The 57,671-nt window shown below is 50.4% G+C and carries 41 protein-coding genes and 1 tRNA gene (2 of these 42 running past the window's edge); 28 read left to right on the top strand and 14 right to left on the bottom strand.

Annotated elements, in window-relative coordinates:
* Nucleotides 1-1,649, bottom strand: the 5' portion of a protein-coding gene (locus Q8K39_RS12340; RefSeq protein ID WP_305260558.1) for a pitrilysin family protein. The gene continues 1,126 nt to the left of window position 1, outside the view; the window shows 1,649 of its 2,775 coding nt (coding positions 1-1,649); its start codon is at nt 1,647-1,649; its stop codon lies off the left edge, out of view.
* A gap of 213 nt (nt 1,650-1,862) precedes the next feature.
* Nucleotides 1,863-1,939 (bottom strand) — tRNA-Arg (locus Q8K39_RS12335).
* A 270-nt stretch (nt 1,940-2,209) separates the two neighbouring features.
* Between Q8K39_RS12335 and Q8K39_RS12330 the strand changes: the two genes are divergently transcribed.
* From Q8K39_RS12330 to Q8K39_RS12310, 5 genes are all read left to right on the top strand, one after another.
* A complete protein-coding gene (locus Q8K39_RS12330; protein ID WP_305260556.1) occupies nt 2,210-2,755 on the top strand; it encodes a cytochrome c5 family protein in 546 nt (181 codons plus the stop codon).
* Between the two features lie 614 nt (nt 2,756-3,369).
* A complete protein-coding gene (locus tag Q8K39_RS12325) occupies nt 3,370-6,084 on the top strand; it encodes a TonB-dependent receptor (protein WP_305260554.1) in 2,715 nt (904 codons plus the stop codon).
* 1,042 nt (nt 6,085-7,126) lie between these two features.
* Nucleotides 7,127-9,982, top strand: a complete 2,856-nt coding sequence (locus tag Q8K39_RS12320; RefSeq protein ID WP_305260552.1) for a TonB-dependent receptor domain-containing protein — start codon at nt 7,127-7,129, stop codon at nt 9,980-9,982.
* A 571-nt stretch (nt 9,983-10,553) separates the two neighbouring features.
* A complete protein-coding gene (locus Q8K39_RS12315) occupies nt 10,554-12,284 on the top strand; it encodes a methyl-accepting chemotaxis protein (RefSeq protein ID WP_305260550.1) in 1,731 nt (576 codons plus the stop codon).
* A 197-nt stretch (nt 12,285-12,481) separates the two neighbouring features.
* Nucleotides 12,482-12,766: an energy transducer TonB gene (locus tag Q8K39_RS12310; RefSeq protein WP_370868602.1), complete on the top strand. Its 285-nt coding sequence runs from the start codon at nt 12,482-12,484 to the stop codon at nt 12,764-12,766.
* 136 nt (nt 12,767-12,902) lie between these two features.
* On the opposite strand, the gene Q8K39_RS12305 is transcribed toward Q8K39_RS12310, so the two are convergent.
* The 4 genes from Q8K39_RS12305 to Q8K39_RS12290 all read right to left on the bottom strand — a co-directional run bounded on the left by Q8K39_RS12305 (nt 12,903) and on the right by Q8K39_RS12290 (nt 19,540).
* The gene (locus Q8K39_RS12305; RefSeq protein ID WP_305260549.1) at nt 12,903-15,068 is read right to left on the bottom strand and encodes a M3 family metallopeptidase; all 2,166 of its coding nucleotides are present in this window, start codon (nt 15,066-15,068) and stop codon (nt 12,903-12,905) included.
* Nucleotides 15,069-15,193: 125 nt separating this feature from the next.
* On the bottom strand, nt 15,194-15,331 hold the full coding sequence (locus tag Q8K39_RS12300) for a hypothetical protein (RefSeq protein WP_186955780.1): 138 nt from the start codon (nt 15,329-15,331) through the stop codon (nt 15,194-15,196).
* A gap of 7 nt (nt 15,332-15,338) precedes the next feature.
* A complete protein-coding gene (locus tag Q8K39_RS12295; RefSeq protein WP_305260546.1) occupies nt 15,339-16,568 on the bottom strand; it encodes an MFS transporter in 1,230 nt (409 codons plus the stop codon).
* A gap of 92 nt (nt 16,569-16,660) precedes the next feature.
* Nucleotides 16,661-19,540, bottom strand: coding sequence for an ATP-binding protein (locus tag Q8K39_RS12290; RefSeq protein ID WP_305260545.1), 2,880 nt, complete (start codon nt 19,538-19,540; stop codon nt 16,661-16,663).
* Between the two features lie 115 nt (nt 19,541-19,655).
* Between Q8K39_RS12290 and Q8K39_RS12285 the strand changes: the two genes are divergently transcribed.
* The 5 genes from Q8K39_RS12285 to Q8K39_RS12265 all read left to right on the top strand — a co-directional run bounded on the left by Q8K39_RS12285 (nt 19,656) and on the right by Q8K39_RS12265 (nt 25,655).
* A complete protein-coding gene (locus Q8K39_RS12285; protein ID WP_305260543.1) occupies nt 19,656-21,266 on the top strand; it encodes a DNA-3-methyladenine glycosylase 2 family protein in 1,611 nt (536 codons plus the stop codon).
* 21 nt (nt 21,267-21,287) lie between these two features.
* Complete coding sequence (locus Q8K39_RS12280; RefSeq protein WP_305260541.1) at nt 21,288-21,770, top strand: methylated-DNA--[protein]-cysteine S-methyltransferase; 483 nt, start codon at nt 21,288-21,290, stop codon at nt 21,768-21,770.
* Between the two features lie 243 nt (nt 21,771-22,013).
* Nucleotides 22,014-22,577, top strand: a complete 564-nt coding sequence (locus tag Q8K39_RS12275; protein ID WP_305260539.1) for a phasin family protein — start codon at nt 22,014-22,016, stop codon at nt 22,575-22,577.
* Nucleotides 22,578-22,902: 325 nt separating this feature from the next.
* A complete protein-coding gene (locus tag Q8K39_RS12270) occupies nt 22,903-24,078 on the top strand; it encodes an acetyl-CoA C-acetyltransferase (protein ID WP_305260537.1) in 1,176 nt (391 codons plus the stop codon).
* A gap of 260 nt (nt 24,079-24,338) precedes the next feature.
* Nucleotides 24,339-25,655, top strand: coding sequence for a metallophosphoesterase (locus Q8K39_RS12265; protein ID WP_305260535.1), 1,317 nt, complete (start codon nt 24,339-24,341; stop codon nt 25,653-25,655).
* An 86-nt stretch (nt 25,656-25,741) separates the two neighbouring features.
* Here Q8K39_RS12265 and Q8K39_RS12260 read toward each other — a convergent pair whose 3' ends face one another.
* Nucleotides 25,742-28,153: a S9 family peptidase gene (locus Q8K39_RS12260; RefSeq protein WP_305260533.1), complete on the bottom strand. Its 2,412-nt coding sequence runs from the start codon at nt 28,151-28,153 to the stop codon at nt 25,742-25,744.
* Between the two features lie 156 nt (nt 28,154-28,309).
* On the bottom strand, nt 28,310-29,017 hold the full coding sequence (locus tag Q8K39_RS12255) for a HupE/UreJ family protein (RefSeq protein ID WP_370868594.1): 708 nt from the start codon (nt 29,015-29,017) through the stop codon (nt 28,310-28,312).
* 287 nt (nt 29,018-29,304) lie between these two features.
* Between Q8K39_RS12255 and Q8K39_RS12250 the strand changes: the two genes are divergently transcribed.
* The 3 genes from Q8K39_RS12250 (at nt 29,305) to Q8K39_RS12240 (ending at nt 33,867) form a co-directional block, all read left to right on the top strand.
* Entirely contained in the window at nt 29,305-29,898 is a 594-nt protein-coding gene (locus Q8K39_RS12250; protein WP_305260531.1) for a hypothetical protein, read from the top strand.
* A gap of 171 nt (nt 29,899-30,069) precedes the next feature.
* Nucleotides 30,070-32,121: a bifunctional diguanylate cyclase/phosphodiesterase gene (locus Q8K39_RS12245; protein ID WP_305260529.1), complete on the top strand. Its 2,052-nt coding sequence runs from the start codon at nt 30,070-30,072 to the stop codon at nt 32,119-32,121.
* 354 nt (nt 32,122-32,475) lie between these two features.
* Nucleotides 32,476-33,867 (top strand): RtcB family protein, encoded by a 1,392-nt coding sequence (locus Q8K39_RS12240; protein ID WP_305260527.1) that lies wholly within the window; start codon nt 32,476-32,478, stop codon nt 33,865-33,867.
* 69 nt (nt 33,868-33,936) lie between these two features.
* On the opposite strand, the gene Q8K39_RS12235 is transcribed toward Q8K39_RS12240, so the two are convergent.
* Entirely contained in the window at nt 33,937-35,466 is a 1,530-nt protein-coding gene (locus Q8K39_RS12235) for a peptide MFS transporter (protein ID WP_222616648.1), read from the bottom strand.
* Between the two features lie 485 nt (nt 35,467-35,951).
* Between Q8K39_RS12235 and Q8K39_RS12230 the strand changes: the two genes are divergently transcribed.
* Together Q8K39_RS12230 and Q8K39_RS12225 are read left to right on the top strand one after the other, a co-directional pair.
* On the top strand, nt 35,952-36,131 hold the full coding sequence (locus Q8K39_RS12230) for a hypothetical protein (RefSeq protein WP_186955794.1): 180 nt from the start codon (nt 35,952-35,954) through the stop codon (nt 36,129-36,131).
* A gap of 141 nt (nt 36,132-36,272) precedes the next feature.
* A complete protein-coding gene (locus Q8K39_RS12225) occupies nt 36,273-36,671 on the top strand; it encodes a glutaredoxin domain-containing protein (protein ID WP_305260523.1) in 399 nt (132 codons plus the stop codon).
* Nucleotides 36,672-36,768: 97 nt separating this feature from the next.
* Here Q8K39_RS12225 and Q8K39_RS12220 read toward each other — a convergent pair whose 3' ends face one another.
* Nucleotides 36,769-38,727 carry a methyl-accepting chemotaxis protein gene (locus Q8K39_RS12220; protein WP_305260522.1) on the bottom strand — a complete coding sequence of 653 codons (1,959 nt, stop codon included), beginning with the start codon at nt 38,725-38,727 and terminating at the stop codon, nt 36,769-36,771.
* A 308-nt stretch (nt 38,728-39,035) separates the two neighbouring features.
* Between Q8K39_RS12220 and Q8K39_RS12215 the strand changes: the two genes are divergently transcribed.
* The 9 genes from Q8K39_RS12215 to Q8K39_RS12175 all read left to right on the top strand — a co-directional run bounded on the left by Q8K39_RS12215 (nt 39,036) and on the right by Q8K39_RS12175 (nt 49,696).
* Entirely contained in the window at nt 39,036-40,364 is a 1,329-nt protein-coding gene (locus Q8K39_RS12215; RefSeq protein ID WP_305260520.1) for a pitrilysin family protein, read from the top strand.
* A 4-nt stretch (nt 40,365-40,368) separates the two neighbouring features.
* On the top strand, nt 40,369-41,772 hold the full coding sequence (locus Q8K39_RS12210) for a pitrilysin family protein (RefSeq protein ID WP_305260518.1): 1,404 nt from the start codon (nt 40,369-40,371) through the stop codon (nt 41,770-41,772).
* A 147-nt stretch (nt 41,773-41,919) separates the two neighbouring features.
* Nucleotides 41,920-44,382 (top strand): S9 family peptidase, encoded by a 2,463-nt coding sequence (locus Q8K39_RS12205; protein WP_305260517.1) that lies wholly within the window; start codon nt 41,920-41,922, stop codon nt 44,380-44,382.
* A 133-nt stretch (nt 44,383-44,515) separates the two neighbouring features.
* Nucleotides 44,516-44,947: an ANTAR domain-containing response regulator gene (locus Q8K39_RS12200; protein WP_186955799.1), complete on the top strand. Its 432-nt coding sequence runs from the start codon at nt 44,516-44,518 to the stop codon at nt 44,945-44,947.
* Between the two features lie 108 nt (nt 44,948-45,055).
* Nucleotides 45,056-46,399, top strand: coding sequence for a sensor histidine kinase (locus tag Q8K39_RS12195; RefSeq protein WP_305260515.1), 1,344 nt, complete (start codon nt 45,056-45,058; stop codon nt 46,397-46,399).
* 19 nt (nt 46,400-46,418) lie between these two features.
* A complete protein-coding gene (locus Q8K39_RS12190; protein ID WP_305260514.1) occupies nt 46,419-47,174 on the top strand; it encodes a LytTR family DNA-binding domain-containing protein in 756 nt (251 codons plus the stop codon).
* Between the two features lie 218 nt (nt 47,175-47,392).
* Entirely contained in the window at nt 47,393-48,202 is an 810-nt protein-coding gene (locus Q8K39_RS12185) for a TatD family hydrolase (RefSeq protein ID WP_305260513.1), read from the top strand.
* A 92-nt stretch (nt 48,203-48,294) separates the two neighbouring features.
* The gene (locus Q8K39_RS12180) at nt 48,295-48,678 is read left to right on the top strand and encodes a hypothetical protein (protein ID WP_186955803.1); all 384 of its coding nucleotides are present in this window, start codon (nt 48,295-48,297) and stop codon (nt 48,676-48,678) included.
* Between the two features lie 145 nt (nt 48,679-48,823).
* Nucleotides 48,824-49,696, top strand: a complete 873-nt coding sequence (locus Q8K39_RS12175) for a DMT family transporter (RefSeq protein ID WP_305260511.1) — start codon at nt 48,824-48,826, stop codon at nt 49,694-49,696.
* Between the two features lie 50 nt (nt 49,697-49,746).
* Here Q8K39_RS12175 and Q8K39_RS12170 read toward each other — a convergent pair whose 3' ends face one another.
* On the bottom strand, nt 49,747-51,702 hold the full coding sequence (locus tag Q8K39_RS12170; protein WP_305260508.1) for a CocE/NonD family hydrolase: 1,956 nt from the start codon (nt 51,700-51,702) through the stop codon (nt 49,747-49,749).
* 61 nt (nt 51,703-51,763) lie between these two features.
* A complete protein-coding gene (locus Q8K39_RS12165; protein ID WP_305260506.1) occupies nt 51,764-52,426 on the bottom strand; it encodes a GGDEF domain-containing protein in 663 nt (220 codons plus the stop codon).
* A 75-nt stretch (nt 52,427-52,501) separates the two neighbouring features.
* Here Q8K39_RS12165 and Q8K39_RS12160 point away from each other — a divergent pair, with 75 nt between their 5' ends.
* The 4 genes from Q8K39_RS12160 (at nt 52,502) to Q8K39_RS12145 (ending at nt 56,861) form a co-directional block, all read left to right on the top strand.
* Complete coding sequence (locus Q8K39_RS12160; protein ID WP_305260505.1) at nt 52,502-53,395, top strand: 1-aminocyclopropane-1-carboxylate deaminase/D-cysteine desulfhydrase; 894 nt, start codon at nt 52,502-52,504, stop codon at nt 53,393-53,395.
* Nucleotides 53,396-53,497: 102 nt separating this feature from the next.
* The gene (locus tag Q8K39_RS12155) at nt 53,498-54,223 is read left to right on the top strand and encodes an ABC transporter substrate-binding protein (RefSeq protein WP_305260503.1); all 726 of its coding nucleotides are present in this window, start codon (nt 53,498-53,500) and stop codon (nt 54,221-54,223) included.
* A 211-nt stretch (nt 54,224-54,434) separates the two neighbouring features.
* Nucleotides 54,435-56,204, top strand: coding sequence for an ABC transporter substrate-binding protein (locus tag Q8K39_RS12150; protein ID WP_305260501.1), 1,770 nt, complete (start codon nt 54,435-54,437; stop codon nt 56,202-56,204).
* A 24-nt stretch (nt 56,205-56,228) separates the two neighbouring features.
* Nucleotides 56,229-56,861 carry a Yip1 family protein gene (locus Q8K39_RS12145; protein WP_305260499.1) on the top strand — a complete coding sequence of 211 codons (633 nt, stop codon included), beginning with the start codon at nt 56,229-56,231 and terminating at the stop codon, nt 56,859-56,861.
* 26 nt (nt 56,862-56,887) lie between these two features.
* Here Q8K39_RS12145 and Q8K39_RS12140 read toward each other — a convergent pair whose 3' ends face one another.
* A complete protein-coding gene (locus Q8K39_RS12140; protein ID WP_305260497.1) occupies nt 56,888-57,193 on the bottom strand; it encodes an NIPSNAP family protein in 306 nt (101 codons plus the stop codon).
* 43 nt (nt 57,194-57,236) lie between these two features.
* Nucleotides 57,237-57,671, bottom strand: the 3' portion of a protein-coding gene (locus Q8K39_RS12135) for an SDR family oxidoreductase (protein WP_305260495.1). It continues 333 nt past the right edge of the window; only the last 435 of its 768 coding nucleotides appear in the window; the start codon falls outside the window, past its right edge; the stop codon is at nt 57,237-57,239.

Here is a 57,671-nt window from a genome sequence, read left to right as displayed (position 1 = left end):
TCGGCAGCACCGGCCTTGCCTTTCAGGCTGTTTTCATCGCCAAAATTCAACATCATCGACAGCACAACAGTATTGCCACGTGTCGTCTTGGGCAGCAAGGCGTATTGCATGCCATTGCTGAGTGCGCCTGTGATAGTGCGCTTGTCGATATTGTCAGCCGAAGCGATAAAATTTTCTGCCTGGGCGATGGCCACGCCAGGTTTGAATTGCTTGATTTGCTCATCCACAGCAACTTTGGCCGGGGCAGGTGAGCGGTCCGGCTTTTCTGTCGGGATAAAACTGCCTGAGGTGCGGTTGCTTGACTTCAGCCAGGTAGTGGCGACGCGCTGTACATCTTCAGCCTTGAGTGCCTTGACGCGGTCGCGGAACAAGAAGAACAAACGCCAGTCACCAGCGGCGATACTTTCCGAAAGAGCCACGGCAAATTTTTCAGGATCATTGAAAATCTGCGCGATATCTGAATCCAGCTTGGCCTTGGCACGTGTCAGTTCTGCTTCTGTGACAGGAACCTTGTCAAAGCCTTCTATGGTTTCCAGCAAGATTTGCTTGGCTTCTGGCAGGTTTTGCTCAGTACGCAAGTTGGCGCCCAGCATCAGGAAACCTGGTTCTTCCAGATTTGCGGCCCACGGGAATACATCGGCAGTTTTCTTGGTTTCAACCAGGGCCTTGTACAGGCGGCCATTGGGTGTGTCGCCCAGGATCAGGGCCAGCGCCTCAGTCGCGGCATAATCAGGGTGGGCTGCAGGTACGGTGTGGTACAAAGCTGCGATGGCTTGTGAATCACCAACGCGACGGACAATGACATCGCGCTCACCATCTTGCACGGGATCTAATGTGTACGTAGGTTCCAGCGCACGTTTTGGTTTTGGTATTTTGCCAAATTTGGTCGCAATCAATTGCAGAGCCTGTTTGGCATCAAAGGCACCAGCTACGATCAGGGTGGCATTGTCAGGCTGGTAGTATTTGCGCCAGAAAGCTTGCAGGTGCGGGATGTTGACGTTTTCCACATCAGTACGTGCGCCTATGGTGTCCTTGCCATAGTTATGCCATTGATGGGCGGCCGACATGATGCGCTGTATCAGGATAGCGATGCCGGAGTTCTCATTCTTTTCCATTTCATTGCGCACGACGGTGAATTCTGTCTTCAGGTCTTCGCCGGAGATGCGTGAGTTGACCATACGGTCGGCTTCCATACTGATGGCCCAGGCCAGGGTTTCCGGCTTGGCAGCAAAGGTTTCATAGTAATTGGTGCGGTCCAGCCAGGTCGTACCATTGAATTGCACGCCGCGCTGTGACATTTCTTCCCACAGACGTGGATGGGCCTTGCTGCCCTTGAACATCAGATGTTCGAGCAAATGCGCCATGCCAGTTTCGCCATAGTTTTCATGGCGCGAGCCTACCCGGTAAGTAATATTTACGGTGGTAGTCGGTTTGCTGGCATCTTGCACCAGCAAGACACGCATGCCATTCAACAACTGGTACTCGTCTATCCCCTCTACCTGGCGCACAAACTGTACGCCCGCAGGCAGGGCAGCTTTGGCTGTCGCTGCATTTTCAGCCGCGATGGCTGGCGGGAGATGGACCAGGGTAGTAAAAGCCAATGCCAGGGAGAGGCTCAAGCTGCTGAGTTGCATGCGCGATGATTTCATGTAGCGACCTTTATAGATGAGGTAAATGCAAAATGGTGAATGTCAGTGTATTCGCCTGCAGATAATACGCAGGCTGTGACCATGCAAATCAGATTCTGGTTCAATCCAGAAATAATTGCAAAGTGGACAAGCTTAGTACAAATGCGGCAAGGTCGACAAGCAAACTTGCGAATAGTTGGCCGTGCAGGGATAAAGAGGGATAAGAAAAAATCATGGCGCGCCAGACACGAATCGAACGTGCGACCCCAGCCTTCGGAGGGCTGTACTCTATCCAACTGAGCTACTGGCGCGTGGGCTATGCATGGAAATGCATAAGTGAGACTTAAGTAATCCAAGGGCAACATTCTAACTCAATTTCAAGCGGGTCTTGCGCATCAAAGCAGGGAATTTGTCGTTAAAGCGGGCAGATTTTCCTGATTCTTGGCGCACACAACCTGCTTTTCATTCCAAACACGGCGCTTTCGCTCTATAATCCCAAGCTTTGGCACTTGCCGCGGTAGGTTGCCGAGCTGCATAGGCTAACGACTTTCAGTACCTAATTTATTTGCATTGAGGAAACCATGAGCGACGCGCACGACGAACACGAATCAGCGATCAAGACCCCTAAGCAACTAATCGTTGCAGTTCTCGCCGGATTCCTGGTACCCATTATTGCCATTGTCTTACTGGTACAGTATGTATCGAATGACAAAAAAGTAGGTGCAGGTTCTTCTGCACTCACACCTGAAGCAATTGCTACCCGTATCAGCCCGGTAGCTGACCAGGGTTTTAACTTCAAGGATGCCAGCGGCCCTAAAACCCTGCAATCCGGCGAAGCTGTCTATAAAACCATCTGTGCTGCTTGTCACGACACTGGTGCTGCCAGCGCACCTAAATTTGGAAATGCCGCTGACTGGGGTCCACGTATTGCGCAGGGCTACGACAAAGTGGTCGCCAATGCGATAGGTGGCTTGCGTGCCATGCCTGCCAAAGGCGGCAACCCTGACCTGGACGATATCGAAGTGGCCCGTGCTGTAGTGCATTTGGCTAATTCTGCAGGCGCTAAATTCAAGGAGCCTGAAGTCAAGCCGGCAGCAGCAGCTTCTGCCGAGGCATCTGCAAAGTAAGTATTACCTGAACAGTCAAACAAAAAACCCCGGAAATCCGGGGTTTTTTGTTTGCTACGGGCCTGGATCGCCAAGCTTGCGCCCATATTTTCCTGTATTTATTACAAGGGGCATGACGGCATTACTTATTTGTGCTCCTTTTTGGTGCGCAAGTGTTTGCGTTTAATATATGTGGGCAAATGCTCCGCAAAAATCAATAATATCTCACTGGCAATAAATTCTAGCTTCCTGCACAAGCGCAAAAATTTTAAGCCGTTTTTGAAACTTTGGCGACATTTCATAGTCAAACCCCGGTGGGGCTCTATGCAAATGTCATATTTTTGTAGCTAGGTGTTGTTTTTTTGCTGCATGTTTTTTATCAATATTGACAACGGAATCTCTTAAATGTTCTCATGCTGAGGCAAATTTTCTGAAAGAAATTTCTCAAAATTTTCCCCACGCCGAAAAAAATTTCCATTTTTATTTGGTGGTTTTGCAAATTAACAAACTTTGTTTAGTTGTCACAAAATTTGTTAGGAACATATATATAACGGAGCGCAATAATGATAAGAGAAAAAACGATATCAAGATCGGTACGATTGATCTGTTCTAGTGGTTTGCTGTTGAGTATGGGTATGCTGGCCCAGCCAAGCTTCGCGCAAGAAGCGGTACAAAAAGTTGAAATCACTGGTTCCAGTATCAAGCGTACTGAAACTGAAGGTGTTGCAACGACCCAGATTCTGAGCCGTAAAGACATCGAGCAAACTGGCAAAACTTCCATCGCTGACGTAGTCCGCAGTATTTCTGCAGATAACAACGGCAGTATCAGTGGTTCTTTCACTAACGGCTTTGCCGGTAGTGCTTCTGGCGTTTCCCTGCGTGGTCTGAGCGTTAGCTCCACGCTGGTGTTGATCAATGGTCGCCGTACTGCGCCTTATGGCTTCGGTGATGACGGTCAACGCAGCTTCGTCGATTTGAACTCCATTCCTCTGGATGCAGTTGATCGCATCGAGATCCTGAAAGACGGCGCATCCGCGATCTACGGCTCCGACGCTATTGCAGGCGTGGTTAACGTTATCCTGCGTCAAAACTATGTTGGTCAGTCTGTTGCTGCCAATATCGGTCAATCTTCCCGTGGCGATGGCCGCGTGATGAGCGCTTCTGCAGCTCTTGGTTTTGGTAATCTGCAACAAGACAAATACAATGTCTTCATGACGATTGATGCCAAGAAGCAAGAAAAAATCTGGCAAAAAGACCGTGACGACTATATCGGCCAAGCCGATGCACGTCCATGGGGTGGCCGCGATCAGCGCGGAGGCCAAATTACAGCCGGTAACGGTGGCGGTTCCAACTTCCTGGGCACAGTACGCCCAGTGAATGCTACTGGTGGTACGCTCACTGGCGCTGCTGGCAATGTCAAACAATTGCCAGGTACTTGCTCTGCTGCAAATCTGGACCCAGTTGGTGGTACTTCACTCGACAACGCCTTGGGCGGTTGCTTGTGGGATCCGGTTCAATTCCAGACTATCCAGCCTGAAACAGAAAATCTGAACATCTATGCACGCGGTACTTTTGCCATCAATGACAAAACCACAGCGTACACAGAACTGGGCTTGTTCAACAGCAAGGCAAAAACCCAGACTACACCTTCCGGTTTGACAGGCGCTGGCTTTGACCTGGTCAACGCCCGTGTTAACAACACCAATACTGGTCCTGACCAGTTGTTGCTGCCTATCGGCCACCCGGACAATCCGTTTGCTGCTAACCGCGCACGTCCACGTTGGGTAGATGCGGCACGCCCACGTACTTCCGATCTGGAAACTACAGTGACCCGCTTCCTGGCTGGCGTAAAGGGTACAGTTGCTGAGTGGGATTACGACGCTGGCTTCCTGTATGCTGAAAGCAAAACAGACAAGACACAAAACGGTTACTATCGCCAATCTGCTCTGAAAGCAGCAGTAGCAAATGGTAGTTTCCGTATTGGTCAGGGCCGTGTCAATACACCTGAAGTGCTGGCATTGGTTTCTCCAACTTTGCAAAACTCTGGCGTGACCAAGAGCACATCGGTAGACTTCAAAGCGACCCGTGAATTGATGCAATTGCCTGGTGGTGCGATGGGCATTGCGGTTGGTGCAGAGTATCGCAAAGAAGAAACCAACAGCGATCCAACTCCATACACTAATATCAATGACATCGCAGGCTTGGGCTACTCCGCTTCCAAGGGTTCCCGCAATGTGACAGCGCTGTATACTGAGTTGGCTATCCCTGTACTGAAATCCCTGGAATTCCAGCTGGCTGCCCGTACAGACAAATACTCTGACTATGGTCGCTCGACTACACCAAAAGCTGGCTTCAAATTTACACCGACCAACACCTTCGCATTACGCGGTACTTATGCTGAAGGTTTCCGTGCTCCTAGCGCGGCTGAGAATGGTGATTCCGCTGTAGCAGCATTTACCAATATCCCTAATGATCCTATCCGTTGCCCGGTAACTAAACTGCCTATCGATTGTTCTTCCCAACAAGTTGGTGCTATCACAGTTGGTAACAAAAACATCAAGCCAGAAACATCCAAGAGCTATAGCTTGGGCTTCGTCGTAGAACCAGTCAAGAACTTCAGTATCTCCCTGGACTGGTGGAAAATTGAACGTGACGGCGAAATCGGTGGTTCTGATCCTAGCGCGATTGTTGCCAATCCAGCTGGCTACCCAGATGCACAAATTGTCCGTGGCGAAGCAACTTCCAACTTCCCTGGCCTGGCTGGTCCTATCCTGATGGTGAAAGCGCCTTACCTGAACGCTGGTAAGACACAAACATCCGGTCTGGATCTGGACATGCGCAGCAAGTTTGACCTGGGCGCCAACGGTAAGTTGAATGCCGGCGTGGTTGTGACTTACATGCATGAATTCAAGCGTACTGATTCTGATGGTACTACGCACGAATTCGCTGGTACTCACGGTGATATCAACCTGTCCGGTAACGGCGGTACACCGCGTACTAAAGTTAGTTTGAGCCTGGGTTGGGACCGTGGTCCTTGGACAGTGTCCGGTAACATCAACCATGTATCCAGCATCAGCGGCACCAATGAAATCGGTGGCGAGTGCCTGGATACAGATGCAAACCACAATCCTTACCTCGGTTGCCGTATTGCTGCCTTCACGACAGTTGACGTGTTCGGTAAATGGAAAATGTCCAAAAACCTGGAATTCACAGCATCCATCACCAACTTGTTTGACAAGATGGCACCGCTGGACGTCCAGACTTATGGCCGTATCAACTACAACCCATCCCTGCATCAGTCCGGCGCAGTTGGCCGTTACTGGAACATCGGTGCTCGTTACACATTCTGATGATGTAGCGGCACAGCATGTTTAAGTAATGCCTTCGCCGGATCCGTAGTCCCGGCAAAGGCACTGCCAATGCAATGTTGAATGAAAGCCCCGCAAGCTTGCTTGCGGGGCTTTTTTCATGCGCTTTCAGCAGCCGCAGAGGGAAGAACACTGGCGGTACAACCTGGATTTAGCTGAGAGGTACACTCGGTACATGAAACTGCGCAGTTTCGCAGCAGCGTCTATAGCTGTTTAGGGACGGGTATAGAGCGTGAGTAGCATATCTGCTGTTGTTGCTGGCAATGAACAGTTGAGGCTGCAAGAGCGTAGTAAGAGTAAATTTGCCAGCCCACTTCATATCAGATACTGCGGCAAACTCTTGCTGGAGTCAGCCTTAAAAAGATGCTATTAACGCAATTTCCATGCATGGCCAAGATCGCCCTTGTTGTGCATAAGAGACAAGTGAAAAAGTTGTACATACCAATTTTTTAGTGACGTCCAGAAAAATAAATCGGACTATATTTTTTTTGACAAACTGCCAATCAAGGCGGGCAGGCGTTGAAAGTCAAATAAACGTCGGCGAGAAATCACTAAACTTGTGCAGAGAAAAAAATCATCCGATTTTTATACTGAAAATTAACTTTCAAGGACTCAATAATTCAGGCCATGAAAAAATAGCTAAATTAAATATAAATGTTTTGGTGCGACGTAATTTAGCAACATATCTACTTGCCTTAATTAACATTCCGAATCATTAAAAATGATCTGCATTGCAGCGTGTCCGTGAGATAAAAAGAAATATATTAGCGAAGCTTGACAGCAAAGTTTTCAAATGGTTCCATAAATAAGGAGATTTTTTTACGGAACAAAAAAGCAAAAAAGAAGCATTCATTCAATCTACAAAAAAGTACTGACGCGTACACTTTTTGCAGTTTCCGTAAAGAAATTCCCAAAGAAAATATTGCTACCAGGGCAAATAGGGGGTTCTGGCGAAAGTCAGGATCTTGCCTGGGTAGCATCGCTCATCAGTTCCATTTTTGGGGGTTTAGTCATGGTAGAAAAAATGTTGGCCCGATCAGTACGCATGATGTTTGTTGGCGGTTTTGCGGTGGGTGCGGGATTGCTGGCACAACCAGCGATGTCGCAAGACGCAGTACAGAAAGTGGAAATTACCGGTTCCTCGATCAAAAGGATTGCACAAGAAGGCGCATTGCCTGTGCAAACCCTGAGCCGTAAAGACATAGAACAAAGTGGTGTAAACAATGTGGCCGACCTGGTCGCTGCCTTACCAGCCATGCAAGGCTTCATTACTGCGTCGGCATCGGTCAACGGTGGCGGTGCTGGTCGTCAGTCTGCTTCCATTCACGCCATTGGTACTGACTATACATTGGTACTGTTGAATGGTCGCCGCATGGCACCGTATGGCACGGGTAGTGCAGTCAATCTGGGCAGCATTCCTTTGTCCGCAGTTGAGCGCGTCGAAATTCTGACCGATGGTGCTTCCACCCTGTATGGTTCAGATGCGATTGCCGGTGTTATCAACTTCATCCTGAAAAAGAATCAGACAGACCTGAATGTAGAGGCCACCCTGACCAGCCCTCAACAAAAAGGGGGCCGCAGTAGCAACTTCTCTATTTCCAAAGGTTTTGGTGATCCAGATAAAGATGGTTTCAATGTCTTGCTCGCCTATAGCCATGATGAGCAAAAACCCCTGGAAGCATCGCAACGCGAGTTTTCCAAATCAGGTGTCTTGAGATTTATGAAAGATGGCAAGCATTTTGCCACTTGGCAAACCAGTATCAATTCCATCCCGGCAAATGCTGACATCTATGATTCCCTGGGCAATAATGCGACTTTTTCCGTCGATCTGGTGAATACTGGCAAGTGTAACGGTCCTAACACTTTCGAGCGAGGCGGCGTGTGCCGCTATGACTATGCTTCTACCGTGCATCTGCTGCCAGAGTTGAAGCGCGATAGCTTCTTTGCATCAGGTAATTTGAAATTGGGCAAGGACACAACTTTGTTTGGTGAATTGGTCATGTCCAACTTCTCCAACAAGGCACGTTATGCAGCGCCAGCCCAGCCTTTGACTACTTTCAGTACCGATCCGGTCACTGGCCAAAAAGTCGTCAACCCGAATTACATCGGTGCTTACAACAAATCAGTGGTACCGCTGCTGGCAGGACAAGGCATCAATCCTAATGATGTGACTGATGCATTCTTCTACTATCGCGCCAATGATGCAGGCGGCCGTGCTGATGATTACCAGACCGAAGCCCGTCATCTGGTACTGGGTCTGGACAGCAATTACATGGGCTGGGATTTGAGCGCCAGCTACACCCATTCTGAAAATACCGAGAAAGATGACGCGGTTTCCGGTTACATGAGCGCCAACCGCTTCGATGCATTGGTCAAATCGGGTGCTTACAATCCTTATATTGTGAATCAGAATGCCGCTTCCATCCTGGCACCTGCTGTATTGAAGGAAAACCTCAGCGTTACCAAATCCAAGATTGATGTACTGAAAGCCAACGCCTCAAGAGAATTGTTCGAAATGGCAGGCGGCAAGGCGCAACTGGGTCTGGGCGCAGACATGACCAAGCAGTCATTCGATGATGCACCGTCCGAACTGGTACAAGGTCCTGGTCCTCAGCACCCAGCCTGGACAGACGTGATCATCGGTGGAGCTACTGGTTCACAAGGCCTGGTTGCTTCTCGCAAGAGCTGGGGTACATTCGGCGAATTGCTGATGCCTGTCATCAAAAACATGGATGTTACAGCAGCTATCCGTTATGACAGTTATGACGCAGTCAAGAAAGACAACGTCAGCTACGACGTCAATGGCAACGCTTCCCAGCCTGGTACGCAAGGGATCGCTGTGTCCAAAGCAACGTATAAATTGTCTGCACGGTATCAGCCTATGCAAAATCTGATGTTGCGCGGTTCGTATGGCACTGGTTTCAAGGCACCGACACTGAACGATATTTCTGATCCATTGAAAAATGATGGTTCTTCCAATTTCTTCCCTTGCCCTATCACCAAAGCAACAGATCCACGCTTCCCATATTGCCGTGGTACGTCTGAATATGGTCTGTTGAAAAAAGGTAATCCAAGCACAGGCTCGGATGCTTTGAAAGCAGAAGAATCCAAACAGGCAGCCTTCGGTTTCCGCCTGGAACCAAGCAGCAACTTGTCTCTGGGTCTTGACTGGTGGGATGTAAAGCTGAAAAACCAGATTCAGAAGTTGTCTCAAGATTTGATTTTCACGACACCGGCACTGGCTGAGCAATATATCTCCCTGTACTATGATCCTATCCAGAAATCCAAAGTTCTGGTGGCCAATCGTAGCCCGGTGAATCTGGCCAGCTCACGTTATTCTGGTCTTGACTGGGATGCAACTTTCAAATCTGCTACGCCTATCGGCAGACTGAACATGAACTGGTCAGGCACTTATATGCTGACAGCAGAAAAAGATGTACCGGGTGCCAAGGTAGAAAGCAGTCTGGGTCGCTTCGACTCCTACGATGATGTGACTTTCCGTATCATTTCCAGACTGGTGACGTCCCTGAAAGTGTCCGAGCAATACACCCATAGCCTGACCATGAATTACCGTTCTGGCTATCACGACAAAGTCGCCAAAGCGGGTGATGGCTATGTTCGCGCCGTGAATGCAGATGGTTCAGTTGGTGGTTTGGTCGATATGGAACGTGATGTCAGCAACTACATGACCTTTGATTATCAATTGCAAGCCAAGCCTATCAAAAATCTGACAATTACTGGTGGTATCCGTAATCTGTTCAATGTAGACCCACCATTCACTATCCGTAATACAGGTGGTGGTAATCAAGTTGGTTACGATGGTCGCTATACCGACCCTCTGGGCCGTACCTTCTACCTTACAGCTGCCTATAAATATTGATCATTTTGTTCATTATTTTATAAACAGACAAAAAACCCGGACTCGTCCGGGTTTTTTGTCAAAAATTATTTCAAATTCTTTAAATGAAACATCAATTCTGAAAATATTTTTTCTTGCCCTATCCATAAGACCACTAGGCAATTTGATAAGAGAGTCATTTGCCAATAAAACGATATTGCCATGGGGAAATTGAAGAAAATGTGAACAAAATTTAGTCAGTCGCCAAGGCGGGCAAGTATAGTTTTTCTGCGTAAAAAACAGGCAAATTTGTTGAGCTGTATAAATGCAAATAATTTCTTTCCCATCCCGCTTTGCTAGGGGGGAATACCAGTAAAAAGCCCTTGCTACTGAGCAAAAATCGAGTATATTTCTAACTTTGTTCCTTGCTTTTCCCTTGAATGACCAGCTTTTTTGCAATAAATGTATGCTTCGTCACGCATTTGTAAAAATAAGTGTCCTGGTGGCAATTAATGGTGCAGGGGCAAACAAGCAGAGTAGTATTTGTTAAGATTTTAGTTCTCTCCCTCTTCAACCTCTTTTCACACCAGTCACGCAAATGAATTTATCAAAAATGACAGTAAGTAATCGTCTAAGGCTGGGCTTTGCTCTGGTTTTAGCGTTTTTAATTGCCGTAACCGTTGTCGGCATTTCGAGAATGGCACAAATTCAGGGGCGTCTGGAAAAGATCGTCAATGTCAGCAATGCCGAGACTCGTCTGGCACTGGATATGCGTGCTGTGGTGTACGACCGCATGGTGTCGTTGCGCAATTTGACTTTGTTGAATGATGCGGCAGACATGGAACCAGAACTGAAAAAAATCGCTGAGCAAAGCAAGCAGTATGCTGCCGCAAATGAAAAACTGAGCAAGATGGCGAACGAAGAGGAAGCAATTTCAGGTGAGAAAAAAAGCTTGCTTGGCAAGCTGAAGGAAGCAGAAACTGCCGCTGCTTCTTTGCCGGCCAAAGCCCAGGAACTGGGTTTGGCTAACAATGCTGAAGCTGCCACAATTACGCTGATCAAAAAACTGCGTCCGGTACAGAAAAAATGGCTGGATACTCTGGATGAACTCGTCACGCTGGAAGATAAACTCAATACACAGACTGCAGAAGAAGCCAGTGCTGCCTTCAAGGCAGCGACGACGCTGATGCTGACCCTGGGTGGCCTGGCCTTGGTGGCAGGCATATTTGCTGCCTTTGCGATTAGTCGCAGCTTGTTGAAACAGCTTGGTGGTGAGCCAGATTATGCAGCCAGCATTGCTGGTCAAATTGCTGCTGGCGATTTGACTTCACCTATCGATTTGAAGTCTGGTGACACTAACAGCCTGTTGTTTGAAATGAAAAACATGCGTGACAGTCTGGTGAATATCGTTGCCCAAGTGCGTACCGGAACTGACACGATAGCTACGGCATCCAGCGAAATCGCCACGGGTAATCTTGATCTGTCTTCCCGTACTGAACAGCAAGCCAGTTCACTGGAAAAAACGACCTCGTCGATGAAAGAATTGACGACCACAGTTAAACAAAATGCCGATAATGCACGTGAAGCCAATCAACTGGCTGCATCGGCATCTGAAGTGGCACGCCAGGGTGGTGTCGTGGTGGCCCAGGTGGTTGATACCATGGGTTCGATTAACGAATCTTCCAAGAAAATTGTCGATATCATCAGTGTGATTGATGGCATCGCCTTCCAGACCAATATCCTGGCCCTGAATGCAGCGGTGGAAGCTGCCCGCGCCGGTGAGCAAGGCCGTGGCTTTGCCGTGGTTGCCGCTGAAGTCCGCAACCTGGCGCAACGCAGTGCGGCGGCGGCCAAAGAAATCAAGACTTTGATCGGCACTTCGGTAGAGAAAGTCGAAGTCGGTACCAAGCTGGTTGGTCAGGCGGGTGTCACGATAGACCAGGTCGTCTCAAGTGTGAAACATGTGACCGACATTATTGCCGAAATCAGTGCAGCCAGCCAGGAGCAAAGCGTGGGTATTGAGCACGTCAACCATGCCATTATAGAAATGGATGGCGTGACCCAGCAAAATGCAGCTCTGGTGGAAGAAGCTGCTGCTGCCGCCCAAAGCTTGCAGGACCAGGCTGCCGAGTTGGCGAAAGTTGTCAGCGTCTTCAAACTGCATGCTGGTGAACGCACCCAGCAAATGCCTGCACAGCAGCTCGCGCCACGCCGTGTCGAACCGGTTGCCACAATCAAATCTAAAGCGCGAGTTAATCAGGTAAAATCTTTGCCAGTTGCCAAAGCAGCACCCAGGAAAACGGCTGCCGCTGCCAATAGCAAGGATGAATGGGAAGAGTTCTGACGCAATATTCAAGGCACTGCGCCTCAATGAAAAAGTAATGGCTGGTACGTAAAACGCAATTTGTTGCGAATAGTGTCTAGCCTTGAAATCTGTTGGAAATTTTTTATACTGAATAGAATATGAATAAGAAGATCACCATGAAACCTCAAATATCTATCCTTGTCTCATCGTTGTTGCTGGCAGCCAGTGCTTCGGTCATGGCGGCCGACACTGCTCCGGTCATGGACAGTAAATCCTGTGAGCCACCTAAATATCCTAAAGCTGCCTTGATGAATGAGGAAACGGGTACAGTATCGATGGGTTTTCTGGTCGGTGCAGATGGCAAAGTGGTTGATTCCAAAGTCGAGAAATCCAGTGGTTCCAAGAGCCTGGACAAAGCGGCATTGGGCGCCCTTAGTCAATGCAAGTTCAAGCCAGGTACCAAGGATGGCAAACCTGATCAAGTGTGGGCAAAAGTTGATTTTGTCTGGAAGCTTGAATAACAACTGCTGGAATTTGATACATCAATGAAAAGAGGGGACATCATGTCCCCTCTTTTTTTACATCTGTCGCAAGTTGGCAAACTGTGCTAACTGAACAGCGCAGTTCAGTTAGCCGGCAGTTTGTTCAATAAGCCAGTTATTTTTTTTGCAAGCCACGTCGTATCAGCAAAGGTTCAATCTTTGGCTCGCGTCCACGGAAATTGCGGAAAGATTCCAGCGGGTCCATGCTGCCACCCTTGGACAATAATTGCTGGCGGAACCAGTCACCATTCTTGCGGTTCAGGCCACCGTTTTCCTTGAACCATTCCACACTTTCGGCATCCAGCACTTCACTCCACAGATAGGCATAGTAACCAGCTGAATAGCCACCGCCAAAGATGTGGGAGAAATAAGTACTGCGGTAGCGAGGTGGCACGGGCGCAAAGTCGACGCCTGCCTGTTTCAATGCCTCTGCTTCAAAGGCCAGCGCATCTTTTGGTATCTGCGCTGGAGTCAATTGATGCCAGCGCTGGTCCAGCAGGGATGCCGCCAGATATTCCGTTGTTGCAAAACCCTGATTGAATTTATTGGCTGCCGTGATTTTATCAACCAGACTTTGCGGTATCACTTGAGTATTCTGATAGTGCTTGGCATAGTTCTTCAACACTTCTGGCCAGGTTGCCCACATCTCATTGACTTGTGAAGGATACTCAACAAAGTCTCGCGGTACATTGGTGCCAGAAAAACGTGGATACTTCACATTCGAAAACAGGCCGTGCAGGGCATGACCAAATTCATGGAAAGCGGTGCGCACTTCATCAAAAGTCAGCAGGGTAGGCTGGCCTGCCGGTGGTTGCGGGATGTTGAGGTGATTGGCAATCACAGGCTTGGTACCAAACAGGCTGGATTGTTCTACATAAGCATTCATCCAGGCACCGCCACGCTTGGTATCTCGGGCATACATGTCGGCAATGAACAGCGCCATGCTCTTGCCATCAGTATCAAATATTTCATAGACCTTGACGCTGGGGTGATACACCGGCAAGTCAGTTCTTTCTTTGAAGGTGATGCCATACAGTTTGGTGGCGGCAAAGAAGACACCGTTTTCCAATACATTCTTCAGCTCGAAATAGGGGCGCAACTGGCTGTCATCAAAACTGTATTTTGCCTTGCGCAATTGCTCGGTGTAAAAGGCCCAGTCCCATGCTGCCAGTTTGAAATTGCCTTGCTGGGCATCAATGATCTTTTGCAGCTCCGCGCCTTCTGCTCTTGCATTATTGACTGCTGCCGGCGCCAGTTCACTCAGCATCTTATTGACGGCGGTGGTGGTTTTGGCTGTTTCATCTTCCAGGCCGTAGGCTGCATGGTTGGCATAACCGAGCAGTGTGGCGCGGTCAGCGCGCAGGCGTGCCAGGTCAATGGCGACCTGGCGGTTGTCAAATTCACCGCCATGGCTGCCACGATTGACGGATGCCTCATGCAGGCGCTGACGCAGGGCACGATTTGCCAGGCTGGCTTCAAAGGGTTGGCCTGTGGTATTCATGAGTGGAATGACGAATTTATCTTTCAGACCGCGTGCCTTGGCAGCTTCGGCTGCGCTGGCGATTTCTTCTTCAGACAAACCCTGCAACTCAGCCTTGCTATCGACGACGATAGCCGAGGCATTGGTTTCTTTCAGCACATTCTGGCTGAACTTGGTGGACAGACTGGCCAATTGGGCATTCAGGCTCTTCAGTTTTTGCTTGTCCTTGTCACCCAGTTTGGCACCGGCGCGCACAAAGTCTGTGTAATAGCGTTCCAGCAAACGCTGGGATTCTGCATCCAGCTTGAGTGCCTGGCGAACTTCATATAATTTGCTGATGCGCTGGAACAGGCGCGCATTCAAGAAAATCTGGTCCTGATGCGCCGCCAGTTTGGGTGCCAGGTCGCGTGACAGTGCTTCCAGGGTGGGATTGGTATTGGCGGCAGTCAGGCTGAAAAACACCGTGGAAACACGGTTCAGCATCTGGCCTGCACGCTCCATCGCGATGACGGTATTTTCAAAAGTAGGGGCCGCACGATTATTGGCAATCGCGACAATCTCCAGGCCATGCTGACGCATGCCCTCGCTAAAGGCCGGGGCGTAATGCGTATTTTTGATCTGGTCAAAAGCCGGATACTGGTAAGCCAGTGTACTGACATGGGCAAAGGGATTGCCGACCAGTTGGTCAGCAGATTTTTTCTGCGTGACGGCACTTCCCGGTTCGGCAACAACAGTAGTGGCATAGCTGGCAGGATTGGCCAGTGCCGTACCCAGCATGATGAGCAGTAAATGTTTGTTCATGTAGTTTTACCAAAATCTTTGATCAAAAGGGAACCCAGTGTAGCAGACCATAGCAGGGAAATATCGTTCACTTCTGGCAAAAAAATAGCGCTAGGCAGGCGCTATTTCTTAATGTGAGTTCGTGCTCAGCAAATGACAAAGCGATTCGCCAGATCAAGTATGAAAGTCGGGCGCAAATAAGCCATGAAAACCAGGGCCAGCACTGTTGCCATGATTGCGGCCCAGAGCAGGCGCAGCAGTTTTTTGGAAAATGGTCTCGACATAAGTTATTCAGGCGGTCGCTACGCGGGTGATGGGTTTTTCACTGATGGGTAAATTCACCAGCGCGGCAAAGATACCCAGAGCCAGCACTATGCCCCACACCATATTATAGCTACCGGTTTTGGTATAGACATAACCACCCAGCCAGACGCCAATAAAGCTGCCGACCTGGTGCGAGAAAAATACAAAGCCCGACAGCATGGATAAATACTTGACGCCAAAGATCCCGGCGACGACACCGTTAGTGAGTGGCACGGTGGAGAGCCACAACAAGCCCAGCGCTGCTGCGAAGAGATATACGGAATATGGCGTCAGCGGTGCCAGCAAGAACAAGCCTATGACAATGCTGCGCGCCAGATAGATCGCCGATAGCAGATACGGTTTGGGAAACATGCCCCCCAGTTTGCCAGCATAGTAAGAACCAAAGATATTGAACAGACCGATCAATGCCAGCGCATACACTGCCACACTGGGGTCCATGACACCCTTGTCTTTCAAATAGGCGGGCATGTGTACACCGATGAAAACCAGCTGGAAGCCGCACACGAAATAGCCTGCCACCAGCAGTAAAAAGGGTTTATAGGCAAAGGCTTCGCGTATGGCTTCCATGATGCTTTGCTGCGGGCCTGTGACTTGCTCCAGCGCTGGCTCACGAAGCTTCCAGGCCATGGGCAGCATCAGTACCACGACCAGGGCAGCCAGGACATAGAAAGCATTTTGCCAGCCTGCATGGGCGATCAATTGCTGTTCTATCGGCATCATGATGAACTGGCCAAAAGAACCCGCCGCAGATGAAATACCAAAAGCCCAGGAACGTTTTTCCAATGGCGCAGTACGGCCTATGATGCCGCTGACTGCACCAAACGAGGTACAGGCCAGCGCCGCACCGATCAAGACCCCCGTCCCCAGGATAAACAGGCCAGACTGATTTACCAGGGCCATCCACAGCAGGCCGGCGGCATACAGAAAGGCACCCAGAACCATCATCTTCATCGTGCCTACGCGATCAATTACCATGCCCGCCAGCGGACCAAACACCCCCCACATCAGGTTTTGCAAAGCCATCGCCATGGAAAAGGTTTCCCTGGTCCAGCCATGCTCCTGCGAGATGGGTTGCATCCAGAAGCCAAAACCATGTCTGACGCCCATGGACAAGGTGATAACGACACCGCTGGCCAGCAGCACGGTTTTAAGATCGGGGGCGCGTTGAGTAGTCATGGCGATAGATGCTTTGCTCATTAAGAAATGAACTCTAGTGTATGCCAATCGTGAAAGCCATGTGGACTGCCCAAATCACCATGACGGTATGGTGTCTGGCAGCAGTCAAATATTCAGGGATTGAGCGGCAAGTTCAGGCAAAAGCGTGTGCCCAGACCGGGTGTACTATCGACAGTGATGCTGCCACACATGATGGTGGTCACCAGATTGTGGACGATGCTCAGACCCAGGCCACTACCGCCCTGGCCCAGTTTGGTAGTAAAGAAAGGGTCAAAGATGCGCCGCAAGTCCTGCTCTTCTATCCCTTTGCCATTGTCAGAAAAAATCAGCTGCACCTGATTGTCCGGCGCTTTGTAGGCTCGCAAGATCATCTTGCCATTCTCGCGATTTTCGAAGGCATGCAGTAAGGCATTGTTGATGAAATTATTCAGTATCTGCCCATAGGGGCCAGGGAAGCTGTTCAATTCCATATCGTCGGGGATATCAATTTCCAGTGTATGGCCTTGCTTGTGTATCAGGGTGTGCAAGGTACGGATGACCTCCATTGAGGTTCTGCGCAAATTAAATGTGCGGCGCTTCTGGCTGGTCTGGTCCACCGAGACTTGCTTGAAACTGCTGACCAGGTCGCTGGCATTCATGAGATTACGCAGTAATAAATCATTGGCATTGTTGATCGTTGCCGAGAACTGGTTCAGATCAGAACGCTTTAAACTGTTATCTGCCAACTTGCGCAAGAATAGGGCTGATTGTTCCTGCAAGGTGGTGGCGGTCAGCAGGCTATTGCCTATCGGCGTATTGAGTTCATGAGCAATACCGGCCACCAGCGAACCCAGGGCCGCCAGTTTTTCTTGGGAGATCAGAATTTGCTGGGCCTTTAACAATTGCTGATACGTCTCGGCATTTTCCACGGCAATGGCGGTGTAAGCGGCCAGCATCATGGCAATGTCCAGATGCATGCGCTGGAAGGCATTTTTTTGCGTGCTCTGGATGGCGATCAAGCCTATGGTACGGCCCTTGATCGTCAAGGGCACATAGATATGCGAGACCGGGATGATTTTTTCCAGATCGGCAAAATAGGCACTGTCCACAGTCAGCTTGTTCAAGCCGGCTTCACTGATGTAATGCTGGTATTCGGAATAGATGTCGCTGATGAAAATCGGCTGTTGATGCGAGACACACCAGACAGAGAGCAAGTCTTTTTCCTTGATGTCGCGTATGTACGGCAACATGCGGTGGCCGCGCAAGATATTGCAGGGGAATTCTATGGTCTCCTGTTCTGGCCTGTAGATACCAACGGCAAAAACTTCTGCCCCCATTAATTCATTCACATGGCGGTAGACGATTTCCATGATGATATCGCGGTCCAGGCTGGCCGTGATTTCCTTGCCTATCTCGCTGAGCTGATAGATATGCTTGTGTGCCTGCTGCAATTGCTCTGTCTGCAATTGCAAGCGCGCAGTACGTTCCAGCACCCCGGCTTCGAGTCGTTTCTGGGTTTGCGCATGTTCTGCATGGCTGAGCACCTGCTGTATCAAATTACCCAGATGGCAGCCAAACAAGACATCTTCCCTTGACCAGTTCCTCATACCGCTGACTTGTGCAAAACAGATCAGGCCCACGCTCTTGCCATGCAGGCGCAAAGGAATTTCCAGTGCTGAATGCAAATGCTCTTGCCCTAGCAGTGTCCGCATTTCGGCAGCTACCACATGAAGGCGCATATCATGTCCTACCAGCGGCACTTCATCCTGTTGTAGCATGTGCATCAGGAGCGGCAAGCTCTGGCAAGGCATCTCTGCTTTGACCCTGGCCTGGTGTGCACCGGCCTTGGCATGGCAATGCAAGCCTACTTCATTGCCATCAATCAGAAACACCGCCGCCAGTTCGGTATTCAGAATGCCCAAGGCAGTGTTCGCGATCAGTTGCAATGCTTCGTCCTGCTGGCCTTCCTCCAGCAAGCGCTTGGAGGAAAGTTCCAGCAAGACTTCTACCGGGGACTTATGTGACAAGTCATAGGCACGCAATTCATGGAATTTATCCATCGTGCCCAGTTCACTGAGTTCACTGCTGGTTTGCTGGTGCAGGCGGGCAAAGTGCAGCGCTTCCTGCCAGTTGCCTTGTTGTTCATGGATTTCTGACAGTGCCGACAGGCTGCGTACTTTTTGCCGGCGTGAAGCGACTTTTTCTGAATATGTCAGTGCCTTGCCATAAGCATCCAGCGCCTCATGTAATTGCCCTGCGGCGCGTAGGATGTCGGCCAGGGTATCCAGTACTGCACCTTTCAGCCATACATAGTTGCAGGCATCTGCCAGGTCCAGCGCGGTTCGTATATGGCTTTCAGCTGTCTCCAGTTGCGCATTTCTGCTGCAGACCTGGCCCAGATACCAGTATGTCTCTGCCAGGTACTCATGAATAGCATGTTGCTCGGCTAACAATTTCGCTCTTAGAAAACAGGCTTCTGCTGCCTGCAATTCACCGGTGTTGAGTTCATTGACGCCCAGATTGATGATTTGCTTGCAAAGCAAATAAGGCTCATTCAATTGCTCCAGCAAGATGCCTGCATCGGTATGAAAGCGGGCTGCAGTTTTCCGGTCACCGAGGGCATCGTAAATTTGCCCCAAACCGATATGGGCTTCTACCAGCGTCACTTGATCACGGTTGAACTTGCTCAAGTCTACACAACGCGTCCAATACATCAGGGCATCGCGGTAAGCACCCTGAGTGTAGTTAATACGTCCCAGTGCCAGCAGCATCAGACCAGCCGGGCGTGTCAGTTGCTGTTGCTCGGCGATGTGCAAGCCGTGTTCCAGCTCGCTTTGCATGGTATGCGCTTGCCCCAGCCTTTCCAGTATCAGATAGCGCTGGTAACAAGCGTCAAGCTGCAAGCCGGTTTGGCCGGCTGCAGAGGCTTGCTGACTCAATTGGCCAAGCAAGCAAGTCGCCAGCCGCGGATGCCTGCGCGCGGTCTTGACGATGCGATGTAAATTGCGATTCAAATTCAGCGCCTGGCGCATGATTCCCGATTTGTTTGTCCGAAAATGGCTAGAAGTGTGATACGCAGTCGCGTATAACGTTTTCTAAGGATAGTAATGCAGATTGCAAAACGGGTACATGACTTTAGCTATCCCGGAAATGATTCAACCTAAGAAAGTGGCGGCTATGGAACAGCAGATACGGACAACACCTGGCAAACAACAAGCAGTTGTACAGCCAGATGCGACCAGCCTCATGCTCAATGAAGCCAGTGATGGCTTAACACAAAAACAATGTTATTACCGCGCCCTGGCCGCCAAGGACAGCCGTTTTGACGGTGTGTTTTTTACTGGCGTGAAAACTACAGGCGTGTATTGCCGACCTGTGTGTGGAGTCAAGACGCCACGCGAATCCTCTTGTGAGTTCTATAGCAGTGCCGCAGCTGCAGAAGCCGCCGGATTTCGTCCCTGCCTGCGTTGTCGCCCAGAGCTTGCACCTTATGCGATACAGCAGAATCTGGCGCATGCCATCTGGCAAAGAATCGCTGACGGTGCCCTGAATGAAACCGATATAGAAAGTTTTTCCAGTCAGGTCGGCCTGTCATCGCGTCAGTTGCGCCGCGTGATGTTGCAGGAATTTGGTGTCACCCCGGTGGAGCTGGCGCAAACACAGCGTTTGCTGTTTGCCAAAAAACTGTTGCAAGAAACTCAGCTAGGCATGGCAGAGATCGCATTTGCTGCCGGTTTTGGCAGCGTCAGGCGCTTTAACGCCTTGTTCTCGGAACGCTATCAAATGGCACCAGGATCGATAAGGCGTGCGACAGATAGTGGTGGCGAAGGCGTCAGCCTGAAACTGGCTTACCGACCGCCTTATGCCTGGGACGCAGTGATTACTTACCTTGCCGGGCGCGCCATGCCCGGTTTGGAAGCTGTCCTCGACGAAAAAGGTGGCAAAGCCTATGTCCGCAGCGTGCAGATGGATGGGTTGGAAGGCTGGCTCAAAGTCGCGCATTTATCAGCCAAACAGCAACTCAGCCTGCAAGTTTCACCTTCATTGGCACCAGTACTCATGCCCTTGATGGCCAGGGTCAGGCAGCAATTTGATCTGGAAGCCAATCCTGCCGTGATCCAAAGCCACTTGCAAAGCGACCCCTTGCTGGCCGGGCAAATCCTGCGCACGCCCGGTATGCGAGTGCCGGGTGCCTTCGACAGTTTTGAGCTGGCAATCCGTGCGGTGCTTGGCCAGCAAGTCAGTGTGGCCGGGGCCACTACCGTGGCTGGCCGCCTGGTGACTCGCTTTGGTCTGCCGGTGCTTACTCCGTTTGCGGCGGTCACCCACCATTTTCCCAGTCCGCAAACCATAGCTGGCTTATCGATAGATGCGCTGGCAGGTATAGGTATACCCGGTGCCCGTGCTGCCACCCTGCAAAATATTGCCCAGTTTGCGCTCGATGGTGGATTGCAAAAACAGTTGGCCGCCAGCTCGGATGATATGGTGGCAAAGCTGAAGACGGTCAAAGGGATAGGCGAATGGACGGCGCAATACATCGCCATGCGCGCCCTGCGTTTCTCAGACGCATTTCCTGCAGGCGACCTCGGTTTGCAAAAAGCCGCCGCATTACTGGCAACCCCGGCGACACCGGCAAGTGAGCGCCTGACTGAAAAACAATTGCTGGTTATTGCCCAGCCCTGGGCACCGTGGCGGGCATACGCCGCTTTATTGCTGTGGCAATCATTAAGCAAAGAGTAAGCAAGGACTAAAGGAAATATCATGAGATACATTATTTACAGCAGCCCGGTAGGGCAATTGCTTTTAGCCGCCAGTGAGCTTGGTCTTAGCGGCGTGTATTTTGAAAACCATAAACACTTCAAGGGTAGTGCAGGCTGGCAAGAGGATGAATCTGATCATGTCCTGATAAAGGCGCGTCAGCAACTGCAGGAATACTTTGCTGGTCAGCGCCAGGATTTTGATTTGCCACTGGATTTATCGGCCGGAACAGATTTCCAGCAAGAAGTATGGGCAGCCCTGCGCCGTATCCCCTTTGCCCAGACCAGCAGCTATCTGGCACTGGCGCAAAGCATAGCCCGGCCCAAGGCGATGCGGGCAGTGGGGGCGGCGAATGGCCGTAATCCCCTATCAATCATCGTCCCCTGTCACCGGGTGATCGCCAGCAACGGCGCACTGACTGGTTATGCAGGCGGCTTACAGAATAAGGAAGCTCTGTTGATGCTGGAAAGAAAATTTTCAAAATAGCAAGCTTGGTGGATCCCCCTATGCCAGGCATGTGCCTAAAGACTAGGCAGTGCAAGTAATTTCAGGAAAAGCATACAGATATCTGAAAATATCATTTAGCTAATTTTGGTGCGGCGCACAAAAAGTGCTTGACGTTTTAAAATCTACGTGTAAAATCGTATTTGTTGCGGTGCACCATTCAAGAATTCCTGGAAAGCGCTGCCGATTACTAAAGCCACTTGATTCCATCTACCGGAGAATGCCATGACTACCAATACACCAGAACAATTTATCGCTACTACTAAAGCTAACCTGGAAGCCCAATTTGCTTCCCTGACTGCCCTGAACAAAAAAGCATTTGAAGGTCTGGAGCAGTTGTTTGCTCTGAACGTTAATGCTGCCAAGGCAAATTTCGAAGAAGGTACTGCCACTGCTAAACAACTGTTGAGCGCCAAAGACCCACAAGAATTTTTCACTTTGTCTGCAGCCCAAGCTCAGCCAAACGCAGAAAAAGCCTTGGCTTATGGCCGTCACCTGGCAAGCATCACAACAGCAACTCAGCAAGAATTCACTAAGGCAGTTGAAGCGCACATCGCTGAAACAAACACTAAAGTGATTTCCCTGATCGACGAAGTGACAAAAAATGCACCAGCCGGTTCCGAACAAGCTGTAACAGCCTTGAAATCTGTTGTTGGCAACATCAACGCAGGTTACGAGCAACTGTCCAAAACAAGCAAGCAAGCTGTGCAAACACTGGAAGAAAACCTGACCAAGGCTACCCAGCAATTCACACAAGCTGCTGAAAAAGCAACTGCTAAAAAGAAGTAATTTAGCAATTGTAGATTCAGACTCAATGAAAATTGAGCAGAAGTAAAATTAAAAAATCCCCACATGCAAGCATGTGGGGATTTTTTTTGCATTGATTGCCACATACGGTTTTAAGCCGTCCTTTCCCTTCCCGTCAATCAGCCCAGACAGCTTATCTCAGGTTTGATCTTCGCCCTGCAATAGCAAGCATGGCAAAACACCATCTTTTTTTACATGCCCGGACTCAGGCAAGCGCCAGCAGTGGTAAGCTAGAGGATGTATCCTAAAAGCAGCAAAACATTTGACCATCCCACACCCTCGCAAGGGTAAAACCAGGAGAATTCACATGCAAGACGTGGTAATCGTAGCTGCAGGTCGTACTGCAGTAGGCAAATTTGGTGGCTCTTTGGCAAAAACGGCTGCTTCCGACTTGGGCGCGCATGTCATCAAGGCCTTGCTGAAAAAAACGGGACTCAGTGGCGATCTGATCAATGAAGTGATTCTCGGTCAGGTATTGACTGCAGGTGTGGGGCAGAATGCGGCGCGCCAGGCTGTCATCAAGGCCGGTCTGCCAGATATGGTTCCGGCATTCACTATCAACAAGGTTTGCGGTAGTGGCCTGAAAGCCACCCACCTGGCAGCACAAGCCATCAAGGTTGGCGACGCTGACATCATCATCGCTGGTGGTCAGGAAAACATGAGTGCTTCGCCACACGTCTTGAATGGTTCACGCGACGGCTTCCGCATGGGCGATGCAAAACTGGTCGATACCATGATCGTTGACGGCCTGTGGGATGTGTATAACCAATACCATATGGGCATCACCGCAGAAAACGTCGCCAAGAAATACGGCGTCACCCGTGAAGAGCAAGACTTGTTTGCCCTGGCATCTCAAAACAAGGCAGAAGCTGCGCAAAAAGCAGGCAAGTTTAAGGATGAAATCATTCCTTTTGAGCTGGTCAGCAAAAAAGGCACGACAGTGTTTGACAGCGATGAATTCATCAAGCATGGCACCACGCTGGAATCCCTGTCATCCCTGCGTCCGGCTTTCGACAAGAACGGCACAGTCACGGCCGGTAATGCATCTGGCCTCAACGACGGTGCTGCCGCCGTTGTCATGATGTCTGCCAAAAAGGCCGAAGAACTGGGCTTGCCAGTGCTGGCCCGTATCAAGGCTTATTCTTCTGCCGGTATCGACCCTACCATCATGGGCATGGGCCCAGTACCTGCCGCCCAGCTCTGCCTGAAAAAAGCAGGCTGGTCACATCAGGACCTGGACCTGATGGAAATCAATGAAGCCTTCGCTGCACAGGCCATCGGCGTCAACAAGGAAATGGGCTGGGACACCAGCAAGATCAACGTCAATGGCGGTGCGATTGCGATTGGTCACCCTATCGGCGCATCTGGTGCGCGCATTTTGGTCAGCCTTATCCATGAAATGATACGTCGCGATGCCAAAAAAGGCCTGGCGAGTTTGTGTATCGGTGGTGGCATGGGCGTGGCGCTGGCGATAGAGCGTTGATTATGTGCCTGCCAGCCTGTCATTGAACTTGAGTTTGACTTTCAAACCCCCTCCGGCTGATGGCTGGAGGGGGTTTGGTTTTTGGTGGTACAGCATATTTTCATGTCTGCTGACCGTACCTAAATCAGGCTGACAGTCTATCCCCGCTACTCGGCAGATACCAGGAACTTTTTTGTTGGACAGCTTACTAACTGGCACACATTCACGCGTTATGCATACATGCATATTGCCCTCAAAAAACAATTCGGATAGCTGGTCAAATGAAAAGAAAGCTCTGGTTTTACATACTAACGATAGTGTCACTGCTGGTTTTGCTGATGATAATTCTGCTGGGATTTTCTCTGGCCAATGCAAAACTGGAATTGAGTCACAGTGGCGTGCATCAACGTTTGCTCATGCCTGTCGGGACAGGGGCATATATGGCTATCCGCAATTACGCAGGTTCTGGTGATCAGGCTTTCATTCCTGGATATCTCGATGGTCCGGTTGTGAGGCGGCAGGGCGAAGACAAGTGGACAGCAAGCTGGTACTGCGAAGACCGGGTATATACTCAAGAAGGGCGTGGAGCAAAGCTGGATATCACGTGTGCCGGAAAGCACCATCAATTTCCTTTAGGGCCAGCCATAGCCGCAACACAAACGCAAAATGAATTACCTGCCAGGTTAGTGGTGCTAAGTGATATCGAGGGAAATCTCACATTCCTGGATGCTGCTTTGAAAAAAATGGAAATTGTGGATGATCAGGGCAACTGGCGTTTCGCCAATAACCAAATTATCTTCGTTGGTGACTCAGTTGACCGCGGACGCGATACCTATGCAGTGCTTTGGCGCATATATGCCTTGTCACAGCAAGCGCATGCAGCAGGGGGCAAGGTTCATATGTTGTTGGGCAATCATGAGCAGTATTTATTACTGGGTAAGCTCAAGAGCGCACATCCCGAGCATGTGTATAGCGCACAACAACTAGGTGGATACACAAACATCTATGCAAGCGACACCATCATTGGTGACTGGCTGCGTAAGCAAACTGTGATCGCCAAGTTTGGCAACGTCTTGTTTGCGCATGGTGGTATCAATCCAGCCTTTGTGCAACACACCAATAGCGTAGAAGACATTAATCAAACAATGTGGGATTACTGGCAGGGCAAGTCAACGGGCAAACTCAGTTTTGACATAGTGATGGCCCAAACTGGCGTCAGCCGATATCGGGGTTATTTTCCAGCAAGTAGCACGGACTCTCCAAGCGCAAAGACTGAAGATGTCAGAAAAGTCTTGAAAGCGTTTAATGCCAGCCATATCGTAGTGGGACATACCATCGTCGACAAAATCAGCTTTCTCCACGATAAAGGTGTGATTGCTGTAGATGTGAATGACGATCAATCTGCCAAAGAGTTATTGGTATTTGAAGCTGGTCAGCCGAACATTGTGAGTATTGATGTCCCAAGAAACATCAACGCAGAAAAAGCGGGCGCAAAGAAAATTCGCCCTTTTAATATCGCTGAAAGTGCAGACAGAAGCGTATTGTGGAGCTTGATCAAAGCCAGCTACGTGCAAAGCAAAGTGCCCAATCCTTACTAGCAATGTTTGGATTCAGTGACTGTCCTCAAGGGAAAAACCAAAGTTAGTCTTTGGTTTTTCCTGCATCAACTGCAGAGTAATCCTGATTATTTTTTCAGGCACTTCTCCAAAAACTGATCTTGCTCCCATAACAAATGCATGATGTTTTCTTTGGCAGCATAGCTATGACTTTCCTTGGGCAAGATCACCATGCGTACTGGTGCGCCCAGTCCTTTCAACGCCTGGAAATAGCGCTCGGTTTGCAGGGTGAAGGTGCCGGGATTATTGTCGGCTTCGCCATGTACCAGCAACATCGGTGTCTTCATCTTGTCGGCACTCATGAAGGGTGACATCTTGTTGTACACGTCCGGGCTCTCCCAGTAATTGCGCTGCTCACTCTGGAAGCCAAAAGGCGTCAGTGTGCGGTTGTAGGCACCACTGCGCGCGATACCGCAGGCAAATAATTTCGAATGCGTCAGCAGGTTGGCTGTCATGAAAGCACCGTAAGAGTGACCGCCTACGGCAACACGCTTGCGGTCTATATAACCGAGTGCATCAACAGCATCAATCGCCGCTTCAGCATTATCGACCAGTTGCGGGATGAAGTTGTCATTCGGCTCGGTCTTGCCTTCACCAATAATGGGGAAAGCCGCGTCGTCAAGGACGGCATAACCGCGCGCTACCCAATAGATGAAGGAGGCAGAGCTTGGGAAAGTAAACTGGTTTTCATTATGCTTGCTTTGGCCAGCTGAATCCTTGTCCTTGAATTCTGCCGGGTAAGCCCAGATCAGTAAAGGCAGTTTCTCTTTCTTGCTTTTGTCGTAGTTGGCAGGCAGATACAAGGTGCCTGACAATTCCACACCATCCTTGCGCTTGTATTTGATGACTTCTTTCGAGACATCCTTTAGGCCCATGAAAGGGTTCTTGAATTGCGTCACCGGTGTGAGCTGGCTGCCACCTTTGATGTTGCGGAAGTAATAATTCGGGTACTCAGTCTTAGACTGTATCTGCACCAGCACATCGCCTTTTTTTACATCTTCAATAGAGACGATATTTTCTATCTTGTCAGTGTAAGCGGACTGATACAGACGCGTCTTTTTCAGGCTCCCCAAATCGAGCTCATCAATGAAAGGGAACTGACCTTTTTTGGTGTGACCTGCTCCCAGCAAATAAACTTTGTTATCTTCTATGGCCAATACCTTGCGGTGGTACTGGTTGAATTTTGTTTCAAAACGTCCTGGGTCAGAATAGATATCCTGCATATTACGGTCAGAGATGACACGTGGTGCTTCCGCCGGGCTGGAAGGATTGAACAGATAGGCCTTGGTATTGCGCGTGTCATACCAGCCATCGGTGACGATGGCCAGCTTGTCATTGCCCCAGTTGATACCGACATAGCGCTGGGCAGTTTTTATCAGTGATACGGCAGTCTTGTCGAAAGGTGCATCCCAGGAAAATACTTCATCGCGGTAGTCCACTTTATTGGCCGGGTCGCCACCATCGAGAGCCTGTACATAGCTGAGGCTGGATGGTTTATCGGCACGCCATTCCATATAGCGTTTACCGACAGCCACTGCATTAAAACCCTTGGGAATGACCTCATTCAAGGGTGTCTCATTGACGACCTTAAGTTGCTTGCCATTGATATCACTGACAATGGTTTTTAAAGGAAAACGCTGCAACGGAACGATGTAAGAGAAAGGTTTTTGCAGAGCGCTGCTCAGCACATATTTGCCATCAGGTGAAAAACTGACTTCAGCAAACATGTCTGCTTTTTTGAACAAGCTGCTCTTGCCTTGTAGGTTTATTTTATGCAATTCAGAAGTCGTCAGGTTTACAAAATTACTTTCATCATTCTGGTTCTTCAAGAGATCTGCATAAGTGCGGTTCTGCGATGTGGCGCCACTGGAGGTGGAAATGATGGGGCCGCCAGGCAAATCCTTGCTGGCATCAAGCAGCGCAGGCCGATTCTTGGGCAAGACCTTGATGAGTAGACTTTCACTATCCCTGTACCAGTCGAAAGGAGTGCCCAGATTGGCATTCAGGTTGGCTTCGGTCAGTTTTTTCGCAGTGGCTGTTTCCACGTCAATGACCCATAGCTCCACACCCTTGGCAGCGGTATTGGTAAAGGCGATTTTCTTTTCATTGGGCGACCAGACCAGGTGACTGATCAGCGGGTTCTCTGGCAAGCCCTTGACCTGCACTTCATCAGTTGCATCGACTTTGCGCAGCTTGAGATTATTGACGTAGGTCAGCGTGCTGGAAATATTTGTGACAGGATTGATGCGCAAACCAGCCAGGCGCATTTCTGTCTGGTTCAAATCATTCAATGATTTATAGGTATTGCGATAACTGAGCAGCAGTGTCTTCCTGTTGCTGTCCATGCTCACGACAGGGGCGCGCTGGAAGGCGGCCAGATCCAGTATGGCTTGCGGTGGTTTTTGATAGTTCAAATTTTCTTGTGAACCAGCATTGGCACTCAGCGCGGCGAGCAAGAGCAGACTCAGTTTGCTTTTCATGAATATCCTTGGTTGAACTTTAATAAGCCGCCCCGGCAGTCAGCTCGGGGAAAGCTTCATTCTAGCACCGCAATATATCCAAATTATGCTGTTTTCTTCAGCACTCATAACCAAATAGCTAATGAAAGTAGTCAGCAGAGGGGTTGCATACAAGTTTTAGGAAACAAGGCGCATATTGAACGCGCGTTCAATAAACCACACCAGGGCAATGAGGATGATCAGCCCTGAGCCCACTTGCAAGATGGCGCGCTGGTATAGCCAGTGGCGGCGCAACAGGTAAGCCAGGGGTAAAAAGCCTGCAACAATGATCAATTGTCCAATCTCGACGCTCAGGTTGAAACCCAGCAGTGCCAGCACCAATGCTGATTGCGGCAAGCCAAGGTCGGCCAAAACGCTGGCGAAACCAAAGCCGTGGATAAGCCCAAAAGCAAATGCCACCATCCAGCGCCGTCCCTGGAAGAGTGGGAACAGATTATTCAGCGCCGCCAAAATGACAGATGCAGCAATCGCTGACTCTACCAGCCGTGTGGGTAAGGTTAATACATTCAGGGCCGCCAGGGTCAGGGTAATCGAATGGGCCAGCGTAAATGCCGTGACTATTTTCAAGACATCAATGGCGGCTGCTTTAAAGCTGCTGGCAGCATCCCATTTGCCCATTTTTAGCACCAGTACGGCAGGCAGCAATAAGGACAATAAAAACAGAATGTGGTCAAAGCCTATCCAGATATGCCAGATGCCATGAAAAATATAATCGCTGAACTGCTGCCACTTGTTGACTTCAGCTACGACAAATTCCTGGCTGGCCTGTTCGGGGCTGAAGATCGAGGTGATCGTCGCATCTTTATGGTTGATCAGACGTAACAAGCCCTTGTGCCGCAGGTTGCTGCTGGCAAAATAAAGAATGGGGAGGTATCTTGGCGATGCCTATTGTTACCTGGATCGCATCTCAACCCAATTGTTGAACTGAGTTCTGGCAATGCTGGATTGATATCTTTGCCGCAAGTATATTCATAGCCAATTTCATCATTGAGGAGAATAAAGATTTGATAATAATCAAAAGAATCTCTTATTGACTGTTAACACGCCCTCGTTTCCGTATATTGATCTCTGGTGATATCCAGTTCCAAAGCTTGAAATTTCGTGGAGTGATCATGGACAAAAGAATTCGGGAAATCCTTCAACAAATCACTGCCCTTGAAGGGGAGTTGAAATCGGCTCTGGACGAGAAAGAGTCGGAGCTTCTATACCATTTCAATGGTAAACGAGTTAAGTTTACCGGCTCCATTCGCGCCGCACATCGCAAGCTGAAGTTGAATGTCTTCCGTTGGATCGTGGTTGACCGGCCTCAGAATTTTCTAACCGGACCGCTGATTTATGGGCTTATATTCCCCATTGTCTTCCTTGACATGTATGTCAGCCTGTATCAATTAATATGCTTTCCTATATATAAAATTGAGAAGGTGCGACGCGGAGACTACATTAGTTTCGACAGGCAGCATTTGCAATACCTGAATTTCTTCGAGCGGTTTCACTGCGTTTACTGCAGTTACGCTAATGGTTTACTCGCCTACGTCAGCGAAATTGCAGCCAGGACGGAGCAATATTTCTGTCCCATCAAGCATGCGCAAAAATTACTTGGTTCCCATGCGCGCTATGCACGTTTCCTGGCATATGGGGATGCTGCTGACTACCATGCCAAATTGGAAGAGTACCGAATTGCGCTTCAAAATGAAAAATCAGTATAGACACCAGGTATAGATTCTCAGGTGAACTGTATTTAGTTTGCGGTTAATGTACAAAAAGACACAGATGAACAAGTTCAAGGATTGACCCTGGCTGGTATTGTTATTACTATGCTATGAAAGCGTCAACTCTCTGATTGAATGACTGCATGTCAATTTTTTAGGAAGCCGGGAATGGCAGCAGATTCTGAAACAATCAGACAATTAAAACTCGCTGAGACTTTTTTCAATCACAGTGTCAGTTGCCTGGTCATTCTGGATCGCGAATATAACTTTGTTCGTGTCAATCAAGCCTATGCCGATGCGTGTCGGCTTGATATAGCAGAATTTGAAGGACGTAATCATTTCGAACTCTTCCCTTCGGATACGCAACTGATTTTTGATGAGGTTGTTCGTACCAAGCGTCCTTTCATCACTTTTACACGCGCCTTTGAATTTATTGATCAACCTGAGCGCGGCACTACCTATTGGGACTGGACTCTGGTACCGGTGTTGGATGCCAGAGATGAAATTGAATACCTGGTATTTTCCCTGGTTGAAGTGACGGAACGCAAACGTGCTGAAGAGGCACTGAGAATTGCGTCACTTGTATATCAGCATAGTTCTGATGCAATGATGGTGACGGACGCAACGAATAAAATCCTGGCAATCAATGAGGCATTTACGCAGCTTACTGGTTATGAGCTTTCTGAAGTGCGGGGTAAAAGTCCCAATGTCCTTAAATCAGGGCGTCAGTCAGCAGAGTTTTACCGGACAATGTGGCAAGCACTGGACGCTTCTGGTCACTGGAATGGGGAGTTGTGGGACAAAGACAAGAACGGTGCAGCGATCGCATTGCGGTTGGTGATCAATACTGTATATGATGACTCAGGAAATATTGCACAAAGGGTTGCACTTCTTTCCGATATAACAGAGAAAAAAAAGCAGGACGACGTCATCTGGAAGCAGGCCAATATAGATTCGTTGACGGGATTACCAAATCGCCACATGTTTATCAGCCAGCTGCGCAAGCAGCTATCGATTGCGAAAGAGTCTGGCAAATCGTTGGCACTATTGTTGATAGACCTGGACCAGTTCAAGGAAATCAACGATGCACTTGGGCACGACAAAGGGGACATACTTCTCGTCGAAGTTGCTAGTCGCATTGCAGAGTGTGTGGATGAGTCGGCGACGATAGCGAGATTGGGTGGCGATGAATTTACCGTGATTTTGCCTGACTGTCAGGACGAGATTCAAATTACCACAGTTGCCGAAGCGATCATTGCCAGGCTGGTGCAGGTATTTCAATTGGGAGTGGAAAGAGCCTACATTTCTGCCAGCATAGGCATAGCACAATTTCCCGACGATGGTCACGATGTGGAAAATTTGCTGAGACACGCTGACCAGGCAATGTATGCGGCAAAGAATGCCGGGCGCAACCGCTATTGTCTGTTTACAGGCGCATTGCAAGAAGCCGTTCAGTCGCGTATGAGTTTGAGCAATGATTTGCGTGACGCACTCAAGGCAGGTGAATTTCTTGTGTACTATCAACCCATTGTTGAACTCGCCAGTGGCAAAATACTCAAGGCCGAAGCATTGATACGCTGGAAGCATCCAGTGCGAGGTATGGTTAGTCCTGTCGATTTTATTCCTCTGGCTGAAGCCAGCGGATTGATCGTGGAGATTGGTGAATGGGTGTTCAAGCAAGCGGCCGAACAGGTAAGACGATTGCGATCAATGAAACTCCCCGATTTCAAAATCAGTGTCAACGTGTCGCCTGTTCAATTCCGCCATGACCGCGACTTTACTGAGACATGGCTGGAACATCTGGCGGCTTCAGGATTACCGGCAAACAGCATAGTCATAGAAATTACCGAAGGATTATTGCTCGATGCGACAGAAGGCGTCGCTGATAAATTGTTGCGTTTTCGGGATGCCGGCGCACATGTTGCCCTGGACGATTTTGGCACTGGCTATTCTTCTCTGGCATATTTGAAGAAATTCGATATTGACTATATCAAGATAGACAGGGTTTTTGTTCGGAATATAGATGTGGACGCCAATGACCTGGCCTTATGTGAAGCAATCATCATGATGGCGCACAAACTAGGCCTGGCGGTGATTGCCGAGGGGGTTGAGACCACGGCTCAACGGGACTTACTGCTGACCGCCGGTTGTGATTTTGCACAGGGCTATTTGTATTCTCAGCCGGTTCCAGCGCAACAATTTGAACAGCTGGTGTTGTGAAAGCAAATGCCTTTGTCTGGCGGATTTGATTAGTTCTCATATATTTCCCAACACGGGCACCTTCATTTTTTTGGTTTTCGGGGCTTTAGCTTTTTGTAGATCGCCATTCAGTCATCGCTAAAAAGACAATTCATCTTGGACATTATCTTGAACTTTAATCGTCGATTGAAATTTTCTTCCCTGGGCAAAGAGGCAATGCCAGAGTATTCAAAAGAGACAAACCAGACAGCAAATTATTTGCACTCGCAGTAAATTTGGATATACTCACAACGCCCCTCTTGGCGCTGCTGCTAGAGGTACAAATGCCCCCGAATCGCCGGAGGCGCACCTGTACTTCAAATTTTGGTAGCAGCTATGACTTCTATATCCCGTTTACAATCTGCCCTGCAAAGACAGGGCATCCAGGTTGAACATGCCAATGGCATATTTAAACTTCACAATGAACATGCGCAGGCGACAGTGTTGTTGCCTGACACTCTTCCGCTGGAAGAAAAAGCAGTAAAACAATTGATGGCTTTTGCCGCCGTCAAATCCGCCGATGGCCATCATGCAGTGTGCAAGGCTTGCGCTACGCCTGACTTTCATCCCGGTAGTATTGCGCCGGTAGGTTCCATCGTTGCGACAGATGCTGGTTTTGTCATTCCCGCTGCCATAGGCACGGATATCAATTGCGGCATGCGTTTGCTGACGACAGGCTTTAATTTATCCCAGGTCAGCCAGCGCAAACCTGCGTTGATACGCCAGTTACAACGCGTCTTGCTGGAAAATGGCCGGGATGTGCCTGCCCACGCCAAAGCCTTTGCTGCGCTCAGTGATGCCGGTCCTTCGGCTTTTCTGGACAGTTTGCCGGACAGTGGCATCTGGTCGACGGCGGACCGCGACCGCCTGCAACAAGAACTTACCGCCTGCATAGGCTTGCAAGAATTTGGTGGCGCCCGCCGCTATGCACCCGAGGCATGGTTCAACCGTGATGGCATCGTGCGTGACCCTGGCCTGGGTACGCCGGGTGGTGGCAATCACTTCGTCGAGTTGCAGATCGTCGATGAGGTCTTTGATCGCCACCTGGCTTATCGCGCTGGCCTGGCCAAGGACGATATCGTGGTCATGATACATAGCGGTTCTCGCGATGTCGGTTTCTATGTGGGGCAGCGCTGGATGGACAGGGCCAGGGAAGAATGGCCTGTTGGTCTCAAGCATCCTGACACTGCCTTGTATGGACTTAGCGGTGAACTGGCCGAAGAATACCTGCAAGCAATGGGCGTGGCAGCGCGCTATGCCTGGGCGAATCGCATGGTGCTGGCAGAACTGGTCAGGCAACAGCTGCAGCTCGTGCTGGGTCATGCCAAATCTTCCCTGATTGTGGACGTGCCTCACAATGTTATCTTGCGTGAGCATGGCATGAATATCCACAGGAAGGGTGCAACCCCGGCACGTAATGGTGATCTGGCCCTGATACCCGGCTCCATGGGTGATGCCAGCTACCTGGTAGAGGGACTGGGCAACTCTGAATGGTTATGGTCTTGCAGCCATGGTGCGGGGCGGCGCGTTCGCAGACAGGATGTAAGGCGTATGCGCCATGACAATGCCGGCGCCAGTTGGCAATGCGTGACATTGCGGGAAGAGCGCAGGGTGGAAGAAGCGCCGCAAGCCTATAAACCCATAGGCCCGGTGATAGAAGCACAAGAAACCGCGGGCTTGATCAAGGCTGCAGTCAGGCTCAAGCCCTGGGTGACATTCAAGGCTTAAACGCAATGTGCAATAAAAAATCCCCGCGCAATCATCATTGGGCGGGGATTTTTTTATGCAGCGCGCAGCTTAGTGGATGCCGTGCATTTTTTTTGCCATCCATTTATTCAACAGCATCAGGACGCAGCCAGCCGTGATAGGGATAATCGTGAATATCAGGAAGAACACTGACAATGAATATTCTTTCGAGATTGCTCCGATATAACTGCCGCTGTAACCAGCCAGTTTATTCGCGATCGCTGTGTTCAGAAACCACACGCCAAACATCAGGCCCAGCAAACGTTGTGGAGCCAGCTTACTGATGTATGACAGGCCAACCGGGGAGATGCACAGCTCGCCCATGGTATGGAAGAAGTAAGCTGCAATCAGGAAAATCATACTGACGCCTGCAGTTTTTGCGCCTGCGGGGATGCTCGCAGCACCATACGACAAAGCAGCAAAACCTAGGCCCAGCAGTATCAGGCCAACACCAAACTTGATCGGCCCACTAGGATTCCAGTGTTTTTCCCACAACTTGGAAAACATCGGTGCCAGGATCACCAGGAAGAAAGAGTTCAATACACCGAACCAACTTGCGGGAACATCAGACTGCTCAAGCGCAAACTCGCGTTGCAACATCCAGACGACCAGCGCCCAGATTGCTCCTATGCAGGTGACCAGCAGTACATTCGACAGCAGGTAGCGTTTGGCAGTGCCAGCGAATAATTTGATTAACAGCCATGACAGAATGACGGTAGGTATGACAGTCATCAGGCTATTGATGATTTTGAACACCATGCCGCTGGTCCCGACCAGAGTGCGGTCAGTAAATTTATCCGCAAAAATTGTCATGGAACCACCAGCCTGTTCAAATGCGAACCAGAAAAAGATGGTGAAGAAAGAAAATACGCAAATCGCCAACAGACGGTCGGCTACTATATGTGGCGCAGCTTCTTCAACTGCTACCACTTGAGTCGTTTGCTGGGACTTTGCCAGACCAATGTCACCAAATATACCCTGGCCAAAATAGAACTGGATTGCACCCAATAACATGAATGCACCGGCCAGGCCAAAGCCCATGGGCCAGGAGATTTTTTCACCTATGTAGCCGCATAACAGGATACCGAAGAAAGCGCCAGAGTTCACGCCCATGTAGAACAAAGTATAACCACCATCACGGCCACCTTCATTTTCCTTGGTATACAACTGACCAACGATGGCAGAGATATTTGGTTTGAACAAACCAGTACCTGCAACCACCAGGCCCAGGCCGGTGTAGAACATCGCCGGAGTTTCAAACAACAGACAGGCGTGTCCGGCTGCGATGATGAATCCTCCAAGTACAACAGAACGTCTGCTACCTAATATCTTGTCTGCAATATAACCACCCAGGATAGGGGTCAGATATACCAGGCCGGTATACCAGCCATATAGGGAAAGAGCTTGCTCGTCACTCCATCCCCAACCGCCATCAACCAGCTTGCTGGTCAGGAACAGCACGATCAGCGCGCGCATGCCGTAGTAAGAAAACCGTTCCCACATTTCTGTAAAGAACAGGACGAACAAGCTATCCGGGTGTCCCAGAATAGTGTGTGCACCTGGTGTTTGAATTTGGTTCAAAGTGCTCTCCAATAGTTTTTTAGTATAAAAGTCGCAGCCGGCCGCAAAATTTTTTTCAATGCGTGCCTTGAAATGATGTGAATTGCGTCAATTCGGCGCGTAGCTTACCACGACAAAATTCTCATATAAAAAGACATATGCTGCGATGCAGCAAAATATGCTGTGCTGATTTCCACAATCAGCTTTATTCAGGATGTAGCCATCCTCCCTCTGAAGAGCTGGCTTTTGCTAACAAAATAAATAATAAAAAAGCAAAATTTCTGTGCAGGTGCAATAGTTAAATAGTGTTAATCGAAATATATTTGATGGTATTATTTTGCCGAATTAATAATTTCAAAAGAACATGTAAGCAAACTCTGGAGAGCAAGAGCTTATAGAGCTTGGCAGGCGAGAGCGTAATGGTTTAATGAATTCCAGGCATTTGACTTGGGGGCGAATGCTCTGGTGTTGTGTTATTCCCTCATCAATCAATCAGGAGACTTTAGATGTTTAAATCAACAACAAAAAAATTAATTGCTCTGGCTTTGGCAATTGGCTGCAGTGCTGCATTTGCTTACCCGCCTCCCTATTTTTTCTGCAATAAGGAATGCATCAAGCAAGCCCCACGCGGCTCTGCTGAATACCAGCAATGCATGACCGATTGCCTGTCTGATTATCCACAATAATCTGTTTCAAAGACTGAGGCGCGATGAGTAAGGCCTGCTCTTGGGCAGGCCATTCCGTGTGACTCGTCAAAAATAGTGATCATCAGCTTCAGGCTGGTGATCACTATCTTTTTCATTCAACTATTTGATCCGGGATGCAGTGTGAAAATAGCAAAAACGATACTGAGCTATGCTGGGATAATCGCCGTAGGCTTATTGATAGGCTATGTCGCGCCGCGTCTTCCCATGTGGTTGAAACCTGCTTATCAGGAAGGCGATTATTCAACTCACTTCCAGAATACCAAAAGCAAGGTTCTCCTGTATGGCACAGCCAGTTGCAGTTTTTGTCAAAAAACACGGGCTTATTTTGATGAAAACAAGATCGAATTTGTGGAACTGGATGTAGAAAAGTCACCTGCTGCTGCCGCCAGACATGCGGAGCTGGGCGGTGAAGGAGTGCCGGTCGTCATCATAGGTAAGAGCATGATACGTGGCTATCAGCCGGAAGTATTTCAACAGGCTTTGCAGGCCATGGCCAAGATGCAGACGGCGGCAAAATGATACGCCGCCAGGCAACTGTCTCGCCCTACATAAAAAATATGGACATCAAACACAAGTGTTGATGTCCATTTCTTTTTACTGCCTGGCATATTGGAAATCAGTTCACTTTAAACGCCAGCAGGGCTTGCCACAACTTCTGGGCTTCTTCTTTTAACGAAGCTGCGGCGGCGGCAGATTCTTCCACCAGTGCGGCATTTTGCTGGGTAGTCTGGTCCATCAAACCTATCTCATTGGTAATCTGGGCGATGCCGTGGCTTTGCTCGGCAGAAGCACTGGAGATTTCATTAAGAATGGTTGACAGGCCTTCTACCGAGGCCAGGATCTCGGTCATGGTCTTGCCTGCATGACTAACCACTTCAGAACCTACATCGACTTTGGCGATCGAGGTTTCTATCAATGACTTGATTTCTTTCGAAGCGATGGCGCTGCGTTGTGCCAGGTTGCGCACTTCGGAAGCCACAACCGCAAAGCCGCGGCCCTGTTCTCCAGCCCGCGCTGCCTCAACCGCTGCATTCAGGGCCAGGATATTGGTCTGGAAGGCGATGCCTTCTATCGCTGCGATGATGTCAAACATCTTCCTGGATTCACCAGAAATGTCAGCCATGGTATTAACCACTTTGTCGACCTGGGTGCTGCCGCGCTGCGCTGTCTGGGCAGCAGAGACAGCCAGTTGCCTGGCCTGTTCTGCGTTGCCTGCATTTTGCCTGACAGTCTGGTTCAGGCTTTCCACACTGTTGGCGGTTTCTGCCAGCGATGATGCCTGGTTCTCGGTTCTTTCTGACAGATCGATATTACCCATGGCGATCTCGCCAGAAGCATTCGAGACAAACTCGCTACTGTCACGTATATGCGTGACCATGGTTTTGAGTTGCTGCTGCATGCCATGCAAGGCATACAACATGCTGCTATTATCACCTGGCTTGAGTGTCACCATCGTGGTCAGGTCGCCTTCGGCCACACTTTTGGCGATGCCTACCGCCACATCAGGCTCACCACCCAGCGGCGCAATGACCAGCTTGTTGATGACAAAAGTCAGGATGGCTGATACCACCAGCACACTGAAGATACCGATAAGGATGGCGGTATTGCGCAGATAATTGACGTCTGCGAGTATCTTGTCTTCCGGCACGCTGATGACAAAAGACCAGGGAGTCGTGGTGGCACCTATCTGTATAGGCACATACATGCGTTTCACCGTGGTCTGCATGACAGTGTGCTGTATGGTGTTACTATATGTCTGGCCTGCCTTGATGGCGGCTTTGGCAGCCTGAGCCTCAGCACTGTCGCCTATGTTTTGTCCTACATTTTTGGCATCGGCATCACCGATGTAGATACCATTGTTGGAAATCAGGCTGGCATAGCCGGTTTCATAGGGGTGTATCTTGCTGACATCTTCCTGAAAGCTGGCGACAGGTAAATCTACCGTGACTGCACCGACAAACTGGCCCTTGGCCTTGACCGGGATGGTGACCGTGGTCATGAAGACATCCTTGCCTGCAATCTTGTACATATACGGTTCCAGCAAGACTTCATTGCCGCTTTTTTTGGCCAGCAAATAGTAATCACCCGCACCCTCTTTCTCATAATCAGTCAGTGCTTCTACCTGGGTCTTGCCGCTGCCACGATTCCAATAGGGCAGGTAGCGGCCAGTGGCATCATGGCCTTCCTTGCCTGCGTACTCGCTATCCTTGCCATCAAAGGCATTGGCTTCCCAGATCGTGCCTATGCCGGTAAATTCCGGGTGACCTTCCAGCACGCTTTTCAATAGCAGATCAGCCTGGGCACGGTCGGCCTTGCCACTGGCCTGCATGGCTGCCAGCTCAAATGCCAGGCTGCGGCCTGCGTGCAGGGCGAGGTTAATACGGTCTGCCACTTTGCCTGCATTGTTGATGGCCAGTTGCCTGGCATATTGCTGGGCTGATTCCTGCTGCATGCTGCCAGCCTGCTTGGTCAACAAGCTAATGGTCACGGTGAAACCAGCCAATACCATGGCGATGACGGCAAAAAGCATTTTGGCGCGCAAGCCAAAGCGCGCGGGGGAGGTGGTTAAAGTCATGATTCTGAGCCTTGCTTATTTTTCCGTGCAGAATTGTCTGCTGAATATGCATGATATGACGGATTGAGGCATTCTTGCCGCCTGCCAGCTTATTCGCGTCTCTGTCGTGACAATTTGCAACGATTTAACTTGCCAGTATGTCAAAATCAGGTATAGATTCAGCAATTTTGATGGCAAACAAATTGCCTTACTCTTTTCTGTCCGCATGCTGAACCACACACTGTTTTTGTGGTCGTAGCATGTAGAGTGATGGCAGCCTGATATGGTCTAAATATTTGCAATCGATAGGTAAACCAGGGAGACAAGCAATGAAGTGGAAAAATCTGGTCGCTGCAAGCGGCTTTTGTATAGGTATTATGGGGCTGGCAGCAACGGCCCAGGCCGTGAGCGTCGAGCAGGTGAAGACATTCACCCTGCCCAATGGCATGAAATTTCTGGTATTGGAAAACAGCACGATACCAAACGCGAATATGTACACCTACTGGAAAGTCGGTTCGCGCAATGAAGTGCCTGGCATTACTGGTCTCTCGCATTTTTTTGAACATATGATGTTCAATGGCTCCAAGAAATTCGGCCCCAAACAATTTGACCGCACCATGGAAGCCAATGGCGGTGCCAATAATGCCTATACCAGCAATGATCTGACTGTGTACCAGGACTGGTTTCCGGCCACTGCCCTGCCTGTCATTTTTGACCTGGAGAGCGACCGTATCGCCAACCTCAGCATAGACCCAAAGATGGTGGAGAGCGAGCGCGGCGTGGTCTTGTCCGAGCGCAGTACCGGGCTGGAAAACTCCAATCTGCGCGCCCTGTGGGGCGAAGTGTATGCATCTGCCTTTCGCGCTCATCCCTATTCCATCCCTACGATAGGCCATGAGTCTGACATCAAGGCCTGGACACTGGATGACTTGCAACGTTACTTCAATGTCTATTATTCGCCGAATAATGCGGTGGCTGTCATCGTTGGTGATGTCAAGGCAGCCGAAGTAAAACGCCTGGCTGAAAAGTATTTTGCCAATGTCCCGCAACGTGCGTTGCCGCCAGTCGTGCGCACTGTAGAGCCTGAACAAAAAGGCGAGCGCCGGGTATTCGTGCGCAAGGAGTCCGCCACCGCTGCCAATCTCATGGTGTCATACAAGATGCCAGCAACCAGCCATCCTGATTACTATGCCCTGAATGTCATCGCCAGCATACTCACCGATGGCAAGACTTCACGCATGTACCAGGCCCTGGTGGACCAGCGTCTGGCAACACAGGTTGGGGCCGATCATGGCAAGGCGTTTGACCCTGGCCTGTTCAACTTCTTTGCTGTTGCTGCCAACAAGGTGCCAGCTGCCAAAGTCGAATCAGCTTTGCTGGCTGAGATAGACAGGTTGGTCAAGGATGGCGTCACTGCAGATGAATTGCAAAAAGTCAAAAACCAGAAACTCTTGAATTTCTACCGCGCCCAGGAAACCATCAATGGCAAGGCAGCCCAGCTCGGTGAATATGAAATGTATTTTGGCGATTATAAAAAGCTGTTTGATGCGCCAGATGCCTACCGCAAACTGACACCTGCCGATATCCAGAGTGTCGCAGCCAAATACTTTAAAAAATCACAAAGAACAGTAGGCGTGCTTGCTGCTGTAGAGGAATAAGAAAATGATCAGTAAAAAAATTCTCGCCTATAGCCTCGCCAGCCTGAGTTTGCTGGCTGCAAACAGCCAGGCTGCCGAATTCCGCCTGCCTGCCTTTGAAACTGCCAAATTGCCAAATGGCCTGACCGTGTATCTGATGGAACGCCATGACGTGCCCTTGATTGCTGTGCGCGCCGTCGTCAAGGCGGGGGCCGTCAGTGATGCCAATAATGCAGGCCTGGCCAACCTGACTGGTGACGCCTTGCTATTAGGCAGTAGCAAGTACGATAAAAAGACCCTGGACCAGACATTTGATTTTCGCGGTGGCCGTATTGGCAGTACCACGACCGCAGAATCGACATCCCTGAATGCCGATTCTGCCAGCGCCGATGTGGGTGTACTCTTGCCCATCTTTGCTGACGCCATGCTGCGCCCGGTATTTGAAGCAGAAGAATTTGGCAAGCTGCGTTCACGGACAGTTGACGGATTAAAGCAAGCCAAGGAAAGCCCGCGCAATGTCGTGCAAACCTATTACCGCAGCATGTTGTTTGGTAACGGTGCGTATGCCAATCCGGTAGGAGGTACAGTCAATAGCGTGACGGCACTGCAACCCCAGGATGCCAAAAAATTCCACCAAAGTTATTACCGGCCAGAAAACGCAGCCCTGGTGGTGGTTGGCGACTTCAAGCCCAGCGTCATGCGCGCCCAGTTGGCCAGCTTGTTCGGCTCATGGAAAGCCACTACTGCCATGCCCGCAACTGCTGCCAATGGCAAGGTAGAAGCAGACAAGGCACGCGTCTGGCTGGTCAACAAATCAGATGCAGTAGAAACCACTTTCCTGTTTGGTGGCAAGGGCATTGCCCGCAATGACCCTGACTATGTTCCGCTGCAAGTCATCAACACCATTTTGGGTGGTCGTTTTACTTCCTGGCTGAACGATGAGTTGCGGGTTAATTCTGGTCTGACTTATGGTGCCAACAGCGGTTTCTCCCCTTTGGCAGATACCGGCAGCTTTGCCGTTTCCAGTTTCACGGCCACACCCAAGACCGAGGCTGCGCTGGCATTGGCCACCAAGACTTATCAGCGACTGTGGGATAAGGGCATAGATGCGGCAACTCTGGAATCGGCCAAAGCCTATGTCAAAGGCCAATTCCCACCGCGTTTTGAAACCAATCAGCAACTGGCAGGCTTATTGGGTGACATGTTTGTCGCCAAAGTCGGACGCGAACAAATTGATCATTTCATGCGTGATGTCGATGGCCTCAATGTCGACAAAGCCAAACAATTGGTGGACAAGCATTTCCCCCGCGATAAACTGCAAATGCTATTGATAGGCAAGGCAGAGAGCATACGCAGTATTGCTGCCAGCTATGGTGAAGTCACTGAACTGGACATTACTGCAAACGGTTTTGCACCGGGCGCAAAGTAGCTAATAAAACGAGATGTTGATGTAAACTGGTTACAATACTTGATAAACACCGCCCCAAACTGGGGCGGTAATTGTTTGTAGGGCGCAAAAAATTATCAAATTAGCCCTGAAATTTATTATCAAGATGTATATCAGGATGCTCTTTTAATGATACGTATCAAACCCTTGTTCGTCGCCGCAACACTCGCTCTGTTAGCGTCGGCCAGTAGCTACATCCATGCCGGTAATGTAGCGGAATCCGGCTACCAGTTGCCACCGGCAGAATTGCAAGCCGTGGTCGATGCGCCCAGAGGCCCGCTGTTTCGCCTGGGGCCTCAGCGCAAGACGGCATTGTTGCTGACCCTCCCGGGCCTGGCCAGTATTGCCGATGTCTCGCAGCCAGAATTGCGGCTGGCGGGTTTGCGCATCAATCCACGTACCCGTGCCGCCAGCCATTTTGACTTTGGCAATGGCATGAGTCTGCTCGATATTGCTACTGGCAAGGCGCGTGAAGTCAAAGGCTTGCCGACCAGACTCAAGATAGCAGAAACGGCCTGGTCACCCGATGAGCAATGGCTGGCCTTCAGTTTATGGGTAGAGGGCGGTGTCGAACTATGGTTGCTGGATGTAAAAAAAGGCACAGCCCGTCGTTTGATGGGTGACAAACTGAATGCAGTGACAGGCCCTGGTTTTTCCTGGATAGAAGGGTCAGAAAAACTGTTGGTCAGGTTGGCCCCAATGCGTCAGAAGGAATTGCCACCACCACCTGCTGTACCTGCAGGCCCGAACATGCAAGAAACCAAGGGTGGCAAAACGCTGCAAAACCGCATTTATCCCGATATGCTGAGGACAGCGCGGGATAGCGATACCCTGGACTGGTATCTGCAGACCCAACTGGGCATCGTCACCTTGAATGGTGAAGTGCGTCGTATTACTCGCCCCATGACGCTGATCAAGTCTCTGGCATCGCCTGACGGCAAGCTGATTTTGACCACGCAACTGCGCCGCCCGTATTCAACCATGTTGCCAGTTGACCGTTTTGCCCAGCTGATAGAACTCTGGGACAATCAGGGCAAGAAGATCAAGACCGTGGCCGAGCGCCCTTTGCGCGAGCGCATACCCACAGGTAATGACGCCGTGCAAGCCGGGCCGCGTGATTTTGGCTGGCGCACGGATAAACCAGCCACCCTGTACTGGCTGGAGGCGCAGGCTGGTGGCGACCCTGATGTGAATAGCAAAATCCATGATGCCCTGTTCCAGCAGGCCGCTCCGTTTGATAAGCCAGCACAAAAGCTGATGGATATCCCCTGGCGCTTTGGTAATGTGCAATGGGGCAATGATTACCTCGCCGTGGTCACTGAAAACTGGCTGAAGACACGCGACACCCGTACCTGGCGCATACAGCCAGGTGTGCCGGACAGCAAGCCAGAACTGATGTTTTCCCGTAAGTCAGAAGATCAGTACAGTAATCCTGGCACGCCGGTGATGATGCAAAATGCCCAGGGCCGCATGGTCTTGCGCATCAGCCCGGATGGCCGGGCGATTTTCTTTACTGGCAACGGTGCCAGCCCTGAGGGGGACCGCCCCTTCCTCGATAAATTCGATTTGACGAATAAACAGACGACACGTTTGTGGCGCTCACAGGCACCCTATTATGAAGAGGTGCAAGCCTTGCTGAATGATAAAGGCAGCAGCTTCATTACCAGCCGCGAGTCAGTCGAAGAAAGGCCCAACTTCTATCTGCATGATTTGCTGGCCAATACTGCGCCACGGGCCCTGACGCAATTCCCGCACCCCATGCTGCAGTTCAAGGGCATCAAGAAACAGCAAATCCGCTATGAGCGTGAAGACGGAGTGGACCTGACCGCCACCCTGTACTTGCCACCGGGCTACGATCCCAAACGCGATGGCCCCCGCCCTATGCTGATGTGGGCGTATCCGCGTGAATTCAAATCGGCAGAAGCAGCCGGGCAAGTGATAGGCTCAGCCTACAAGTTCAACCGCATTTCCTATAACGGCCCACTGCCCATGCTGGCGCGTGGATATGTCGTGCTGGATGGTCCCACCATGCCCATCATAGGGGAAGGCAAGAAAGAACCGAACGACACTTTTCTGGAGCAACTGAAGATGAATGCAGAGGCTGCCGTGGATGAAGTGGTGCGTCTCGGGGTGGCAGACCGCAACCGCATCGCCATCGGGGGGCATAGCTATGGTGCTTTCATGACCGCAAATCTACTGGCGCATACCCGTTTCTTCCGTGCCGGCATCGCCCGTTCGGGGGCCTACAACCGTAGCCTGACACCTTTCGGCTTCCAGTCTGAAGACAGGAATTTCTGGAAGGCCAACAAGGTCTATCAGGAAATGTCCCCCTTCAATTTTGCCCACCAGTTCAAGGACCCCATCCTGTTCATTCACGGCGAGCAAGACAATAATTCTGGTACCTTCCCCATGCAAAGCGAGCGCATGTATCAGGCCATACAGGGCCTGGGCGGGGCCACCAGGCTGTCCATGCTGCCAAATGAAAGCCATAGCTACCGCGCCCGCGAATCCATCCTGCATATGCTGTGGGAGCAAGACCGCTGGCTGGAGATGTACGTCAAAAATGCCAAACCAGATGGCAACCGGGACTAGTGGGCTGTAACCGTAGTATGTAAGCGAGTGATTCAGTTGGAAAGGCGGCAGATACGACAGATCTGCCGCCTTTTCTACATGAACTTAAAGTTTTGCATTAATATGCAAATTGAACCCTTTTCCACACCTAGCCATGCTAAAAACCGTCATCCTGGATGCGAATGCCGTTGCCCGTAATTTGCTGACTTCTGTTCTGGTGAATGGCGGTCATGAAGTGGTGGGAGATGCCAATCTCACGCCTGCCAGCCTGGCCCGTATTATCAAGCTCAAACCCCAGGTTGTCTGTGTAGACATCGGTGAAACGGATGAAGAGGGTCTGGCCCTGCTCGACAAGATCAAGTCCGAAATGCCCAAGGCACTGTTATTTCTGGTGTCTTCAAAAATAGATGCGACCGTACTGCAAGCAGCCCAGCAACGCGGCGTACATGGTTTCATCGTCAAACCCTTCAATTCTGTGGCGGTGCTGAGCTCTATACGCAATACCATCATCCGTATTGCCAAACAGCAAAGAGCCGCTACCACTGATAGTACTCCGGAAGACGCAGGCGAAGCCGGGGCAGATTAACTCGTCAAGGAAAAAACGCATTTCATCCAACGGCAGCGAGCTTTATCACATTTTTCCTACACCATTCATGCAATCCCTACACTGAATCAAACTTCATAAGGAATTGCCATGTCAGCCATCAATCCCATGCGTTCAGCTTTGCATCATTCAGAACAACTACTGCCAGCCGAGGTGACGGCAAAGAGCGAAACCTGGCTGACTCGCGCCCGTAATTATCCAGTGTTTTCGCGCACCTGGTTTCGCTACCGGGCGCAAGCATGGATAGGCTTGTTTATCATTGTCGACTTGCTGGCTCTGGTGGCTGGTTTGCTGGCAGATGCCGACATGCGCAAAATGGCTTCAGCCTTTGTCCCTTTGACAATAGGTGGAACGGCTCTGCATTTATTGGGGCCAGCAATGGCCGTGTGGGTCAGGAACCGGGCTTACACCGGGAAAAAGGAAGTGATATCCCTATGCCTGGCCCTGTTGCTGGGTGCTGCATGCAGCTATGGTGTGTTGGTCGCGGTGAAATATGCCACCAAGTATGTCGCTTATGGCACCAGCAATATTGAGATTTCAGTTGTTGGTTCTCTGGGGGCGACCAGTAAAGTCCCAGATAGCGCATCCTCTACTTCTGCTGCAACAGGTAAAACCAGCAACAACACTGAAGCCAACGATAAAAAAGAACTCAGCAAAATTGAGCGATCACCTGCCCTGGAAATGGCGGTGCAGACATTTTCATTCCTGGTTTTTGCTGGTCTTATCACCTACACTGCGGGCGCAATTGATCTGTGGTATTTCTTCCGTCAGAAAAAACGCTTGCAAGAACTCTTGCGTCAACAAGAACTCAGTGCAGCACAGGATGCCCGCCGCGAAGCCGAACTGCGCCTGTCAATCCTGGCCGCCCAGGTAGAGCCGCATTTCCTGTTCAATACCCTGGCGGGTGTGCGCTCCGCCATATTGACTGAACCTGAAAGGGCGACCGCCATCGTTGATCATCTGGTTGATTATCTGCGTGCTACCATACCGCAGATGCGCAATGATGGCAGTTCTGGGCAGGCAAGACTCAAGCAGCAACTGGAGGCTGCCAGTGCCTATCTCGGTCTCATGCATGCCCGCATACCACGTCTCAGTTACAGCGTGGACAGCGAAGTGGCCGATGCCGCACTACCACCACTGATGCTGATTTCACTGGTAGAAAATGCCGTCAAACATGGGGTAGAGCCCAAGATAGGTCCGGTCCATGTGGCAGTGTTTGCGAAACAATTACAGCAGGATGGGCTGACCATGCTGGAACTGACAGTCGCTGACAATGGTGTAGGCTTTGCCGGCAGCAGTTCTGGTTCTGGCATAGGCCTGGCGAATATCCATGAAAGACTGGCATCCATGTATGGCAAGCGCGCCAGCCTGGTATTGAAAGCCTTGCCAGAGGGCGGCGTAGCAGCGACTATATTCCTGCCTCTTGAACCATAATCAGACGAAGAGTGAAATCATGACCACAGCCATCATCGCCGATGACGAAGATTTGCCCCGCAAGGAATTGCGCCGCATGCTCAATAAAGTCTGGCCAGAACTGGTCATACTGGCCGAATGCGAACATGGTGCCGAAGCGCTGGAAGCAATACACCAGGAAGAACCAGACATTGCTTTCCTGGATATACGCATGCCAGGCATGACAGGGTTGGACGTGGCGCATGCCGTAAAAGGGCGCTGCCACGCCGTTTTCACAACTGCCTATGACAGTCATGCACTCGATGCCTTTGCTGCTGGTGCGATTGATTATTTGCTTAAACCTATCTCTGAAATCAGGTTACAGGAGGCCGTCGCCAGACTGAAGGAGCGTATCGCCAGCAAGCAGCCAGTGACTGATGTCAGCCAGCTCATGTCTGAACTCGACAAGCGTCTGAAGAATACGACAGCAGAACGGATACGCTGGATCAGTGCCAGCGTCGGCGATACCATCAAGATGTTCCCGGTAGAAAAAATCCTGTTCTTCAGTTCAGATGAAAAATACACGCGCGTGGTGTGCATCGACGATGAAGCCCATGTGCGCAAGCCACTGAAAGAAATCATGGATGGACTTGATCCCGATATTTTCTGGCAAGTCCATCGTGGCACTGTGGTACGCGCTGATGCTATTACCCGTGCGCACAGGGATGAGTTGGGCAAGTACACGGTGGAGCTGCGCGGCCTGCAAGAAAAGCTCAAGGTGAGTCAGGCCTATGCATGGCGTTTCAAGCCGATGTAAGTAGTTTGAATTTGCAACACGCCCTGACTGAAACACTTGATATTTTTCATCATCTCGCATTAAGATGGCGCTGGCGTTTAAAAAAACAGCGCCTTTTTTTAATAATAAGATTTGGATCTATCCAGACTATCCCTTGCAGTTTTTGCTTCTGTATACCCACAACTGAATTGTTGTGCGGCCGGTAGTCCAAATAATAAAAACAACAGGAAATTTATACCATGCTACAAAAACCTGCACTGATAGATATCGGTGCGAATCTGAGCAACCGTCGTTTTCATGCCGACCTTGATGCTGTCATCTCACGAGCCAAGGAGGCAGGTGTAGCACATATCATCGTCACAGGCACCTCCGAGCGTGCCAGCCATGATGCCCATGCGCTGACACAAACATATCCTGGTTATCTGAGCAGCACTGCAGGGGTGCATCCGCATGAAGCCAAGAACTGGAATGCGCAAGCTGCCAGGAGTATAGAAAAACTTGCCGCCAGTAAGACGGTGCTTGCAGTTGGTGAATGTGGTCTCGACTATAACCGCATGTTCTCGACTGAAGTACAACAGCGCGCCTGCTTTGAAGCGCAATTACAGCTGGCGGTGCGCTTGCAAAAACCGGTGTTCCTGCATGAACGTGATGCGCATGATGATTTCTTTGCCTTGCTCAGACAATACCGTCCGCAACTGACGGGCGCAGTGGTGCACTGCTTCACTGGCAACACAGACGAATTGCGCGCCTATCTGGATCTTGACTGTCACATTGGTATCACTGGCTGGATCTGCGATGAAAGACGCGGTGATGACTTGCGCAAGGCCGTCAAATTTTTACCTAAAGACAAACTGATGATAGAAACTGATGCACCGTTTCTATTGCCGCGCAATTTGCCCGTGCGCCCGGATGATGGCCGCAATGAGCCGATGTACCTGCCGGTGGTACTGGAAGCAGTTGCTGCTATTCTACGGATGTCGCCAGTAACACTGGCACAGCAGATACGAAAAAACACAGAACAGTTTTTTGACTTGCTCACGACAGAATAATATCTGCTCTTTGCTGACGGTAGCCTATGCCAGGCTGTATCCCCTGAGCCGTATGGAGAGATCAGCTTGTGTTTAAATTTGGAGTCTAAAAAATGAAACACCTCATCTTATTGTGTGCGGGCTACCTGCTTCTGAATAGCTCAAGTGCGCAGGAATTATCCACGGCAGGATACGTCGGCTCTTTGGAAGGGGCGGTGCAGGCATGTACTGAGGCATTTCCTCAAAAGGCTGCGATTTACAATGACACACTGTATCGTTCGGTAAAGTGTCATCTCAGTGAACCGGAGTTTCAACAGTGGCGCAATAAGTTGCGTAATCAGCCACCGCACCGGGAGCAATACCTGAAAGCCTATACCCAAGGAAAGAATAGTCTGGGCGATCATCCGGCGAACAGGAAGCGGGAGTGTGCCAGCCTTGAATCACTGGCTTGTGATCCCGGCAGCGACCCTCGTCGCGATCCAGATTTCAAGAAGTAAGAAAAAATTCATGAATTGGCTTTGCTCCATTATTTGATTTGGCCTGCTGTTCCCTTTTTATTGTTCATTTCCCTCATGTCCGAAAGCTGCCAGCAGCTTTTTCGGTAGTTTGTTAAGCTGCACTCCTGATCTTGATGGAGTGCATATGCGCAGTGTTGACTTATTACGTTTGATTTCCCTGGCCGCGATCTGGGGAGCGTCTTTCCTGTTCATGCGGGTGCTGGCTCCGGTGGTCGGCGTCTTGTGGAGTGCCGAGGTCAGGGTGGGGCTGGCCGGCATCGCTCTGTTGGCCATGATGCTCATCACTGGCAGGGCCATGAATTTTCGTGAAAACTGGAAGTCTTTCCTGATACTGGGCACGATTAATTCTGCCCTGCCTTTTGCCCTGTATTCGTATGCTGCACTCAGCATCCCGGCCGGTTATTCAGCAATCGTGAATGCCACCAGTCCGCTGTGGGGGGCGATGATGGGGGCGGCTTTTCTGGGGGAACAATTAACTATGCGCAAGATGGCTGGCATGGCGACGGGTGTGCTCGGCGTTGCCTTCCTGGTGCGCCTGGGACCAGTGGAATTTAACAGCACTCTGGTGCTGGCAGTGCTGGCCTGCGTGGGCGCAACCTTGTGTTATGCCATTGTCGGTATTTACACCAAGAAAAAACTGACAGGTCTCACGTCCATGCAAATGGCGACAGGTTCGCAGGTGGGCGCGGCGTTTGTGCTATTGCCCTTCTTGCCGCTGGCACCAGTGCAGGGCGAAATCACGGCAACCATCGCGATGGTGGGCATCGCCCTGGCTTTACTATGCAGTGCCGTTGCATACCTGATTTACTTTCGCCTGATGGCTGACCTGGGGCCGACCAAGGCTTTGACCGTGACTTTCCTGATCCCGCTGTTTGCTTTGCTATGGGGCTATCTGTTCCTGAATGAGCATATTACAATGAACACGGCAATAGGCTGTGCTGGCGTGGTGCTGGCGACCTGGCTGGTGGTGTTTCAGCCAGCTCCAAAAACGACATAGAATTGATCAAAAAAATGCCGCTTACTCCAGATGGGGTAAACGGCATTTTTTTATTCGTCGAGTGCTGGTAACACTTTCACATGCAGGGCGCTGGGTTGCTGGCTACCGAAATACACTTTATGCGTAGCCTTGATGAAGTCACTGTCTCTGGCTTCATAGATATTCGGCACAAAGGATTGTGGGTTGCGGTCTATAAAAGGGAACCAGCTCGACTGCACCTGTACCATGATGCGGTGTCCACGCTTGAAAGTATGGAGCACATCGTTGATAGCAAATTTCACCTTGGTCATCTGGTTAGGCTGCATCGCTTTGGCCGTTTCGAATCCATCACGGTAGCGGGCGCGGAAAGGTTCGCCACGTACCAGGGTTTGCTGGTTGCCACGATTGGTTTGTGCATCAATTTCCAGATTGGGTGGATTGACATCAATCAGCTTGACAACAAAGTCTGCATCGCTACCTGTGACGCTGACAAACAAATCAGCATTCAGTGGGCCGGCCAGTGTTACATCTTTTTCCAGCACTTCACTTTGCCAGGTCAAGACATCAGGGCGGCTACTGGCAAAGCGCTGGTCAGCAGCGATATACTGGTTGCTCCAGCGTGTGCCTATCTCGGTAGTGTAAGGAACAGGTTTGGCCGGGTCGCTGACATATTCTTCAAACAGTGCTTCCTGATTGGTCGGTGCGCTGAAGCTCAGTTTGCCATTGGCCTGAAAATACAGGGCCTTGTCCTTGCTTTCCTTTGGAGGCCAACTGTCAAAACCACGCCAGCGGTTGGCACCAGTTTCAAACATCCAGGCTTCGGCCAGTGTTGGCTTGTCACCCGTCTTCAGATAATGTTTGAAGAAGGCCAGTTCCACTGGTTGATATGTTTGCACCGTCTTGTAGCCAAAATTTGTGTCACCAACTTTGTCGCCATCCGTGCGGTACCAGCCGCCATGTGTCCATGGACCTATGACCAGGGTGTTTTGTATGCCGGGGTTTTGTTTTTCTATGGACTTGTAAGTATTTAGCGGGCCATATAAATCCTCTGTGTCATACCAGCCGCCTACTGTGAGGACGGCAGCCTTGATGTTTTTCAGGTGTGGCAGGATATTTCGGCTTTGCCAGAATTCATCATAGTTCGGGTGAACGATGATCTCGTTCCAGAAAGGGATACCATTTTTAAAGTGCCGTGCATTCGCATTCGCGACTGAGCCCAGATCAAGAAAAAACTGATAACCATCTGGTGTGCCAAAGTTGAAATTTTTCCAGCCTTTACTTACTGTTGGTTGCGGGCGTGGCTGACCAAAGCTATAGAAAAAATTAAAAGCCATTTGCAGGTTGAAAGCGCCATTCCTGTGCATGTCATCGCCGCGGAACCAGTCAGCAATCGGGGCTTGCGGAGAAATGGCTTTCAGTGCCGGGTGGCCATCGATCGCACCTGCCGACGCATAAAAGCCTGGATATGAACTGCCCCATTGGCCAAACTTGCCATTGTTGTTGGGCAAATGCCTGAGCATCCACTCTATGCTGTCAAAGGTGTCACTACTTTCATCGATATCGGTCCTGGATTTTTTTTGCGCCATGTGTGGGCGCATGTTGACGAACTCACCCTCGGACATAAAGGTGCCGCGTACATCCTGAAAGGCAAAAATGAAGCCTTCTTTCTCATAGTCGGCGGTTGGCCCCAGCATGGTTCTGTACTGGTCTGCGCCATAGGGCGCGACTGAATAGGGAGTACGGTTCATCAGGATGGGATAACGTTTACTGGCACTGGCATCATTTGGCATATACACGGCAGTAAACAACAATTTGCCATCACGCATGGGGATGCGGTATTCAAATTTCGAATAATTCTTACGTATGTATTCTGCCCGTAGTTTGACCGCATCGGTTTTGTCATCGCTAATGCTGGCACTGACGATAGTACTGCTCAAGGCCACCGCTGGCATGGACAGGTTGCTCAATACTGCGCCTAGCATGATGGATACTGCAGGAAGCACCCGCCGCAAGTGTTTTGTACTCATGATTTCCCAGTCTATTTTTTTGTTTGGACTAGCTTGGTGTACAGATCAGGCAACAAGTTCCCTAATCTTCTGCGGTGGGGTCGTAGTCAGGCAGGGGGGGCTCAATTTCTGCAATTTTGTCTGCACCCTGGCTGCGCGCATCCTGCAGGGCGATACCGACTCTTTTCAGCATGCTTTCGGCATTGTCCTTGTGGGCGTTGGTGGTCAGTCCGGTGGCAAAGCTCACCGTCAGGCCGGGCGAGATGGTATTCCAGTCTACCTCGGCGATGCGCAATTTAAGGCGGGCGATGGCCTTGCGGCTGGCTTCCAGCCAGGTAGTGGGCATGACGATGGCAAATTCATTGGCGGCGACCCGACCGAATGAATCCAGGGTACGCAACATGGTCAGGGCTTCTTTGGCGACTTGTTGCAAGACCTGGCGGGCTGCTGCCTGGCCATGCTGTTCCAGTATCTGTTCAAGGCCATCAACCGAGATCGCCGCCAGGGTAAAGGTATGACCAGTGCGAAAGGAGCGCGCCAGTTCACCATCCAGCATGGACATCAGCGTACGGCGGTTCAATGCGCCAGTCAGATGGTCGGTCCTGGCCATGCTGTCAAGCTGGGTCAGCACGGTTTCCAGTGTGGGTAACAGGTTGTCTTGCTGACCTTCGTTCTTGATTTGCTTGATCAACTGGTCTATTTGTTGTCGGGCATTTAACAAAGGCTGATTAAAATCTGTGGGCATGTCCTCTCCGGCTATAGGTGCAGCGCCAGGCGCTACAATGGCACTTTACCATTGTCACCCACATTTCTGCCAAGCATGTTATTCACAAGCCCCGGTTCCCCCTGCCAGCAAGTCCACAGCCAGCTTTTTGCGGGCATGGATTTGTGGATGAAACGCGACGATTTGTTGCACCCTCAGGTGTCTGGCAACAAGTTTCGTAAACTGAAGTATCCCTTGCTAGGCCTGCAGGGTCGTCGCAGCCATGTTGTTTCGATGGGAGGTATCTGGTCCAATCATATCCACGCGCTGGCCCATGTCGCCCATGCTCTGGGGCTGCCTGCTACTGCACTGATACGCGGGGCCGAGGGCATGCATAGCGCCATGCTGGAAGATGTGCGTGCCCTCGGCATGCAAGTCCGCTTTGTCAATCGTGAAACTTACCGCCAGTTGCGGTTGGGCGAGTCTGCCTGGCGCACGCATCTGGAAGATGCAGGGGCGAATGCACTCTGGCTGCCTGAGGGGGGTAGTGCGCCACTTGCCTTGCGCGGTGTGGCAGAGTTGATTGCCGAATTGCCATTCATCCCGGATTATCTGGCAGTTGCCTGTGGCACCGGGGCAACGCTGGCTGGTTTGCTGGCTGGCTTGCAGGGACGCTCGAAAGTGCTGGGTATCGCTGCCATCAGTGGCGGGGATTATTTGCGTACTGAAATCACTCGCCTGTTGGTTGATGCGGGTTACCCTGATTACCAAAACTATGAATTGTTAACCGAATTTCATCATGGCGGCTATGGTAAGGTAGCACCCGAGCTGCTGGATTTTTCTCGCCAGTTCGTGCATGAAACGTCGATTCCCCTGGAGCCGGTCTACACTGCCAAAATGCTGTTTGCTTTGCGCCAGTTGTGGCATCATGCTTATCTGGCACCAGATGCGCGGGTCATCGCTATACATACAGGTGGCTTGCAGGGTGCACGTGGATTTGTCAGTATATAGTCATGCCTTTATAGCCCTCGTTATCGGACAGGTGCAAATATGAAAAGATGGCGCGCAAGTTGGCTTACCGCTTTAAGCGGGATGGCAGCTCTGCTCTCATGCTTGGCCTGCACATCAGCGGCACTGGCGGCAGAGCAGCCTTTGCGTGTGGCTATCTATGAAAACCTCGACTACCCCCTGAATATTTTTGACAAGAACCATCAACTGCTTGGTGGCTTGCAAAAAGACTTTGTAGACCAGTTGGCGAAAAAACTCTCTGCGAAAGTCAGCTACGCGCCTTATTCGCGCAGGCGTATAGAAAGCGTTGTGATCCAGGGCGATGCCGATCTCATGTGTTATTCCAGTCCGACCTGGTTTGACTTGCCCAAGGAAGTCGGCTGGACGGTGGCGACTTTCCCGCAGGTGGAAAGAGTGGTCGTGCTGGCAGACAAAGCCAGTATAGAAATCATTCCGCAGCAACTGGAAGGTAAAAAACTGGTGTTGCAACTCGGTTATCACTATCCGCAAATCGCCAGCCAATTGGCAGAAGGTAAAATCAAGCGTATTGACCTGACCGACGTGCCAGGCATGTTCCGTTTGCTGGCACGGGGTGGGGCGGATGCCATGATCAGTTCTGACGGTGAAATCGAAGGCTATTTCAAGAATTTCCCGGATAAACGCGCTCTGTACAAAATCTCCAAAACGCCGTTTTCTGTAGTACAGACCCAGTGCGCTCTGTCGCTTAAGTCAGCGTGGAAACTGGAGCAAATCAATAGCGTGATACAGTTTTTGCAAGAAACTGGCGAGATGGAAAGGATCATGCGCAAATACGGTTTATCCATGCGTTAGAACCTGTTTACGATCTTATTGCGCGTGCGTGATCGGGGCTCATGTGCTGCTCAAAATGCTCATCTACCAGAAGTACATTCCGCTTTTTGCACTGCTCTTCACCCCGCTGACGCACGCTCGCTACAGATCGTAAACAGGTTCTTAGATGTTGGTGGCTAGATGCGGGCGTTAACTGCTATTCTGCTGGCTTTACTCTTTTTCCTTTTTTCAGATGAAATCTACCCTGACGGCTGTGCTGACGGCACTGCTCTGCAGCTTGAGCCTGCCTGCAATAGCGGCGGCTGACCCGAATAAAGTCTTGCACCTGTCCTTTGAAGCCGCCGATGACGGTTTTGATGCCATGCGCACCAATAGCACTTATTCGAACTGGCTGGCGGATGCGATCTTTGAAGGCCTCGTCACGTACGATTATCTGGCACGTCCGGCCAAACTGATACCCAATACCATCGTAAGCCTGCCTGAAATCACAGATGGCGGCAAGACGATGACCTTTCGTCTGAAGAAGGGGATTTATTTTGCTCCCGACCCGGCATTCAAAGGCCAGCGCCGGGAGTTGCTGGCCAGCGACTATGCTTATACTTTCAAACGCCTGGTAGATCCGAATAATCGTTCAGTGCATTCACGGGTGCTGGAAGGCAAGGTCATTGGCCTTGATGAACTGACTGCTGAAGCCAAAAAGACCGGCAAGTTCGATTACGACAAACCCATTGCCGGTCTGGAGACCCCCGACAATTACACCCTGATCATGCGTTTGAAGGCCTCTGACCCCAGCCTGATTTACTACCTGGCCAAACCGCTGGGCGGTGCAGTTGCGCGTGAAGTTGTCGAACTCTATGGTGAAGCCGTCAACCAGCATCCTGTAGGTACAGGTGCTTACATGCTCAAGCAATACGTGCCGCGCAGTAAAATAATTCTCGAAGCCAATCCCGAATATCGTGGTTTCGTCTGGGACTTCAAAGGCACAGGTTCAGAATGGGATAAGCAAATCATCAAGGATATGAAAGGCAAACAAATGCCGCAAGTCGGCAGAGTGGAAGTTGCTATCATAGAGGAAGAGCAATCACGCTGGCTGGCCTTTGATTCTGGCCAGCTGGATTTCGAGATGCTGGTGCCGGCAGCGTCGGTCAAGTTACTCGATCAGGGCAAACTCAAACCTGAATTTATAGCCAAGGGTTTGCGGCTGTACCGCTTTATTGATCCAGGCGTCACCCGTACTTACTTCAATTTTCAGGACCCCACCGTGGGAGGTTACAGCAAGGACAAGATAGCCCTGCGCCGTGCGATTGCCCTATCTTACAACCTCCAGGAAGAAATAGATCAGGTCTGGTTCGGACAAGCCATCAAGGCACATGGCATGGTGCCACCGGATGTGGTGGGGCATGACCCCAGTTATCGCAATAGTAATGTCTATGATCCGGCGCTGGCAAACAAGCTGCTCGACAAGTTTGGCTATAAGCGCGGTGAAGACGGTTACCGCAGTATGCCAGATGGATCGCCCCTGAAGCTACGCATCCATTCTGCCCCCAAGACCAGAGATTATGCGCGCATGGAAATCTGGAAGCGTTCGCTCGACAAGATAGGCATACGCGCAGAATTCCCGGTCGCCGGTTTTGCCGACAACCTCAAGTCTGCCTACCAGTGCAAGCTCATGATGTTTGGCATGGGCTATGTTGCTGACATCCCGGACGGCATTGATTTCCTGGAGTCCTATGTAGGCACCAATGCCTACCGTGGCAATAATGGTTGCTATAAATCTGCAACCTTTGACGAAGCCTTTGAAAAAGCCCGCCTGATGCCAAACGGACCTGAGCGCCAGAAATTATTCAACACCATAGAGCGCATCATGGAAGCCGATACCGTACACAGCCTGGAACTGTGGCGTGTTCGCAACTGGTTGATACAGCCCTGGGTAAAGGGCTATAAAACTCACCCCATCATGCGGGGTGACTGGCGTTTTCTGGATGTAGAAAAAAGCAAATAAGCTCTATAGCATGTCAGGAAAAAAATGAATTTGGCACGCAGCGTGTTCAATGTACTTGTCGCACCCAGGCAAGAGTGGCGAAAGATTTCGCAGGAGAACCTGACCAGTCAGCATGTTTTCGTCATGACGATCATGCCCTTGACAGCCTTCTTTCTGGTAATGGGGTTGCTGGCGACCATATTGCTGCGCACCTATGGCCAGACGACCGGTGCGGAACCACTGGAAGGGGATTACCTGCGTATGCTTGTCGTGAATTCCGTGCGCGCCTATGGCATGGGTTTGCTATTCATTTATATCATTGCACGTATCATGCAGGGCATGAGTCGCAGGCTAGGCGGCCTGTATAGCCTGCCACAGGCTTTAAAGCTAAGTATCTATAGCATAGTGCCACTGTTGGTCGTGAAGTCGATGCAATTGCTCCCCTTTTTTCGTATAGAAAAGGTGACAGACGGCATAAGCGCCATGGTCGCCATGAACTTTGTCGCTAGTATCTACAGCATTTACTTGCTATGTCTGGGCGCGCCAGTCCTGCTTGAAGTGCCGCAGAAAAAAATGAGTTGGTTCATTCTGGTCAACGCAAGCTTGCTCATGTTGCTCACCTGGCTGCCCGTGATACTGGCGATCGTTGTAGCGAATACCATCGGTTATTTGGATTGAGTACCATGAAGTTGTCGCTATGGCCCCTACGCCATGACGGGCCGGAAAAAGCTTCTTTCATAACTGACTATGCACTTGTGTTCCTCTGCATATTTGAATGCTGACTGGCACTCAGGATCATCCATCATCTGCATGCGGTGTTGTTCATACGCTGCCAGGGTGGGGAAGCTGAACAGTGCCAGTGCCACATTATTTGCGCCTTCAGAAGGCAGGAAATAACCGTGGTGCTGGCCGCCAAACTTGTTCACCAGTGGTATCCAGAGTTTGCCGTAATGTTCAAACTCTGGCAGTTTGGCGGGGTCAATGATGTAACGGATATAGCAGGTAATCATGATATAGGCTGTCAGGAGAAAAAACCTATCTTACCTGTTCTGGCTAAACCTGTATCAAGCCCCCATCGGCACACAATTCCACGCCATTGACGTAGCTGGCGGCTTTCGATGCCAGAAATAACACGGCAGCCGCAATTTCTTCCGGCCTGCCCATACGCCCCGCCGGTGCCGCGCCAGCCAGATAGGCTGAAAAATGAGCGATATCTTCTTCTTTCATGCCCAGGCCATTTTCCATAATAGGTGTGCGAGTCACGCCGGGGCTGATGGTGTTGACACGTATCAGGCTGTCCTTGAGATCATTTGCCCAACTGCGCGCAAACGAGCGCACCGCCGCTTTCGACGCATTGTAGAGGCTCAGGTTGGGCATGCCCTTGCTGGCTGCGATAGAAGCATTCAGGACGATGGCAGAAGCTGGTTTCATCAATGGCAGCAGACTTTGTACGGTGAAGAACAGGCCTTTGACGTTGGTATCGAAGGT

Source organism: Undibacterium sp., from assembly GCF_030683615.1.
Lineage (GTDB): Bacteria > Pseudomonadota > Gammaproteobacteria > Burkholderiales > Burkholderiaceae_D > Undibacterium > Undibacterium umbellatum.
This window is presented reverse-complemented; position numbering and strand designations above follow the sequence as displayed.

Bases quoted from the DNA above. Each gene is read 5' to 3' on its own strand.
- Q8K39_RS12330 (WP_305260556.1), top strand. From the start codon at position 2,210: ATGAGCGACGCGCACGACGAACACGAATCAGCGATCAAGACCCCTAAG.
- Q8K39_RS12325 (WP_305260554.1), top strand. From the start codon at position 3,370: ATGCTGGCCCAGCCAAGCTTCGCGCAAGAAGCGGTACAAAAAGTTGAA.
- Q8K39_RS12320 (WP_305260552.1), top strand. From the start codon at position 7,127: ATGTTGGCCCGATCAGTACGCATGATGTTTGTTGGCGGTTTTGCGGTG.
- Q8K39_RS12315 (WP_305260550.1), top strand. From the start codon at position 10,554: ATGACAGTAAGTAATCGTCTAAGGCTGGGCTTTGCTCTGGTTTTAGCG.
- Q8K39_RS12310 (WP_370868602.1), top strand. From the start codon at position 12,482: ATGGCGGCCGACACTGCTCCGGTCATGGACAGTAAATCCTGTGAGCCA.
- Q8K39_RS12305 (WP_305260549.1), bottom strand. From the start codon at position 15,068: ATGAACAAACATTTACTGCTCATCATGCTGGGTACGGCACTGGCCAAT.
- Q8K39_RS12300 (WP_186955780.1), bottom strand. From the start codon at position 15,331: ATGTCGAGACCATTTTCCAAAAAACTGCTGCGCCTGCTCTGGGCCGCA.
- Q8K39_RS12295 (WP_305260546.1), bottom strand. From the start codon at position 16,568: ATGAGCAAAGCATCTATCGCCATGACTACTCAACGCGCCCCCGATCTT.
- Q8K39_RS12285 (WP_305260543.1), top strand. From the start codon at position 19,656: ATGACTTTAGCTATCCCGGAAATGATTCAACCTAAGAAAGTGGCGGCT.
- Q8K39_RS12280 (WP_305260541.1), top strand. From the start codon at position 21,288: ATGAGATACATTATTTACAGCAGCCCGGTAGGGCAATTGCTTTTAGCC.
- Q8K39_RS12275 (WP_305260539.1), top strand. From the start codon at position 22,014: ATGACTACCAATACACCAGAACAATTTATCGCTACTACTAAAGCTAAC.
- Q8K39_RS12270 (WP_305260537.1), top strand. From the start codon at position 22,903: ATGCAAGACGTGGTAATCGTAGCTGCAGGTCGTACTGCAGTAGGCAAA.
- Q8K39_RS12265 (WP_305260535.1), top strand. From the start codon at position 24,339: ATGAAAAGAAAGCTCTGGTTTTACATACTAACGATAGTGTCACTGCTG.
- Q8K39_RS12260 (WP_305260533.1), bottom strand. From the start codon at position 28,153: ATGAAAAGCAAACTGAGTCTGCTCTTGCTCGCCGCGCTGAGTGCCAAT.
- Q8K39_RS12250 (WP_305260531.1), top strand. From the start codon at position 29,305: ATGGACAAAAGAATTCGGGAAATCCTTCAACAAATCACTGCCCTTGAA.
- Q8K39_RS12245 (WP_305260529.1), top strand. From the start codon at position 30,070: ATGGCAGCAGATTCTGAAACAATCAGACAATTAAAACTCGCTGAGACT.
- Q8K39_RS12240 (WP_305260527.1), top strand. From the start codon at position 32,476: ATGACTTCTATATCCCGTTTACAATCTGCCCTGCAAAGACAGGGCATC.
- Q8K39_RS12230 (WP_186955794.1), top strand. From the start codon at position 35,952: ATGTTTAAATCAACAACAAAAAAATTAATTGCTCTGGCTTTGGCAATT.
- Q8K39_RS12220 (WP_305260522.1), bottom strand. From the start codon at position 38,727: ATGACTTTAACCACCTCCCCCGCGCGCTTTGGCTTGCGCGCCAAAATG.
- Q8K39_RS12215 (WP_305260520.1), top strand. From the start codon at position 39,036: ATGAAGTGGAAAAATCTGGTCGCTGCAAGCGGCTTTTGTATAGGTATT.
- Q8K39_RS12210 (WP_305260518.1), top strand. From the start codon at position 40,369: ATGATCAGTAAAAAAATTCTCGCCTATAGCCTCGCCAGCCTGAGTTTG.
- Q8K39_RS12205 (WP_305260517.1), top strand. From the start codon at position 41,920: ATGATACGTATCAAACCCTTGTTCGTCGCCGCAACACTCGCTCTGTTA.
- Q8K39_RS12200 (WP_186955799.1), top strand. From the start codon at position 44,516: ATGCTAAAAACCGTCATCCTGGATGCGAATGCCGTTGCCCGTAATTTG.
- Q8K39_RS12195 (WP_305260515.1), top strand. From the start codon at position 45,056: ATGTCAGCCATCAATCCCATGCGTTCAGCTTTGCATCATTCAGAACAA.
- Q8K39_RS12190 (WP_305260514.1), top strand. From the start codon at position 46,419: ATGACCACAGCCATCATCGCCGATGACGAAGATTTGCCCCGCAAGGAA.
- Q8K39_RS12185 (WP_305260513.1), top strand. From the start codon at position 47,393: ATGCTACAAAAACCTGCACTGATAGATATCGGTGCGAATCTGAGCAAC.
- Q8K39_RS12180 (WP_186955803.1), top strand. From the start codon at position 48,295: ATGAAACACCTCATCTTATTGTGTGCGGGCTACCTGCTTCTGAATAGC.
- Q8K39_RS12175 (WP_305260511.1), top strand. From the start codon at position 48,824: ATGCGCAGTGTTGACTTATTACGTTTGATTTCCCTGGCCGCGATCTGG.
- Q8K39_RS12170 (WP_305260508.1), bottom strand. From the start codon at position 51,702: ATGAGTACAAAACACTTGCGGCGGGTGCTTCCTGCAGTATCCATCATG.
- Q8K39_RS12165 (WP_305260506.1), bottom strand. From the start codon at position 52,426: ATGCCCACAGATTTTAATCAGCCTTTGTTAAATGCCCGACAACAAATA.
- Q8K39_RS12160 (WP_305260505.1), top strand. From the start codon at position 52,502: ATGTTATTCACAAGCCCCGGTTCCCCCTGCCAGCAAGTCCACAGCCAG.
- Q8K39_RS12150 (WP_305260501.1), top strand. From the start codon at position 54,435: ATGAAATCTACCCTGACGGCTGTGCTGACGGCACTGCTCTGCAGCTTG.
- Q8K39_RS12145 (WP_305260499.1), top strand. From the start codon at position 56,229: ATGAATTTGGCACGCAGCGTGTTCAATGTACTTGTCGCACCCAGGCAA.
- Q8K39_RS12140 (WP_305260497.1), bottom strand. From the start codon at position 57,193: ATGATTACCTGCTATATCCGTTACATCATTGACCCCGCCAAACTGCCA.